This window comes from Variovorax sp. RCC_210 (assembly GCF_041355175.1).
Classification (GTDB): Bacteria; Pseudomonadota; Gammaproteobacteria; order Burkholderiales; family Burkholderiaceae_C; genus Variovorax.
On record NZ_JBFUPJ010000001.1, the window covers coordinates 1,529,945 to 1,585,385 of the forward strand.

Genomic DNA, 55,441 nt, shown 5'->3' on the forward strand with positions numbered 1-55,441 from the left:
GAGGAGCCAAAACAAACCACTCCGGTGGTTCCTGAATGCCTCGCTACTCTCAAGGTAGCGAGGCATTTCCTTTTGTGGCGCCGCACCGGCTACCGCGGCTGGAACGCGATGAGCCCCATGCCGACGAAGCACACCGCCACGCCCACCGCGTCCCACGCCGTCGGCCGCATGCCGTCCACCGCCCAGAGCCACGCAATGGCCACGCCGATGTACACGCCGCCATACGCCGCGTACACGCGCCCCGCCGCGGCGTCATGCAAGGTCAGCAGCCACGCGAACGCGGCAAGTGCGACAGCCGCAGGCACCAGCAACCAGGCTGAGCGATCCTGCTTCAGCCAGAGATAAGGCAAGTAGCAGCCGACGATCTCGGCAAGCGCCGTCGCAACATAGAGAAGAAAAGTCCGCATCGCTCGATTGTGCGGGGCCGCGCAACGCTTACCGGCAAGGCACGTGAGGCCATTGCTTGGCCGCTTCGCACCCACGCACCTACACTGGCTTCGATGTCCCCCTGGTCCACCTCACGCAAGCACCCTGCCCTGTGCGCAACCCTGCCCCTGGCAGCGGTTCGCGGTGCGGGTGCTGCGGGTGTGGCCATCGCGGCGACCACGGAAGTCTTGCGACGCACCCGCGCACTTTCCTGAGCCCGGCGGTCCGCTACCCTTCTTTCTGATGCGCGAACCATTGACCGCCGGGCACCCGCCGCGCGGTCGCGACGCCGTCTTGCTTCTTCATGCAACCGGCGACGCATTCATTTGGAGTGCTTCATGCTTGCAACCATTCACGGGGAGCGCACGCTCACCGAACTCGACGTCGTCCGTCTCGAAAAACTGACCGGCCACGCGCCGCCCGCGGCGCTGGCCGCGTTGCTCGATGCCGCCGACGTGCTGCCCTCGCGCGAGGTGCCCGCCGACATCGTCACCATGAACTCGCAGGTCGAGGTCGAAGACCCGGCCACCCGGCAGCGCCAGAAGATCACGCTGTGCTACCCCGGCGACGCACAACCCGGTGCGGGTTTCGTCTCGGTGCTGTCGCCCGTGGGCATCGGCCTGCTCGGCGTGAAAAGCGGCGCGCTCGCGCGCTGGGACATGCCCGGCGGCGCGCAAGGCGAAACACGCGTGGTCGCGGTGTTGTTCCAGCCCGAGGCCAGTGGCGACTACGCGACTTGACCGCCCACATGTAACGTCCGGCACGCCGCCAGACAGCTGTTTTCCCTCGACAGCCGGCACCAGCGCGCCCCACTGTTACCTAAATGTTTAAAAACGTTTCCTGAGTAATAATCGCCTCGCTCCGCGCACCGCCCCTCGGGCAACCTGCCTGTTCGACCTTGCGGCCGGAGCGATCGAGGACTCGGGTTGCCACCACCCACGCGTCCCCGATTCGGACCCTGGGCCGTGCCCGCAGGCACATGACTTTCGGCACTGGCATGCCGAACTCTCGGGTCGTATCGTCGCGCGGTCGCCGGCGGCGCGTCGAATCGGGAGGTCGTACAGGCCATGGCAATTCCGTCTTCGGTTTTGACAAGTGACGCCCGCCACGGGCGCCGCATTCTTTTCACTTGACAGACCAGGACATGGCTTTTTCCAAACTTTCTCTCGCAAGCGCACTCGCCGGCCTGCTGGCCCTTTCGGGCTGCCAGACCATGGACATGCAAATGGGCAACCCGTCGGCCAAGACCGTGGCCACGGGCAGTGCCGCCGGCGCCGCCACCGCCGGTGAAAGCAGCCAGCTCGAGCGCTGCGACTCGCCGCTCGGCACGGTGTCGCTCATCGAGAACCAGAGCGCGGGCTGGTACACCGTGCTCACCGGCGAATACAAGCTGCCGCCCACGGCCAACCTGCTTCGCCTGCTGGTGCAGCAGTCGAACTGCTTCGTGGTGGTCGAGCGCGGCGCGGCCGGCATGAACGCCATGACGCGCGAACGCGCGCTCCAGCAGTCGGGCGAAATGCGCGGCGGCAGCAACTTCGGCCGCGGCCAGATGGTGGCCTCCGACTACGGCCTGTCGCCCGAAATCGTCTTCAGCAACAGCGACGCGGGCGGCCTCGGCGGCGCGCTCGGCGGGCTGGTCGGTGGCGGCCGCGGCCGTGCCATCGCGCAGCTCGGCGCGAGCATGCAGACCAAGGAAGCCAGCGCGCTGCTGACCCTCATCGACAACCGCTCCGGCGTGCAGGTGGCGGCCGCCGAAGGCAGCGCATCGAAGACCGACTTCGCGGGCTTCGCCGGCCTGAGCGGCCTGTCGGCTGCCGGTGGCGTGGGCGGCTACACGCGCACGCCGCAGGGCAAGGTGATTGCCGCGGCCTTCATGGACGCGTTCAACCAGATGGTTCGCTCGCTGCGCAACTACAAGGCGCAAACCGTGCGCGGCCAAGGCCTCGGCGGCGGTGGCCGGCTGGGCGTGGACGGCGGTGCGGCGCCGTCGCAAACCTCGGCCCCGGCGGCCAGCACCAACCGCCGTCGCAAGTAAAAACACCAGGGTCTTCGGTCGCACGACTGGAGGCTTGCCCGTTGCGCACATCGCGCCCGTCCAGGCAACTGGACGGGCGCTTTTGCTTGGGTGCCGCACTGCGCGATTCGCCCGCGCAAAGCAAGCCCACCGAAAGCCGTAGACCGCCTCCCCCGTATATAGGATGGGCAGCGCACCGGGCGACACCTACCCTTTGCGCATACTTCTTGCCGCTCGCACTTTCGCTCTTCGCCCCCTGAGGAATCCCTCCGCCATGCGCCTCGTCTTCACTCCCTGCATGCCCGCATGCAGCCTTGCCGCAGCGGCGAACGCATGACCGCGGACACCCAAGTCGCCCTGGTCGAAGACGACACCGGCATGCGCGAGCGCATCGCGCGCGTGGTCGACGCGGACCCCTCGTTGAGCCTGGCCTACAGCGCCTCCAACGCGGGCGAAATCCTTCACTGGCTGGTCGACAACCCGGTCGACGTGCTGCTGGTGGACCTGGGCCTGCCCGACCGCCCCGGCCTGCAGGTGATCAGCCAGTGCCGCCACATGCAGCCGGCCTGCGCGGTGATGGTGCTGTCGATCTTCGGCGACGAGGCCAACATGGTCCAGGCCTTCGAGGCCGGCGCCAGCGGCTACCTTTTGAAGGACGGCACCGAGGCCGACCTGGCCACCCACATCCGCCACCTGCGCGCGGGCGGCTCGCCCATGTCGCCGGTGATCGCGCGCAAGCTGCTGCGCCGCTGGCAGGCGCACTCGGCGCTCCCCGCATCCGCTTCCCTGCCAGCGACCGCCACCGCATCGGCGTCTGCTGGGTCCCCGCAGCAGGCCGCGACAGGCGCGCGCCCCGCCTCGGCGCCCGAGCGCCTCTCGCCGCGCGAGTTCGAAGTGCTCGACCTGGTCTCTCGTGGTTTCACCTATGTCGAAGTGGGCGTGCAGATGGGAGTCTCCGCATCGACGGTTCAAACCCATATCCGCAATATCTACGGCAAGCTGGATGTGCACAACAAATCGGAAGCCGTTTTCGAGGCACGCAACCTCGGCTGGCTTCCCTAGCGTGAGCGCCACAGTCCTGCGCAGGCTGCTGTTCGCGGCGCTGTGCGGCCTGTTCACGCTCGGCACCAGTGCAGCGCAGGCAGGCGAAGCCGCCCCCGCAGGCGCCCTGGACGTGAACACGGCCGAAGCCGTGCTCGAGCCCGACGGCCTGCCCGCGCAAACGCGCCGCGTGACGCTGCCGTTTCGCTGGGACCACGAGTTTCCCGGCCTCGGCGGCAAGGCCACCTACCGCATCGACCTGCCCGCGGCCATGCCGGGGCACGCAGCCCTGCCGGGCCATGCAGCCATGCCAGCCCACGCACCCGCGGCGCTCCTGATGTCGGGCGTGGGCAACCAGGTGAGCATCGCCTTCAACGACGCGCTCGTGGCCAGCTACGGCACGCTGGGCGACCCGGGCCACGACGCATCGAAGAGCAACCTGCTGGTGCCACTGGCCGCCGCCCTGCAGCGCGAAGGACAGGCGCAGTCGCTGGTGGTGCGCACCACCGTGCAGCGCCAGCGCGGGGCGGGCCTCGCCAGCATCCAGTACGGCACCGAGGCCTCGCTGGCGGCGCTCTATCGCTCGCAGCAGAACTGGCGCAACACCTCGGCCATCGTCTATGCCGTGAGCCTGGTGCTGATGGGCGGCCTGGCCGGCGGGCTGTGGCTGCGCCAGCGCGATGCGCTGTACGGCTGCTTCGCGCTGGCAGCGCTCTCGGGCGTGGCGCGCAACCTCGACCGCGTGTGGCCCGACGTGCCCATTCCCTGGCCGTTGTGGGGGGCGGTGGTGGCGGTCTGCTACGCCTGCCACATCGGGCTGATCGCGCGCTTCGTGCTGCTGGTGCTCGACCGCAACCCGCCGTGGCTGGTGCGCGCCATCTACGCGGCGCTGGCGCTGTCGGTCGCGCTGGCCTGCACCTCCTTCGCGTTCGCGCTGCCGGCGCTGTGGACCGGCGGCCTGGTCATCCTGCAGGCGACCAGCATCGTGTGCCTGCCCTACGTGATCCATGGCGCGCTGGTGGAGCACCGGCGCATCGCCGCGGTGCTGATGGCGGCCGGCACGGGCGCCATCCTGGCCGGCGCGCACGACCTGCTGCTGGTGCGCATGGGCCTCTTCGGCGGCGCGTACTACACGCTCACGGCGCACGCGATGTTCTTCTTCGTGATGATCCTGGCCGGCCTGGTCGTGGAGCGCTACAGCCGCACCGTGGCCGACTACAGCGCGCTCAACGCCAACCTCGCGGCCCGCGTCGCCGAGCGCGAAGAGCAGCTGCGCGGCGCCTTCGAAACCGTGCGCCAGCAGCAGCAGGAGCAGGCCGTGCTGCTGGAGCGCCAGCGCATCATGCGGGAGATCCACGACGGCGTAGGCTCGCAGCTGGTGGGCCTGCTCAACGTGGTGACCCAGCCCGCACCTGACCGCGGCGTGGTCGAGGAACACGTGAAGCTCGCGCTCGACGAGATGCGCATGGCCGTCGATTCGCTGCAACCCACGCACGACGACCTGCCCACCGTGCTGGCCACGCTGCGCTACCGCTTGCAGCCGCGCCTGGACGCCGCGGGCATCGAACTGGTGTGGAACGTGGCGGTGATTCCGCAGCTGGCGCCTTTCGCCGCGCAGGCCGCGCTGCAGCTGCAGCGCATCCTGCTGGAGGCCTTTACCAACGTGCTGAAGCACGCAGGCGCCACGCGCATCGTGATGCAGGCGGGCTGGCATGGCGAGGCGTCGCCACCGCTGGTGCGCATCGTGCTCACCGACAACGGGCGCGGCCTGCCGGCGGCCCCTGCGGACGGCCGGCCCGCGGGGCATGGCATTGCCAACATGCGCGCGCGCGCCCAGTCCATCGGGGCGCGGCTGTACATCGAGAACACGCAGGAAGCACAGGAAGCAGAGGATGCGCAGAACACGGGGCGCGGCACGCGCGTGCGCCTCGACTGGCCCTGCGCCCTACCCTGAGCAGCGACACGAGCCGCCGTCGAATCGGAATCAGCGCAGCGCGAACGCCAGCGTGACCGCGCCCAGCGCCAGCAACCCGAGCCCGGCGATGAACACGCCCTCGCCCCAGGCCTCCAGCCGCGCGCCCGCGCGCTGCGTGCGCATCGAGATGAACGACAGCAACGCGCTGGCCAGGAAGACCAGCGCGTCGACGGCCAGCAGCCGGTCGATCAGCAAGCGCATGTCGTCGCGCGGCCCCAGGTGGCCGATGGACATCACCGTCATGCACACGCCGATCATGGTGGCCGACGTGGGCAGGATGTGCGCCGACAGGCTCCTGGCGGACTGAGTCATGGGGCGCGCGCCAGGAGCCGTGTGAGCGAACTCAGCCGATGCGCACCGGCACGAAGATCTTGTCTTCGCCGCGCTGGATCAGCAGCGCCACCGACTTGTTGGTGGCCTTGGCCACCACCTCGCGCACCTGCTCCACGCTCTGCGCCGGCGTGCCGTTGATGGCCAGCAGCACATCGCCCGCCTGCACGCCCGCCTGCGCCGAGGGGCCGGCGGCGTCTTCGATGAGCAGGCCGGTGTCTATCGAGGCCTCGCGCTTTTCCTGCGGCTGCAGCGGGCGCAATGCCAGGCCCAGCTTGCCCTGGCCGGCGGCCGCGTCGGCCTTGGCCACCTGCGCCGGCTTGTCGCTCGCATCGCCGAGCTTGGCCTGCAGCTCCTGCCGCTCGCCCTGGCGCCACACCTCGAGCGTGACCTTCTTGCCCGGCGCCTGCTGGCCGATCACCGCGGGCAGGTCGCCCGAGGACACGATGGGCTGGCCGTCCACGCTGCGGATCACGTCGCCCGCCTTCAGGCCGGCCTTGTCGCCAGGGCCGCCCTTCTCGATGTTCGAGACCAGCGCGCCTTCGGGCTTGTCGAGCTTGAACGATTCGGCAAAGGCCTGGTTCACCTCCTGCACCGCCACGCCGAGCCGCGCATGCGTGGCCTTGCCGGTGGCGACGATCTGGTCCTTCACCTGCACCGCCACGTCGATGGGAATGGCGAACGACAGGCCCTGGTAGCCGCCGCTGCGGCTGTAGATCTGCGAGTTGATGCCCACCACCTCGCCGCGCGTGTTCAGCAGCGGGCCGCCGGAGTTGCCGGGGTTGACGGCCACGTCCGTCTGGATGAAGGGCACATAGCTGTCGTCGGGCAGCGAACGGCCCTTGGCGCTCACCACGCCGGCCGTCACGGTGTTCTCGAAGCCGAAGGGCGAGCCGATGGCCAGCACCCATTCGCCGACCTTCAGGTCCTTGGTGTTGCCCAGGGCCAGCGTCGGAAGGTTCTTGGCGTCGATCTTCAGCACCGCGATGTCGGTCTTGGCGTCGGCGCCGAGCACCTTCGCACGGAACTCGCGGCGGTCGGTCAGCTTGACGGTGACTTCCTTTGCGTCCTTCACGACGTGGGCGTTGGTGATGATGATGCCGCTGGGGTCGACGATGAAGCCCGAGCCCTGCGCGCGCACCGGCACGTCGCGCTCCTGCTGCTTGCCGCGCGGGTTCATCTGGCCCTGGAAGCGGCGGAAGAACTGGAACATCGGGTCTTCGGGGTCGATGCCCTGCACCTCCGCCGCGGCCTCGTCGTCCGACGCCTTCATGGTGCCGGTGACGCTGATGTTGACCACGGCCGGGCCGTCGCGCGTGGTGATCGTGGAGAAGTCGGGCAGCGTGACCATGGCCGCGGGGGCGCTCACTGCGGCGTTGGTGGTCGGGGCCCCCACGGCGCGCGCGCTGGTGTAGGCACCGGCACCGACGGCACCGATCACGCCCGCGCTCGCCAAGGCAATCACCAGGGCGCGGGGCGAAGTCAGACGGGAGATCATTTGTCGGTCCTTTCAATGCGTATCAACGCAAACACGATGAAAGGAATGTCGTCTCCCTGGCTTAAACGCCGCTTAAACGCTGCCGTGAAACGCCGCTTGAACCGTGCGGGTGTTCAGTCCGCCGCTTTTGCGCCCCGCGATGAAGATGCCGAAGGCGCGAACACCACGCGCACGCGCAGCCCGCCCAGGCTCGGAGAGGCGTCGAGCGACACGCTCGCGCCGTGCAGGTCGGCAATCGACTTCACGATGGCCAGCCCCAGCCCGCTGCCGGGCGCCTGCGTTTCGCCGGAGCGGTAGAAGCGGTCGAGCACGCGCTCGCGCTCGGCCGGCGGCAGGCCCGGGCCGCTGTCGTCGACGGTGAGCTCCACGGCGCCGTTGCCTTGTGCCGCGGTCGCGGCAGTGTTGGCGGTGATGGCGATGTCCACACGGCCTTCCGGCGGCGTGTACTTCACCGCGTTCTCCAGCAGGTTTCGCAGCAGCATGCGCAGCGCCTCCGACTGGCCATCGACCACGGCCGCATCGGCATGCGTGATGCCGATGTCGATGCCGCGCGCCTGCGCCGCGGCCACGGCGTCGGACACTGCGAGACGTGCCACTTCGGAAAGGTCCACCGGCTCCGGCGTGGCACCGGCGGCCATGCTGGCCTCGTGGCGTGCCAGCGCAAGCATCTGTTCCACCAGCCGCGTGGCGCGGTCGATGCCAGCCACCAAGCGGCTCACGGCCAGGTCGCGCGAGGCACCGTCGGGCGCGCGCTGCAGTCCCTGCACCTGCAGCTTCAACGCGGCCAGCGGCGAGCGCAGCTCGTGCGCGGCGTCGGCCACGAAGTGCTTCTGTGCGTCGAAGGCGTGGCGCACGCGGTCGAACAGCAGGTTCAGCTCCTGCACCAGCGGGCGCACCTCCTCGGGCAGGCCCTCTTCGCTCACCGGCGACAGGTCGTCGGCCTGGCGCGACGCCACCTGCTTGCGCACGCGCGCCACCGGCGCGAGCGATCGGCTCACCACCCACCACACGACCAGCATCAGCAGCGGCGCCATCAGCGCCACCGGTGCGATGGTGCGCAAGGCCAGCGTGCCGGCCATGTGGCGGCGCGCCGCCATGTCCTGCGCCACCTGGATGACCAGCCCGCGCGTCTGCATCGAGAACACCCGGTAGGTGGTGCCGCGCGCGTGCACATCGGCAAAGCCCAGCACCGCGAGCTGCGGCAGCGCAGCCTCTTCCGCCGACTCGAAGATGCGCGTGCCGTCGGCCGTCCACACCTGCACCACGAACTCGAAGTTCTGCTCGCCGGTGCCGATGCCGCCGACCGCCGCGCTGGGCGGCAGCCCCGCACGCAGCGACAGCGCCATCTGCTGCATGTGGTAGTCGAAGATGTCGTCGGCCTCCGCGAGCACCGTGCGGTAGGCCACCAGCGCCTGCGCCCCCGCGGCCAGCACGATGGCCGCGAGCAGAAACCACAGCAGGCGTGCGCGCAACGAACCCGTCAACGAACCGATGACCCTGCTCATGCAAGCCCCCTTCGCGGGACGACACGGAACCGGGTTTGCCGGGCCGTAGGCGTCGCCCCCGGAAGGGGGTTGGCGAAGCGACACGACGTGCGCGAAGCCTGGGGGTGAGTCATAGTTTCGGCACCATGTAGCCGACGCCGCGCACGTTGCGAATGAGCTCGGCCCCGAGCTTCTTGCGCAGGCCGTGCACATACACCTCGACCGCGTTGCTGCTGATCTCGTCTTTCCAGCTGTAGAGCTTTTCTTCCAGCTGGGCGCGCGACAGCACCATGCCGGGCCGCGCCAGCAAGGGCTCCAGCACGGCCCATTCGCGCGCCGACAGCACCACGGGCTGGCCGGCCACGGACACCTCGCGCGTAGCGGGGTTGATGCTGACGCCCATGTGCTCGTACACCGGCTCCGCGCGCCCGGCCGCGCGGCGCAGCAGGGCGCGGATGCGCGCCAGCAGCTCGTCGAGGTCGTAGGGCTTGAGCACGTAGTCGTCGGCGCCGGCGTCCAGGCCTTCGATGCGCTGCTGCACCGAGTCGCGCGCGGTGGCGATCAGCACCGGCATGCGCTGCTTGCGCGCGCGCAGGTTGCGCAGCACTTCGAGGCCGTCGCGGCGCGGCACGCCCAGGTCGAGCATGACCAGGTCGTACTGCTGGGTGCGCAGGGCCGATTCGGCGGCCTCGCCGTCTTTCACCCAATCGACCGCGTACTGCTCGGCACGCAGCAGGTCGAGCACGGCTTCGCCGATCATCACGTCGTCTTCGAGGAGGAGGAGTCGCATGGTTGTGTCCCTTTGCGGAATTCGAGGCGCGGCCCGGGGCGAAAGTTCAGGGGCCGGTGGACTACAGGAGCGAACGCACTTCGCGTGCCGCTTCGAACAGCAGCGGCAGCATGTCGCGCTGCAGCGCCTCTTCCTGGTAGCGGGTGCCCGACAGCACCACGTTCAGCGCGGCCACCGTGTGGCCCTGCATGTCGCGCAGCGGCACCGCCAGCGCCTGCACGCCGAGCTCGTGCTCTTCGCTGGCAAAGCAGTGGTCGTCCTTGCGCGCGCGCGCCACCAGCTGGCGCAGGCCGCGCGCCTGCGTGACGGTCTGCGGCGTGAGCCGCGCCAGGTGCCGCCCCTTGAGCCACTGCGTGAACTGGGTGGGCGGCATGGCCGCCAGCAGCACGCGGCCGGTGGACGTGGCATGCGCCGGCAGGCGCGCGCCCAGGTGCAGGCCGTATGCCAGCACGCGCGTCGGCGTGCCGTAGCTGCCGCTGCGCGCCACGATGACCACCTCTTCACCGTCGAGCACCACGGCCGAGAACGACTCGCCCGTTTGCGCCGCCAGCCGGTTCAGCGTGGGCTGCAGCGCGCGCGGCAGCCGTGAAGAGGCCAGGTAGCTGCCCGAGAAGCGCAGCACCTTGGGCGCCATCCAGAAATAGCTACCGTCGGTTTCCAGGTAGCCCAGGTGCGCCAGCGTCAGCAGGTGGCGGCGGGCGGCGGCGCGCGTGAGGCCGGCGCGCTCTGCGGCCAGCGTGGCGTTCAGGCGCTGGCGCTCGGTGTCGAAGCTCTCGAGCACGGCCATGCCCTTGGCAATGCCCTCGATGAAGTCGGCTCTGGCAATGGTCATGCGGGCGGGTGCGGTGGCTTGAAACAGGGGGCGGATGGAACTGTTGCGCGATGATCGCGCACGCGTTCGCATGATCGCACACAGCCTCCGCAGCGGCCACCCCGGCGGCGCGCCCGCGCCCTACGCTCCGTGAAACCCTATCGGAGACACGAACATGCGCACCCAGGTCGCGATCATCGGCGCCGGCCCCGCCGGCCTTCTGCTCGGGCAGCTTCTGCACAAGGCTGGCATCGACAACGTCATCGTCGAACGCCAGAGCAGCGACTACGTGCTCGGGCGCATCCGCGCGGGCGTGCTCGAACAGGTCACCATGGACCTGCTGGCGCGCGCCGGAGTAGACGCCCGCGCCAAGGCCGAGGGCTTGCCGCACGAAGGCATCGAGCTGCTGTTCAAGGGCGCGCGCCACCGCATCGACATGCACGGCCTCACGGGCGGCAAGCAGGTGACGGTGTACGGCCAGACCGAGGTCACGCGCGACCTGATGGAAGCGCGCACCGCCGAAGGCCTCGCCACCATCTACAGCGCCGCGAACGTGAGCCTGCACGACTTCGACTCCGCCAGGCCGCGCGTGCGCTACGAAAAAGACGGGCAGACGCACGAGCTCGAATGCGACTTCATCGCCGGCTGCGACGGCTACCACGGCGTGAGCCGCGCCAGCGTGCCGGCCGACGCCATCCAGACCTACGAGAAGGTCTACCCCTTCGGCTGGCTGGGCGTGCTGGCCGACGTGCCGCCGGTGTCGCACGAACTCATCTACGCCAACACCGAACGCGGCTTTGCGCTGTGCAGCATGCGCAGCGCCACGCGCTCGCGCTACTACGTGCAGGTGCCCACCGAAGAGCGCGTGGAAAACTGGAGCGACGAGGCCTTCTGGAACGAGCTGCGCGCGCGGCTGGACCCCGAGGCGCGCGAGCGGCTGGTGACCGGCTCGTCGATCGAGAAGAGCATTGCGCCCTTGCGCAGCTTCGTGGCCGAGCCGATGCGCTTCGGCTCGCTGTTCCTGGCGGGCGACGCGGCGCACATCGTGCCGCCGACCGGTGCCAAGGGCCTGAACCTGGCGACGGCCGACGTGGGCTACCTGTCGCGCGCGTTCGAGATCTTCTACGGCGAGAAGTCGGCCTCGGCGCTGGACCGCTATTCGGACCTTTGCCTGCGCCGCGTGTGGAAGGCCGAGCGCTTCTCGTGGTGGTTCACCTCGCTGATGCACCGCTTTCCCGAGACCGGCGCCTTCGGCCAGAAGATCCAGGAGGCCGAGCTCGACTACCTGGTGCGTTCGCACGCGGCCTCCACCTCGCTGGCGGAAAACTACGTCGGGCTGCCGCTGGAAGACTTCTAGGCGCAGGACGCCAGACGCTAGACGGCCATGCTGGCGGGGGCGGCGTGCCCCTCCAGCGCGGCCTTCATGGCCGCCCCGCCCTGCGCCATCATCGGCTCGATGTAGGCGGCCATGGCGTCGGGCAGCACGTCGGTGATCCAGACGAAACGCGAGCGCCCTTCGCCCTCGTCGAACACCTGTGCCGAGGCGTGGTGGTGGGCGGCCTTGCCGCCGGCCACGGTGTAGGCCAGCCGGCGGTGCGCATCGTCGAGCCCGACCAGGGCCTCGCGCGCGACGAGGCCGTTGGCAAAGGTGAGCACGCGGGCGCCTTCGGCGTCGATGTGGCACGCAGTGAGAAAGCCCGGCGCGAGCCGCGTGTGCACCGCGCCGAAGTCGCGCAGCGCGTTCCACACGTGGGCGGCATCCGCCTCGACGACGAATTCCTTGTAGATGGTGGCCATGGTCAACCTCGCTTCAAAGTGACGGTGCCCTGCCCGATGGCATGAAACGGCATGAGCGGGCGGCCATCGTCGCGCAGCGCGGCAATGCGGTCTTGGAAAATCTTGCGCTCGCCCTGCGCGGCCTTGCGGAAGGCGCTGGGCGACACGCCCGCCGCGCGATGAAAGGTGCGCACGAAGTTGCTCAGGTCGGCAAAGCCAACGTCCAGCGCCACCTCGGTCACGGGGCGGTGGCGGTCGTCGGCCAGCAGGCGCGCGGCATGGCGCAGCCGCGAACGCACGAGGTACTGGTGCGGCGTGACGCCCAGCACCTGCGAGAACACGCGCAAGAAATGGAAAGCGCTCAGGCCCGTCTCGGCGGCCGCCCGGTCGAGGCCGATGTCGCTCGCCGAATGGGCGTCGATCCACATCGCGGCATCGACCGCGCGGCGCCGGTCGCGCGGCGTGGCGGTGGCAGCCACCGGGCGCTTCTTGCGGTCGCCCACCAGGTCGACGAAACGGCTGGCGAACCACATGCCCAGCTCATCGAGCCCGACGTCGCCATGCCCCTCGGCGGCAGCTTGCGCCAGCTCGCCGAGCACCACGAGTTCGGCCAGCGGCGGCACGCCGCCGGTGCGCCAGGTCTTGCGGTCGCCCCCAATCAGCTCGACGAAGCCCGGCGACAGGTGAAAGGCCAGGCACTCGTCGCCGCAGACGTGGTTGTCGTGCGTGCACATGTACTCGTCGCCCGCGCAGCCGACGAGCACCGACCCGGCCACCAGCTCATAGGCCCGCCCGCGCGTGCGGTAGCCGAAGCTGCCCTTGCGCACGTACGAGACCGAGTGGCCCTCGTGCAGCTCGGTGAAGGGCCTGGCGTCGGGGCCGGCGTCGCAGCGGTAGCTGGCGATGCGGATCGCGTCGGTCTTCAGTTCCGACAGCACGAGCATGGCCTGTGCCTTTCTGTGCCTTTGTTCAAGCGCCCAGGCGCGCGGACCTCAGTCGACGGTCTGCATCGCCTGCCACACGCGCGCCGGGCTCAGCGGCATGTGCAGGCGCGGTGCGCGCGTGGCCAGGCCGTTGCGCGCGAACGCATCGGCCACCGCGTTCACGATGGCCGGCGTGGCGCCGATGGTGCCGAGCTCGCCCACGCCCTTCACGCCCAGCGGGTTGTTCTTGCACGGGGTCGACTGGTCCATTTCCATGTTGAACATGGTGTCGACGATGTCGGCGCGCGGCGCGGCGTAGTCCATCAGGCTGCCGGTGACGGGCTGGCCCGTTTCGTTGTCGTACACCACCTGCTCGTACAGCGCCTGGCCGATGCCCTGCACCGCGCCGCCCTCGAGCTGGCCACGCACGATCATCGGGTTGATCACGCGGCCCACGTCGTTCACCGAGCTGTAGGCCACCACGCTGATCTCGCCGGTCGGCGGATCGACCTCGATCTCGCAGATGTGGCAACCGTTGGGCCAGGTGGGGCCGGCCACGGTGCTGGTGGAGTCGACGAAGATCTCGCGGTCGGGCTGCTTGCCGGCCAGCGTGAACAGGTCGAGCTCGAGGTCGGTGCCGGCCACGGTGAACACGCCGCGGCTGTAGGTGATGTCGTCGATGGCGGCCTCGAACTCCTGGGCCGCCAACTCGCGCGCCTTGTCGATGGTGCGTTCCGCGCCGATGCGCACGGCCGAGCCGCCGGTGAAGAGCGAGCGCGAGCCGGCGCTGCCGAAGCCGTCGCCGCGATCGGTGTCGCCCAGCACCACGCGCACCTTGTCGATGGGCACGCCGAAGGCATCGACGGCCAGCTGCGCCAGCGAGGTCGAAATGCCCTGCCCCATGGCATTGACGGCGGAAAACACCTCGATCACGCCGTCGGCCTGCACCGAGACGGTGACGCGCTCTTCGAACACGTTGCCGCCCGTCCATTCCAGGAAGGTGGCGATGCCCAGGCCGCGGTGCTTGCCGTTGCGCGACGATTCGGCCGCGCGCGCGTCGAAGCCCTGCCAGTCGGCCAGCGCCAGTGCCTGGTCCATCACCGACTCGAAGTTGCCGGTGTCGTAGGTCTGCGCCATCGGGTTCTTGTATGGCATCTGCTCGGGGCGGATGAAGTTGCGCCGGCGCAGCACGATGCGGTCGATGCCGGTCTGGCGCGCGGCCTCGTCCATCAGCCGCTCGATGGTGAAGATGGCCTCGGGCCGACCCGCGCCGCGGTAGGCGCCGGTGGGCGCGGTGTTGGTCAGCACGGCCTTGAAGTGGAAGTCGATGGTCTGGATGTCGTAGACGCTGGTCTGCACCCAGGGCCCGATGAGCAGCTGGATGGCCACGCCGGTGCCGGTGGCGTAGGCGCCGACGTTGGCCAGCGTCTTGATGCGCAGCGCCAGGATCTTGCCTTCGGCGTCGAGCGCCATTTCGGCGCGCGCCTCGATGTCGCGGCCGTGCGCGCTGGAAAGGAATTCTTCGCTGCGGTCGGCCACCCACTTCACTGGGCGGTCGACCTGCAGCGCGGCGAAGGCCACGGCGATGTCCTCGGGGTAGGCGCCGGTCTTCATGCCGAAGCCCCCGCCCACGTCGCCCACGACCACGCGCACCTTTTCCTTGGGCAGGCCGATGGCCGCGCACACGGAATCGCGAACGCCCGAGGGCATCTGCGTGCTCATGCGGATCGTGAGGCGGCCGGTTTCGGCGTCGCGCGCGGCGAGCACGGAGCGCGGCTCGATGGTCAGGGCGACCACGCGCTGGTTGTTCACGTCGAGGGCCACCACATGGGCGGCCTTGGCGAAGGCGGCGGTGGCGTCGTCGCTGTTGCCGTGGCGCATTTCGGCGGCGACGTTGCCGGTGGCCTCGTCGCACAGCAGGGGTGCGCCTTCGGCGGTGGCACCCGCCAGGTCGACCACCATGGGCAGGTCTTCGTAGTCGACCATGATGGCTTCCGCCGCATCGCGCGCCTGCTGCACGGTGTCGGCCACCACGGCGGCCACCGCCTCGCCGACGAAGCGGGCGCGCTCGTGCGCCATGGCGTAGCGCGGCGGGCTGGCGCTGTCGCTGCCGTCGGCGCGCTTGAAGCCCGCGGCGCCGGGCATGGCCTTGACGCCCGCCTCGGCCATTTCGGCGCCGGTGATCACGCGCAGCACGCCGGGCATGGCCGCGGCGGTGCTGGTGTCGATCGACAGGATGCGTGCGTGGGGGTAGGCGGAGCGAAGGAAGACGAGGTGCGCCTGCTCGGGCAGCGTGACGTCGTCGGTGTAGCGTCCGGCGCCGGACAGAAGGCTTGCGTCCTCGAGGCGGCGCACCGCCTGGCCGCTGCCGAAGCGGAAGGGATTGGGTTCAGTGGTCAACGTGGTCCTCTTGTGCTGATCCCCGCCCAAAGCAGCCTTGCCTGGCGGATCCGCTGCGGTACTGCGAACGCGAGCTGAGCACTATATGGTTTTAGAAGGGTCTTGTGGGGCTCTCTTGGGCCTCTATTGGGCCTCTCGTGCCGATGGTCGCACCGCGTCGGCACGGCGTCTGTCGGACAGACCCTGCGCGTACGCAATTTCCCCGACACCGGATTCAAGTCCCGAAGAAGCCGTGTATACCTACGCCATGCGACAACTGCCCTGGCTCGAACCCGGAGACGCCCTTCCCGACCCCGCATCGGCGTGGGGCGTCGCCGACCCCGTGCCCGGCCTGCTCGCCGCCGGCGGCTCGCTCGATGTCGATACTTTGATGCAGGCGTACAGCCACTGCGTGTTTCCGTGGTTCAGCGAGGACCAGCCGATCCTGTGGTGGAGCCCCGACCCGCGCATGGTGCTGCAGGTGGCCGATTTCAGGCTGCACCGCTCGCTTCGCAAGACCTTGCTCCACTTTGCGCAGACCCCGGGCTGCGAGGTGCGCATCGACCACGACTTCGCGGCCGTCATCGAGGCCTGTTCGCGCTCGCCGCGCGTGGGCCAGTCGGGCACCTGGATCGTGCCGGACATGGTTCAGGCCTATACGAATTTGCACCTGGCAGGCCACGCCCACAGCGTCGAGACCTGGATCGACGGCAAGCTGGCGGGCGGCCTCTACTGCGTGGCGCTGGGCCGCGCGGTGTTCGGCGAGTCGATGTTCACGCGCCGCCCGGACGCCTCGAAGATCGCGCTCGCGGCGCTGGTGTCGCTGTGCCGCAAATTCGGCGTGCAAATGATCGATTGCCAGCAGAACACAGCCCACCTCGCCAGCCTCGGCGCGCACGAAATGGCGCGCAAACGCTTCGTCGCCCACGTGGCTTCGGCGCGACAGCAGGAGGGTCCACGCTGGCGTTTCGAGCCCGTATACTGGTCCGAACTCCTGTCCGCGCGACCTCATTCCACTCCCGATGTGACGACGTGACGCACCTCAAGGACCTACCGCTTCACACCCTGCAGTTCTACGCAACGGCGCCCTACCCCTGCAGTTACCTGCCGGATCGCCAGGCCCGCTCGCAGGTGGCCACGCCCAGCCACCTGATTCACAACGACGCGTACTCCGATCTCGTGCTCAGCGGGTTCCGGCGCAGTGGCATGTTCACCTACCGGCCCTACTGCGACGGTTGCCGCGCCTGCATCCCGCTGCGGGTACTGGCGAACAGCTTCCAGCCCACGCGCAGCCAGCGGCGTGCGCTGAAGCAGCATTCCGAGCTGCAGGCGCGCGTGCTCAAGCTGTGCTTCATGCCCGAGCACTACCAGCTCTACCTGCGCTACCAGAACGGCCGCCACGCGGGCGGCGGCATGGACCACGACAGCATCGACCAGTACACCCAGTTCCTGCTGCAGAGCCGGGTCAACTCTCGGCTGGTCGAGTTTCGCGACACGCTGCCCGACGGCAGCGCCGGCGCGCTGAAGATGGTGTCTATCCTCGACGTGCTGAACGACGGCATCTCCGCGGTCTATACCTTCTACGAGCCCGATACCAGCGCAGGCTACGGCACCTACAGCGTGCTCTGGCAGATCGAGCAGGCGCGCAAGCTGGGGTTGCCGCACGTGTACCTCGGCTACTGGATCGAGCACAGCCCGAAGATGAACTACAAGGCCCGCTTCTCCCCGCACGAAGTGCTGGTCGATGGCCAGTGGCAGGCGCCATTTGATTTCACAAGGTAAAATGGCGCCCGGTCATCACCGCAGAGCGCCATGAGAAAAAACCAATCAGACATTCCCGCCGTTCCCGTGATCCAGGTGATCGAGCGCATGTTCGCGCTGATCGATGTGCTGGCATCCCGCGAAGAAGCCATTTCGCTGAAGGAGATCAGCGAGAAGACCGGGCTTCACCCTTCCACCACGCACCGCATCCTCAACGACCTGGCCGTCGGGCGCTTCGTCGACCGGCCCGAGGCCGGCAGCTACCGGCTGGGCATGCGCCTGCTGGAACTGGGCAACCTGGTGAAGGGCCGGCTCAACGTGCGCGACGCGGCCCTGGGCCCGATGCGAGAGCTGCACAAGCTCACGCAGCAGCCGGTCAACCTCAGCATGCGCCAGGGCGATGAAATCGTGTACATCGAGCGCTCCTACAGCGAACGTTCGGGCATGCAGGTGGTGCGCGCCATTGGCGGGCGCGCTGCCTTGCACCTCACGTCCACCGGCAAACTGTTCCTGGCGGCGGACGACCCGCAGCGCGTGCGCAGCTACGCCACCCGCACCGGCCTGGCCGGCCATACGCGCAACAGCATCACGCAACTGCCGGCGCTGGAGCGCGAACTGTCGAAGGCACGCCAGTACGGCATTGCCCGCGACAACGAAGAACTGGAACTGGGCGTGCGCTGCATGGCCGCGGGCATCTACGACGACCAGGGCAAGCTGGTGGCGGGCCTGTCCATTTCGGCGCCGGCCGACCGGCTGGACGAAGGCTGGCTGCCCAAGCTGCAGGCGACGGCCAACGAGATTTCCGGCGCGCTGGGCTTCAAGGACGGCATGGCGGCAACGCCGCTGCCGTCGAGCGGCACGCAGCCACCCGCCGCCTGAGCCGGGTCGCACCGCACGCGCGGGCGACCGAACCCCAGAAAGCAAACAGGCCCTGAAAAGGGCCTGTTTGCATTGGGGCGCAGCGAGCGCCGGGTTCAGCCGGCCTGATAAGCCGCGACGTTGCGCGAAGCGGCCGGCATGCCGGCGGCGTGCGTGGCTTCGACCCAGCGGCGGACGCGCTCGGCGTCTGCGATGCGGCTGAATTTGCCTGCCGAGTCCAGGAACACCATGATCAGCTTGCGGCCGGCCACGCGGGCCTGCAGCACGAGGCATTGGCCGGCTTCGGAGATGTAGCCGGTCTTTTGCACGCCGATTTCCCAATCGGGGCTCTTCACGAGGCGGTTGGTGGTGTTGAACTGCAGCGTGCGGTTGCCGACTTCGACCTGGTATTCAGGCGACGTGGACAGCGAGCGCACCGTGGCATCGGCATAGGCTGCGTTGACCAGCAGCGCCAGGTCTTGCGCGCTCGACTGGTTGCGGCTCGACAGGCCGGTGGGCTCCACGTAGCGGGTGTCCTTCATGCCCAGCATCTTGGCCTTGGCGTTCATGATGCTCACGAACGTGGCCAGGCCACCCGGATAGGTGCGGCCCAGCGCATGCGCGGCGCGGTTTTCGCTCGACATCAGCGCCAGGTGCAGCAGTTCGCCGCGCGACAGCGTGGTGCCGACCGTCAGGCGCGAGCTGCTGCGCTTTTCGGTGTCGACGTCGTCCTGGGTGATGGTGATCAGCTCTTCGTTCGGCAGATGGGCCTCGCTGATGAGCAGGCCGGTCATGAGCTTGGTGAGCGATGCAATCGGGAGCACGGCGTGGTCGTTCTTGCTGAACAGCACTTCGTGCGTGTCCTGGTCGATCACCAGCGCAACGCTCGACTTCAGGTCGAGCACGTCTTCGGTGCCATGCAGGCCGGCCATCTGGCCGAAAGACTGGCGGGGCGGGGCTTCGACGCGGACCACCGAGCGGCGCTGCACGGCCACCACGGTCTTGCCGTTCTTCTTGTGGAGCGTGGCAACGACGTTGCGGCCCCCACGAACGACCTTTTCTGCTTTTTCGGGTTTTTCGGCCCGGCCAGCGCGCGCCGTCTTCGAGGAGGCGGTGCGCTTCACTTCGACCGGCACCGGACCTTTCGCCTTCTTGGCGACGGCGGTCTTGGCGGCGGCGGGCTTCTCTTTCTTCGCGGCCTGGGCACCAGGCAGCAAAAACGCCGTGGCGCAGAACGCGACGGCGATGAATTTGAGTGCGGGTAGAAACCGCTGGCTGGAAACTCGGCGGAGACGGGCTTCAGGCATTAATAAATCTCCAGCGGCGACAAACGAGGACCGCAGTGTATCTAAATCAAAAAAGGCACGCAATATCAGTTACTTGCATCCTCTTCTTCAATCGAATAGCAAGGATCGCCTGAAAACCTAACCTTGTGCCGCAACTCTCTCAGCTTGGCTCTGTAACTTATTGAGGGCACTCAAATAAGCCTTTGCCGAAGCGACCACGATGTCGGGGTCGGCCCCGACACCATTCACCACCCGCCCTGCGTTTTGTAACCGGACTGTAACTTCTCCTTGGCTTTCCGTCGAGCCGCTGATGGCATTTACAGAGTAAAGAACCATCTCGGCGCCGCTCTTCACGAGCGACTCGATCGCCTTCAGTGAAGCATCGACCGGGCCATTTCCGTCGGATTCGCCGGTGACTTCCTTGCCCTGCACGGTGAACACGATTTTCGCCTGGGGGCGCTCGCCGGTTTCGCTGTGCTGGGAGAGAGAGACGAAAGCAAACTGCTCACCAACGTTCGACACCTCTTCCGCGCTGACGAGCGCGAGGATGTCTTCGTCAAAAATTTCGGACTTGCGATCGGCCAGCTCCTTGAAGCGCAGGAAGGCGGCATTGATGTCGCCTTCGCTCGCCATGGACACGCCCAGCTCCTGCAGGCGCTGCTTGAAGGCATTGCGGCCGCTGAGCTTGCCCAGCACGATCTTGTTGGCGGCCCAGCCCACGTCCTCGGCACGCATGATCTCGTAGGTGTCGCGCGCCTTGAGCACGCCGTCCTGGTGAATGCCGGAGGCGTGCGCGAACGCGTTGGCGCCCACCACGGCCTTGTTCGGCTGCACCACGAAGCCGGTCGTCTGGCTCACCATGCGGCTCGCGGCCACGATGTGCTGGGTGTCGATGTTCAGGTCGAGGCCGAAATAGTCACGGCGGGTCTTCACCGCCATCACCACCTCTTCGAGCGAGCAGTTGCCCGCGCGCTCGCCCAGGCCGTTGATGGTGCATTCGACCTGGCGCGCGCCGCCGATCTTCACGCCGGCCAACGAATTGGCCACGGCCATGCCGAGGTCGTTGTGGCAATGCACCGACCAGATCGCCTTGTCGCTGTTCGGAACGCGCTCGCGCAGCATCTTGATGAAGTTGCCGTAGAGCTCGGGAATCGCGTAGCCCACGGTGTCGGGCACGTTGATGGTGGTGGCGCCCTCGTTGATGACGGTCTCGAGCACGCGGCACAGGAAGTCGGGGTCGCTGCGGTAGCCGTCTTCGGGGCTGAACTCCACATCGCCGATCTGGTTGCGCGCGAAGCGCACCGCCAGCCGGGCCTGCTCGTGTACCTCGTCGGGCGACATGCGCAGCTTCTTTTCCATGTGCAGCGCGGAGGTCGCGATGAAGGTGTGGATGCGCCCGCGGGCCGCGCCCTTCAGCGCCTCGGCGGCACGCGCGATGTCGCGGTCGTTGGCGCGCGAAAGGCCGCACACCGTCGAATCCTTGATCACGTTCGCAATGGCCTTCACGGCCTCGAAGTCGCCGTTCGAGCTGGCAGGAAAGCCGGCCTCGATGACGTCGACCTTCAGCCGCTCAAGCAGCTTGGCGATGCGCATCTTCTCGTCGCGCGTCATGGAGGCGCCCGGCGATTGCTCGCCGTCGCGCAAGGTGGTGTCGAAAATAATGAGTTGGTCGGTCATCGTGGATCTCCGTTATTTATTACCACCTTGCGCGTCCGGCTCGGGCCGGCACGGCGTCAGGCGACTTCAACCGCCGATTGTGCGCTGCGAGCACCGCGGCCCCGCGCACGCTGCACGCCCGAGACGATCGCCTTCAGCGACGCCGTGATCACATTGGCGTCGATGCCCACGCCGAACAGCGTCTGGCTTTCGTCAACACGCAGCTCGAGGTAGGCCACCGACTTGGCATCCGCACCGGCGCCGATGGCGTGCTGGTGGTAGTCCATCACGCGCACCGTGTGGCCGGTGGCCTTGCTCAGCGCCTGCGTGAAGGCGTCGATGGGGCCGTTGCCGCGGCCTTCGATGGCGCGCACTTCACCGTCCCAAGGCAGGTCACCGCGCAGCACCACGGAGGCGTCGGCGCCCTCGCCTTGCTCCTCGATCACGCGGTGCTGCAGCGACTGCGCGGTCTCGATGCCGTATTCGCGCACGAACAGCTGCCAGAGGTCGGCGGCGGTGAGTTCCTTGCCCGCGACGTCCATCACGCCCTGCACGGTCTGCATGAACTCCATCTGCAGGCGGCGCGGCATCTCGAGGCCGTATTCGCTCTCGAGCAGGTAGGCCATGCCGCCCTTGCCCGACTGGCTGTTCACGCGGATCACGGCCTCGTAGCTGCGGCCCACGTCCTTCGGATCGATGGGGAGGTAGGGCATGTCCCAGATGTCGCCTTCCTTGCGCGCGGCGAAGGCCTTCTTGATCGCGTCCTGGTGCGAGCCCGAGAACGAGGTGTAGACGAGGTCGCCCACATACGGGTGGCGCGGGTGCACCGGAATCTGGTTGCAATGCTCGACCGTGGCGCGGATCTCGTCGATGTTCGAGAAGTCGAGCTCGGGCGAGACACCTTGGGTATACAGGTTGAGCGCCACGTTGACGAGGTCGAGATTGCCGGTGCGCTCGCCGTTGCCGAAGAGGCAACCTTCGATGCGCTCGGCGCCGGCCATCAGCGCGAGTTCGCCGGCGGCGGTGCCGGTGCCGCGGTCGTTGTGCGGGTGCACGCACAGCACGATCGAATCGCGGCGCGCGAGGTTGCGGTGCATCCACTCGATCATGTCGGCGAAGATGTTCGGCGTGGAGTGCTCGACCGTGGTGGGCAGGTTGACGATGCACTTGCGCTCGGGCGTCGGCGCCCACACGTCGGTGACCGCGTCGACCACGCGCTTGGAGAACGCCACGTCGGTGCCCGAGAACATTTCGGGCGAGTACTGGAAGGTCCACTTCGTGTTCGGCTGCTTCGCGGCGCAGTCGTTGAACATGCGTGCATGGCTGCTGGCGAGCTCGACGATCTGGTCTTCGTTCATGCCGAGCACCACGCGGCGCATCACGGGCGCGACGGCGTTGTAGAGGTGCACGATGGCGCGCGGAGCGCCTTGCAGCGATTCGAAGGTGCGGGTGATGAGGTGGTCGCGCGCCTGCGTCAGCACCTGGATCGTCACGTCGTCGGGAATGCGGTCTTCCTCGATGAGCTTGCGCACGAAGTCGAATTCGACCTGCGACGCCGAGGGAAAGCCGACTTCGATTTCCTTGAAGCCGATGGCCACCAGGGTTTCGAACATGCGCATCTTGCGTGCGATGTCCATGGGCTCGACAAGTGCCTGGTTGCCGTCACGCAGGTCCGTCGACAGCCAGATGGGCGCCTTGGTCAGCACGGCATCGGGCCAGGTGCGGTCCTTGAGGCCGATCGGGGCGAATGCGCGGTATTTGCTTTGAGGTTGCTTGAGCATGTCGAGTTCTCTGAGTGGTTGGAATTCAACCAGCAACCCCAAAAACAAACGGCCCGTTGCTGGTGCGAACGGGCCGTGGTGAGGGATTTGCGCGTGCGCTACCGTCTCCGCCCGTGAGGGAGGGCTAGTAGGGCCAGCAGCGAAATCTTGGTCATGAGGGTTGCTAATGTAGCACAGCCTTCGCGGGCCTGTGAAGGCCCCGCGTGTCAGTTGTGCAACCCCCGCTCGTCGGGTTCTTCGGTCGAGGTGCTGATCACGCTCACCGGCTGGCCCTTGGCCTTGCGCCAGCCGTACACCACGTAGCCGCTCAGGCCGTAGATGACGAACAGCCCGAACAACACGGTCGGCGGATGGATGTTGATGACCGCGATGCCCAGTGCGATCAGCACGATCGCGGCGAAAGGCACGCTCTTCTTCATCTGGATGTCCTTGAAGCTGTAGAACGGCGCGTTGGTGACCATCGTGAGGCCCGCGTACAGCGTGAAGGCGAAGGTGACCCAGGTGATCTGCGTCCACGAGAGATACAGCACCTCGCCGCCGCGCTTGCCCCATTCGTCCACGAGCCAGATGAAACCGGCCACCAGTGCGGCGGCGGCGGGCGACGGCAGGCCCTGGAACCAGCGCTTGTCGACCACGCCGGTGTTCACGTTGAAGCGCGCGAGCCGCAGTGCGGCGCACGCGCAGTACACGAAGGCTGCGATCCAACCCCAGCGCCCCAGGCCCTTGAGCGACCACTCGTACGCGATGAGCGCCGGCGCGGCGCCGAACGACACCATGTCGGACAGCGAATCCATCTGCTCGCCGAACGCGCTCTGCGTGTTGGTCATACGCGCGACGCGGCCGTCGAGGCTGTCCAGGATCATCGCGGCGAACACGCCGAGCGCCGCGAGGTCGAAGCGTGCGTTCATGGCCATCACGACCGAATAGAAACCGCCGAACAACGCAGCGAGCGTGAACAGGTTCGGCAGGATGTAGATGCCTTTGCGGCGTTTGCGCGGTTGCACCTCGTTGGGAACCGTATCGTCATGCATTGAAATTGCCTCCGTCCCTCATGGGCACTGCGCGGTCAGCTATCCAATCGATAGCATCTAGGTCTGTGGGTCGCATGGCTTGCAGTGTAGTTCAGGGGGCCTTGCGGGCACCCTTCAAACAAAAGGGCCACCGCGAGGGTGGCCCTTGGAAAAAGGCGCCCTGCGGGCGCCTTTTGCCTTCGACTCGAAGATCAGTTACGGGTCTGGTCGACCAGCTTGTTCTTCTTGATCCAGGGCATCATCGCGCGCAGCTTCTCGCCCACGACTTCGATCTGGTGCTCTGCATTCAGGCGACGGCGGCTGATGAGCGCCGGCTGGCCGGCAGCGGCTTCGAGCACGAAGCTCTTGGCGTATTCGCCGGTCTGGATGTCCTTGAGCACCTGCTTCATGACCTTCTTGGTCTCTTCGGTCACGATGCGCGGGCCCGTGACGTACTCGCCGTATTCGGCGTTGTTCGAGATCGAGTAGTTCATGTTGGCGATGCCGCCTTCATAGATCAGGTCGACGATCAGCTTGAGTTCGTGCAGGCATTCGAAGTACGCCATTTCGGGCGCATAGCCGGCTTCCACCAGCGTTTCGAAACCGGCCTTGATCAGCTCGACCGTACCGCCGCACAGAACCGCTTGTTCGCCGAACAGGTCGGTTTCGGTTTCTTCGCGGAAGTTGGTCTCGATGATGCCGGCCTTGCCGCCGCCGTTGGCGGTGGCGTAGCTCAGCGCGAGGTCACGCGCCTTGCCGGTCTTGTCCTGGTGCACGGCCACGAGGTGGGGCACGCCGCCGCCTTGGGTGTACGTGCTGCGCACGGTGTGGCCCGGGGCCTTGGGAGCGACCATCCACACGTCGAGGTCGGCGCGCGGCTGCACGAAGCCGTAGTGCACGTTGAAGCCGTGCGCGAAGACGAGCGAGGCGCCTTCCTTGATGTGCGGGGCCACGTCGTTCTTGTAGACGTTGGCGATCTGCTCGTCGGGCAGCAGGATCATGACCACGTCGGCCGACTTCACGGCGTCGGCCACTTCGGCGACCTGCAGGCCGGCCTTGCCGACCTTGTCCCACGAAGCACCGCCCTTGCGCAGGCCGACCACGACCTTGACGCCGCTGTCGTTCAGGTTCTGCGCGTGCGCATGGCCTTGCGACCCGTAACCGATGATTGCAACCGTCTTGCCCTTGATGAGGCTGAGGTCGGCGTCCTTGTCGTAGTAAACCTTCATGATGCGTCTTTCCTATTTAGTCTCGATGCACCCCCTGCTCGGGGGTGCGTTCACTCACAATTGGCCGGAAGAATTCCGGTCCTTCATTTGCTGATTGATGGACACGAGGTTGTCGTGAATGCGGAACAGCAGGATCAGCAATTCGCTATAGACGCGAACCATGATCGCGCCGAACACAAGAATGCCGATGGCAGCCAGGATGCGGCCCTGGAACAATGACACGACGGTCATCACGAGCACACCCAGCAGTCCGAGGAAATACAGTATCCGGATGATGATGGGGGTCACCATCTTGTCGAAGCCCAGCAAGTCTTGCATTCACCTTCTCCTCATGTGTTGATAAACGATGAAACTGAGGGGATCTGCACCCCCTACACGCGCAGGATGCGCTCGCCGCGCCCGATGCCGCTGGCACCGGTGCGGACAGTCTCGAGGATAGCGCTACGCTCGATCGCTTCCAGGAAAGCGTCGTTCTTGCCGTGGTCGCCGGTGAGTTCGATGGTGTAGCTCTTGTCGGTCACGTCGATGATGCGGCCGCGGAAAATCTCCGCCATGCGCATCATTTCCTCGCGCTCCTTGCCGACCGCGCGCACCTTCACCATCATGAGCTCGCGCTCGGTGTAGGCACCCTCGGTCAGGTCGACGACCTTCACCACTTCGATGAGCCGGTTCAGGTGCTTGGTGATCTGCTCGATCACGTCGTCCGAACCGTTCGTGACGATGGTCATGCGCGAGAGGCTCGGGTCCTCCGTGGGCGCCACCGTCAGCGACTCGATGTTGTAGCCGCGGGCCGAGAACAGGCCCACCACGCGGGAAAGAGCACCCGGCTCGTTTTCCAGCAGCACTGCAATGATGTGTTTCATGTTTGCGTGACTCCTCTTTTCGCCGCCCTCCCCCGCGCACGGTAATGCGCGGGCTCGGCGGGCAATAGATTCGTCAGTGAAAAGTTAAGCGAATGCGCCGCAGATCAGAGATCTTCGGAGCCCAACAGCATCTCGGTGATGCCCATGCCGGCCTTCACCATCGGGAACACGTTCTCGGTCGGGTCGGTGCGGAAGTCCATGAACACCGTGCGGTCCTTGAGCTTGCGTGCTTCGCGCAGCGCGGGCTCCACGTCTTGTGGACGCTCGATCAGCATGCCGACATGGCCGTAGGCCTCGGCGAGCTTCACGAAGTTGGGCAGCGCGTCCATGTAGCTGTGGCTGTAGCGGCCGGAGTATTCGATCTCCTGCCACTGGCGCACCATGCCCAGGTAGCGGTTGTTGAGGGAGCAGATCTTGATCGGCGTGTTGTATTGCAGGCAGGTGGAGAGTTCCTGGATGCACATCTGCACCGAGCCTTCGCCGGTGATGGTGAACACTTCCGAATCGGGCTTCGCGAGCTTGATGCCCATGGCGTAGGGAATGCCCACGCCCATGGTGCCCAGGCCGCCCGAGTTGATCCAGCGGCGCGGCTCGTCGAAGCGGTAGTACTGGGCCGCCCACATCTGGTGCTGGCCCACGTCCGACGTGATGTACGCGTCGGCGTCCTTGGTCATGTTCCAGAGCGTTTCGACCACGTACTGCGGCTTGATCACGTCCGTATTGCCGCGGTCGTACTTGAGGCAGTCGCGCGAGCGCCAGGCCTCGATGGTCTTCCACCAGTCGGCCAGCGCGCCGGCGTCTGGCTTGGCGGAGCTTTCGCGGATCATCGAGATGAGCTCGGTGAGCACGTCCTTCACGTCGCCGACGATCGGGATGTCGACCTTCACGCGCTTGGAGATGCTCGACGGGTCGATGTCGACGTGGATGATCTTGCGTTCGTTCTGCGCGAAATGCTTGGGGTTGCCGATGACGCGGTCGTCGAAGCGCGCGCCCACCGCCAGCAGCACGTCGCAGTTCTGCATCGCGTTGTTGGCTTCGATGGTGCCGTGCATGCCCAGCATGCCCAGGAACTTGCGGTCGCTCGCCGGATAGGCGCCCAGGCCCATCAGCGTGTTGGTGACCGGGTAGCCCAGCATGTCGACCAGCGTGCGCAGTTCGTTGCAGGCATTGCCCAGCAACACGCCACCGCCGGTGTAGATGTAGGGGCGCTTGGCCGCCAGCAGCAGTTGCAGCGCCTTGCGGATCTGGCCGCCGTGGCCCTTGCGCACCGGGTTGTACGAGCGCATCTCGACCTTGTCGGGATAGCCGGCGTAGGGCGTCTTCTTGAAGGAGACGTCCTTGGGCACGTCCACCACCACGGGGCCGGGACGGCCGCTGCGTGCGATGTGGAAGGCCTTTTTCATCGTCATGGCCAGATCCTTGGGATCCTTGACGAGGAAGTTGTGCTTGACGATGGGGCGGGTGATGCCGACCGTGTCGCATTCCTGGAAGGCGTCGAGGCCGATGGCCGCCGTGGGGACCTGGCCCGAGATGATCACCATCGGGATCGAGTCCATGTACGCCGTCGCGATGCCGGTGACCGCGTTGGTCAGGCCGGGACCGGAAGTGACCAGCGCCACGCCGACTTCGCCGGTGGCACGCGCATAGCCGTCGGCCGCATGAACCGCTGCCTGCTCGTGGCGAACCAGCACGTGCTGGATGGTGTCTTGCTTGTAGAACGCGTCGTAGATGTACAGAACCGCGCCGCCTGGGTAGCCCCAGATGTACTGGACGCCTTCGGCCTGCAGTGCCTTGACCAGCACTTCGGCACCCATGAGTTCTTGCGTTGCGTTGCCTGCGCCTGAAGACGCGGCCGCCGCGGAAGCGATTTCCGCCTTGGAGATTTCCATGATCAACCTTTGTTTATTTCGGGAACGAAATACCTTGGGTGCCCCTTGCCAACCCTTGTGAGGTCGCGCCAGGACTTGAGGCCATGGCCATGGGCAGACTGATGTTCCGCCGGACCTAGACCCGTTTGCCTTTTGACTTGCAGCGCGGATTATGGCATTTCCGGGCGTTCAGATTCGCTTCAGCTGGCTTGTAAAGCGACAAAGGCATAATTCGCGGCGATAAACCTACGCGATCGCTAGACCTCCTTCCCACGCGGCGCCCCCTGCGCCCCTTCTCGCTTGGCCACTGAACAAGAACTCTCCGACTTCCTGAAAAGCGTCGAACGACGCGCTTTCAAGCGCTCGGTCTATCACGTGCGGGATGAAGAAGCGGCACTCGACATCGTGCAGGACAGCATGATGAAGCTGGCGCAGCACTACGGCGACAAGCCCGCGGAAGAGCTGCCGATGCTGTTCCAGCGCATCCTGTCGAACTGCACGCTCGACTGGTTCCGCCGCCAGAAGACCCGCCGCGCGCTTTTCTCCAACCTCAGCGATTTCGATTCGGTCGACGACGACGGAGATTTCGACCTGCTGGAGAACTTCGTTTCGCCGACCGACTCTAGGGAATCGGAGAGCGCCGAAGACACGACCCGCCGCGCCCAAGTCTTCCACGAGATCGAAGAGCAGATCGCAGCTTTGCCGGGCCGTCAACGCGAGGCTTTCCTGATGCGTTACTGGGAGGAAATGGACGTCGCAGAGACGGCCGCCGCAATGGGCTGCTCCGAAGGCAGCGTCAAAACCCATTGCTCGCGAGCCGTTCACGCTCTGAGCAAGGCGCTCAAGGCCAAGGGAATATCGCTATGAACACGAAGGTTTCGATCACATCATCCACCGCCGCCGAAGACGACTTCGGCCAGCGCGTGACCGCCCGCCTGTCGGCCGGCAACCGCGAGTTGCCGCACGACATCGGTGAGCGACTGCGCGTGGCGCGCGCCCAGGCCGTGGCCGCGCGCAAGCTGGCCCCGCAGCTGCGAACCGCGCCCGTGGTGGTGCAGGCGGGCCACACGGCCACGCTCGGCGGCAGCTGGTGGACGCGCATCGGTTCGGTGGTGCCCCTGATTGCACTCGTGGCCGGTCTCATCACCATCAGCGTGATGCAGGACGACGACCGTGCCAGCGAACTGGCCGAGGTCGACTCCGCCCTGCTGACCGGCGACCTGCCCCCTGCCGCCTACACGGACCCCGGTTTCGCCCAATTCCTGAAGGCCGACAGCGCCTCCGACTGAATCTTTACCGCCTGAAATCCTTCACCGACCGAATGCGACGCCGTTCCACCTCCAGCGCGAACACACCCCGCCCGACGCGCCCGCTCCAGGCGGGCGCCGTCGTTTGGGCGAGCGCGCTAGCAGTCGCCGCCTTCGGCCTGACGCTCGCCAGCGCCCAACCGCAAACGCAATCTCACGCCGAATCGGGCAAGTCCACTGGCGGCTCTGCAACAAGCGCGTCCGCCCCGGGCAGCAGTCCGAAAGCCGTTTCGACGACCAAGCCGCTCTGGAGCGAGCTCACCGCCGAGCAACAACAGGCGCTGAAGCCCCTGAGCGTCCACTGGAACACCCTGAACGTCGGCCAGAAGAAGAAGTGGCTGGCCCTGTCGCGCAACTTTTCCAGCATGTCGGCCGACGACCAGGGCACGCTGCACAGCCGAATGATCGAATGGGCCGCGCTGAGCAACCAGCAACGCACGCAGGCCCGCCTGAACTTCGCCGAGGTCAAGCGCATTCCCGCCGACGAGCGCAAGGCCAAGTGGGAGCAATACCAGGCCTTGAGCGAGGAAGAAAAGCGCAAGCTCGCCGAGCGCGCCCCGGCCAAGCCACGCGGCGCCGCCGTGCCCGTGCGGCCCGTTTCGGCGCAGAAGCTCGTGCCCGTGCCGGCCGTCACGCCCGGTGGGCAGCACACACCCCGCATCCTGCTGGCACCGCCAGCGCCGCTGGCCGCACCGGCCGCGGTCATGGTGGCTTCGCCGCCCGAGCGCACCACGGCCCCCGGCGCCACGCCAGCCGTCTCCATCGTGCCTGCCGCGCCTGCGCCGTCCAACGTGACGTCGCCGCCGGTTCCGGCCGAAGCGCAGGTGCCCGCGCCGGCCGACGCGCCCTCCTCGTCTCCCTGACCCCAAGGTTCCGATGGTTTCCAGCTCTCCCGAGGCCTCGGGGCCCGATCAGCCTGCCTCGCCCGTCGCAACTGCAACCACCGCTCCTGTTTCGATAGCCCCTGTCGCCCCCGGCATCTGGCGTCGCATGGCTTGCTGGCTCTACGAGGGCATGCTGCTGTTCGCCGTGGTGTTCGTCTCGGGCTGGCTGTTCAGCACGCTGGGCCAGATGCGCGACGCCATGGACGAGCGGCGCCACCTTTTCCAGGCTTTTCTTTTCGTGGTTTTCGGCGTGTACTTCGTCTGGTTCTGGACCAAGGGCCAGACCCTTGCCATGAAAACCTGGAACATCCGCATCGTCGACCTGCACGGCCGCCCCGTGACCCAGCGCCGCGCGCTGGCGCGCTACCTGCTGAGCTGGATCTGGTTCCTGCCGCCGCTGGCCGCCATGGCCCCCTTCAAGCTGTCGGGCGGCGAATCGACCGTGCTGATCTTCGGCTGGGTCGCGGTCTGGGCCTTGCTTGCACGTTTTCACCCCGAGCGCCAGTTCTGGCACGACGCCTGGGCCGGTACGCGGCTCATCACCTCCCAACCGATGAGTCGCCGATGAGTGCCTTGCCCAAGAAACTGCCCGATCCCGCCGTCAACCCGCAGAAAGCGCGCAAGGGCTTCGAACGCGTCTTCCATGCCACGCTGATCTCGCTGCAGGGCCTGCGCGCGGGCTGGAGCGAGCCTGCGTTCAGGCAGGAAGCGATCCTGTCGATCGTCATGATCCCGGTGTCGTTCTGGCTGGGCCGCAGCTGGGTCGAGGTGGCGCTGCTCGCGGGCAGCGCCATCCTGGTGATGATCGTGGAGCTCCTCAACACCGCCGTCGAGGCCGCCATCGACCGCATCGGCCCCGAGTGGCACGACCTCTCCAAGCGCGCCAAGGACATGGGCAGCGCCGCGGTGCTGCTGTCGCTCACGCTGTGCGGGGGCATCTGGCTGACCGCGCTGTGGCAACGCTTCCTGTCATGAGAAGGCATGCCGCCTGCGGCATGATGGCGGCATGAATCCTGAATTTTCGATCTGTGTGTATTGCGGCTCGCGCCCCGGCGAGCGCCCCGAGTTTTCCCAGGCCGCGCAAGCGGTCGGCCAATGGATCGGCCAGCACCGCGGCCAGCTGGTCTACGGCGGCGGGCGCACCGGCCTGATGGGCACGGTGGCCGAGGCCACCCGCACCGCCGGCGGCCGCGTCGTCGGCATCATTCCCAAGGCCCTGGTCGACAAGGAACTGGCCAACCCGCTGTGCGACGAGCTGCACGTGGTCGACACCATGCACGAGCGCAAGGCCATGATGGGCGAACGCGCCGACGCCTTCGTGGCCCTGCCGGGCGGCATCGGCACCTTCGAGGAACTGTTCGAGATCTGGACCTGGCGCCAGCTCGGCTACCACGACAAGCCGACCGGCATCCTGAACACCGCCGGCTACTACGACGGCTTGCTGGGCTTCCTGGCGCACAGCGTGCGCGAGGGCTTCATGGGCGATTGGCAGATGAAGCTGATTCGCACCGGCACGGAGCCAACCGAACTGCTCAGCGCGTTGCGCGCCGAAGTGCCCCTGCATCCACGGGAAGACAGGCTGTCGGAAAACCTCTGACGCTGCCCCCGAAAAAAAGCCCCCGTCGCCGGGGGCTTTTTTGTTTCAGACCGCGTTTTCGTTCTCTTCGCCGGTGCGGATGCGCACGATGCGGTCCACGCTGGTGACGAAGATCTTGCCGTCGCCGATCTTTCCGGTGCGTGCGGAACTGACGATGGCTTCGATGCAGCGCTCCACATCGGCCTCGTTCACGACCACCTCGACCTTCATCTTGGGCAGGAAGTCGACCACGTATTCGGCGCCGCGGTACAGCTCGGTGTGTCCCTTCTGTCGGCCGAAGCCCTTGACCTCGGTGACGGTCAGGCCGGTGACGCCCACTTCGGCCAAGGCCTCGCGCACGTCCTCGAGCTTGAAGGGTTTGACGATGGCGGTGATCTGCTTCATGGTTTTTGTGCTCCGGCGGTTTCGTTGAATTTGCTGGTGATAGGGTAACGCCAATCCTTGCCGAAGCTTCGATGGGTGACCCGGATGCCTACCGGCGCCTGGCGCCGCTTGTATTCGTTGATCCTGATGAGCCGCGCAACCCGCTCGACCACCGCGCGGTCATAACCCGCCGCGATGATCTCGTCGATGCCCTCGTCGTCCTGCATGTAGCGTGCCAGGATTCCGTCGAGGATGTCGTAGGGCGGCAGGCTGTCCTGGTCGGTCTGGTCGGGCCGAAGCTCGGCGCTGGGCGGCCGGGTGATGATGCGCTCGGGAATGGGTTGCGAGCCCGTGCCGTACGGGTCGTGGGCGTTGCGCCAGCGGGCCAGCGCGAAGACCGTGGTCTTCAGCAGGTCCTTGATGACCGCGAAGCCGCCCGCCATGTCGCCGTACAGCGTGCAGTAGCCGGTGGCCATTTCGCTCTTGTTGCCCGTGGTGAGCACGATGGCGCCGAACTTGTTCGACAGCGCCATCAGCAGCGTGCCGCGAATGCGGGCCTGGATGTTTTCCTCCGCCGTGTCCTCGGGCCGGCCCTTGAATTCCCCGGCCAGCGCGCCCTTGAACGACTCGAAGGTGTCCTTGATGGAAATCTCGTCGTAGCGCACGCCCAGCCGGGCGGCCATGTCGCGCGCGTCGATCCAGCTGATGTCCGCGGTGTAGGGCGACGGCATCATCACCGCGCGCACCTTGTCCTTGCCCAGTGCATCGACCGCGATGGCAAGCACCAATGCGGAGTCGATGCCGCCTGAAAGCCCCAGGATGGCGCCCGGAAATCCGTTCTTGCCGATGTAGTCGCGCACGCCCAGCACCAGCGCGTCCCACAGCTGGGCCTCGGCGTCGCGCGGGGCGGCGATGCCGGTGGGCGCCGCCACGAACCCGACCGTGCCCTGCCCCGTGCGCTCCAGCTGCGCGAACAGCAGCCGCTCCTGGAAGCTCTCGGCCTGCATGGCGACGGCGCCATCGGCCTGCAGCGCGAAGGAAGCGCCGTCGAACACCACCTCGTCCTGCCCACCGACCAGGTGCGCATAGACCAGCGGCAGGCCCGCGGCCCGCGCCCGCTCGGCCATGCGCGCGACGCGCTCGCCCTCCTTGCCGACGTGGTACGGCGAGGCATTGATCACCGCCAGCACCTCGGCGCCGCCTTCGCGGGCCAGCTCGGCCGGCTGGTCGAACCAGGCGTCCTCGCAGATCAGCAGGCCGACCGAGACACCGCCCGCTTCGAACACGCAGGTGCCCTGCCCCGGCGTGAAGTAGCGGCGCTCGTCGAACACCTGGTAGTTGGGCAGCTCGCGCTTGGCGTAGGTCTCGAGGATGCGGCCCTCCTTGATGACACTGGCCGCGTTGTGGCGCAGCTGCACCGCCACGGAGCGGCTGCGCAGGCTGCCGCCGGTCGGATGCCCCACCACCACGACCATGTCTTTGAGGTCGGCCAAAGCGGCGGCAATGCCTTTCACGGCATCATCACAGGCCTCGGTGAAGGCGGGACGGAGGAACAGGTCCTCCGCCGCGTAGCCGGCAATCGAGAGTTCGGGCGTCAACAGCAGGCGCGCGCCCTGGGCATGGGCCTGGCGCGCGGCGTCGACGATCTTCTTCGCGTTGCCGACGAGGTCGCCCACCACAAAATTGAGTTGCGCGATGGCGAGCTTGAGCGTCATACAGAAGGAAGAAAAAGGCTTGAACGATTATGTCATTCGGGTTCTGTCGTCGCCGTCGGACGTGAGCGCGCAAGCCTGGAACGCGCTGCTCGCGGCGCAGGCCGAGCCCTCGCCTTTCATGCGCCACGAATACCTCGTGGCACTGAACGACAGCCGCAGCGCCACGCCCGAAAGCGGATGGATGCCGCAGTTCGTCACGCTGTGGCAAGGCGACGAGTTGCACGCGGCGTGCCCGTTCTACATCAAGGACCATTCGTACGGCGAGTACGTGTTCGACTGGGCCTGGGCCAACGCCTACGAGCAGCACGGCCTGGCTTACTACCCCAAGGCCGTGGTCGCGGTGCCGTTCACGCCCGTGCCCGGCACGCGGCTGCTGGCGCGCGACGCGGCCAGCCGCACGCTGCTGGTGCAGGGCCTGGTGGCGCTGTGCAAGCAGGAAGAGCTGTCGTCGCTGCACCTGCTGTTCGGCGCCGAGGCCGACATTGCCGCCTGCACCGAGGCCGGGCTCATGCTGCGCAACACGGTGCAGTTCCACTGGACGAACGCGGGCTACGCCCACTTCGACGCCTTTCTCGCCAGCCTGTCGCACGACAAGCGCAAGAAGATCCGGCAGGAGCGCCGCAAGGTGGCCGACGCGGGCGTGAGCTTTCGGTGGTCGCGCGGCGCCGACATTTCAAAGGCCGATTGGGACTTCTTCTACCGCTGCTACGAGCGCACCTACCGCGAGCACGGCAACCCGCCCTACCTCACGCGCGACTTCTTCCGGCGCATGGCCGCCACGATGCCCGAGGCCTGGCTGCTGTTCGTGGCCGAGCGCGACGGCAAGCCGATGGCCGCCAGCCTGATCGCCCTGTCGACCGAGCCCGACGCGCCGCTGGTGGCCTATGGCCGCTACTGGGGCGCGCTGGAGCGGGTCGACTGCCTGCACTTCGAGGCCTGCTACTACCAGCCGCTGGCCTGGTGCATCGAGCACGGTGCCGCCCGCTTCGAAGGCGGTGCCCAGGGCGAGCACAAGATGGCGCGGGCGTTGATGCCGGTGAAGACCACCAGCGCCCACTGGCTGGCCCACCCGTCGTTCGCCGACGCGGTCGAGCGCTTCCTGGAGCGCGAGGGCGAGGGCATCGAGAACTACATGGACCACCTGGGCGAGCGCAGCCCGTTCAAGTCCGCCGGACCGTCCTGACGGTTTCGACCGCCCTTTTCCCGTCTGTACCGTGCCATTCGGGGCTGCTATAAACGCGCCCGAATCCACAACAACACAGAGGGAAAACGAATGCCGTTCATCGGACTGGGGCTGCACGTCCTCATCGCGCTGTTCTTCGCCGTGCATGCCATGCGGCATGGCAAGCAGATGTACTGGCTGATCATTCTTTTCAGCTTTCCGCTGCTCGGCAGCGTCGTGTACTTCGTGGTCGAGTACCTGCCCGCCTCGCGCATGCAGCGCACCGCCGGCAAGGTGGCCAGCGCGGCCATCGGCTTCATCGACCCCGAGCGCGAATACCGCGCCGCCGCCGACGCCTACGACCTCGCGCCCACCGCCCAGAACAAGCTGCGCCTGGCCAAGGCCGCGCTCGACCGGGGCCAGGCCGCCGATGCCGTGGGCCACTATCGTGATGCGCTGAAGGGCCCGCTCGCGTCCGACCCCGAACTGCAGTTCGGCCTCGCCAGCGCCCTGCTCGCCGCGGGCGGCCCCGCCGCGGGCCGCGAAGCCCTGCAGGCGCTGCAGGCCCTGCGTGCATCGCGCGACGACTACCGCCGCGACGAGGTCGCCGTGCTCACGGCCCGCGCGCTCGCCGCCGACGGCCGGCAACAGGAGGCACGCGAAGCCTTCGACAACGCGCTGAGCCAATACAACACGGTCGAGGCCCGCGCCCGCTACATCGCGTGGCTGGCAGAACAAGGGGATGCCACGGGCGCGAAACGCCAGTGGGACGAGCTCCAGCAGGCGGCGCGCCACTGGAACTCGCACGCGCGATCGGTCAATCGCGAGTGGATGCGGCTGGCCTCGGACGCGGTCCGGGCCTGAGCCGCAGGTCCGGGGGGCATTGGCATCGGCATTGCGCGCAGTGCCCCCGGACGCTGCCTCACGGCAGCAACAAATGACTTCTTACTTCTGGTACGCGGCGATGCCGTCCAGGATTTCCTTCTTGGCCGACTCGATGCCTTCCCAGCCCAGCACCTTGACCCACTTGCCGGCTTCCAGGTCCTTGTAGTGCTCGAAGAAGTGGCTGATGGCCTTCAGGCGCATCGGGTTCACGTCGTCCACCGACTTCCAGTGGCTGTAGATCGGCAGCACCTTGTCGGTGGGCACGGCCAGCACCTTGCCGTCCACGCCGGCTTCGTCTTCCATCATCAGGATGCCCAGGGGGCGGCACGGCACCACCACGCCCGGCAGCAGCGGGTACGGCGCGATCACCAGTACGTCGACCGGGTCGCCGTCGCCCGACAGGGTCTGCGGCACGTAGCCGTAGTTGGCCGGGTAGTACATGGCCGTCGTCATGAAGCGGTCGACGAAGATCGCGCCCGATTCCTTGTCGACTTCGTACTTGATCGGGTCGGCGTTCATCGGGATTTCGATCACGACGTTGAAGGCATCGGGGACGTTCTTGCCGGGGGAAACTTTGTCGAAGGACATGACGTTTTTCGAGTAGTTGAAAAGTATGAGAAGGATGGGGACAAACCCGGAGTTTACTTTCCGTGTCACCGGACGGTCGCACGCGAGCGCGTTTTTGCCTGTAAATTGCAACCGTTGGCCAATCGGCTCCGCACCCCCGGTGCAGTGAGCTTCGAGGAAGCAACGCGGCGGAAAACATGTCCCGTACGCGTTGCACGCAGGGTCCATGGTGTCCGTCTCCACAAGTCTTAAACGAACGAATGGAGAAGCAAAGCATGATCGGCAACACCCCCTTGATACTGGCCATCGTCTGCGGCCTCGTAGCCGTGGCCTACGGTTTCTGGGCCCGAAGTTGGATCCTGGCGAAAGACCCCGGCAACGCCCGCATGCAGGAGATTGCGGCGGCCATCCAGGCCGGTGCCTCCGCCTACCTCGCCAAGCAGTACAGCACCATCGCCATCGTGGGCGTGGTGCTGGCCATCCTCATCGCGATCTTTCTCGACCTGACCACCGCCGTTGGCTTCGTGGTGGGCGCGGTGCTCTCGGGCGCCTGCGGCTTCATCGGCATGAACGTGTCGGTGCGCGCCAACGTGCGCACCGCGCAGGCAGCCACGCACGGCATCGGCCCGGCGCTGGACGTCGCCTTTCGCGGCGGCGCCATCACCGGCATGCTGGTGGTGGGCCTGGGCCTCCTGGGCGTGTCGATCTTCTACTGGTTCCTGGCCAGCGCCGGCGTGCCGGCCGGCCAGAGCCTGGCGGGGCTGCTCAACCCGCTGATCGGCTTTGCCTTCGGCTCCTCGCTCATCTCGATCTTCGCGCGGCTGGGCGGCGGCATCTTCACCAAGGGCGCCGACGTCGGTGCCGACCTGGTGGGCAAGGTCGAGGCCGGCATTCCTGAAGACGACCCGCGCAACCCCGCCGTCATCGCCGACAACGTGGGCGACAACGTGGGCGACTGCGCCGGCATGGCCGCCGACCTTTTCGAAACCTACGCCGTGACGCTCATCGCCACCATGGTGCTGGGCGCGCTCATGGTCACCGCAGCGCCCACCAACGCGGTGCTGTACCCGTTGGCGCTGGGCGGCGTGTCGATCATCGCGTCGATCATCGGCTGCTTCTTCGTGAAGGCGTCGCCGGGCATGGTCAACGTGATGCCGGCGCTCTACAAGGGGCTGGCGGTAGCAGGCGTTCTGTCGCTCATCGCGTTCTGGTTCGTCACGAGCTGGTTGATTCCCGACAACGCCATCGCGCCCAGCGGGAGCCAGCTGAAGCTGTTCGGCGCCTGCTTCGTGGGCCTGGCGCTGACGGCCGCGCTGGTGTGGATCACCGAGTACTACACCGGCACCCAGTACAAGCCCGTGCAGCACATCGCGCAGGCCTCCACCACGGGCCACGGCACCAACATCATCGCGGGCCTGGGCGTGTCGATGCGCTCCACCGCGTGGCCGGTGATCTTCGTGTGCATCGCCATCCTGGCGTCGTATTCGCTGGCCGGGCTGTTCGGCATCGCGGTGGCCGCCACGTCGATGCTGAGCATGGCCGGCATCGTGGTCGCGCTGGACGCCTACGGCCCCATCACCGACAACGCCGGCGGCATCGCCGAAATGAGCGACCTGCCCGCCAGCGTGCGCGCCGTGACCGACCCGCTGGACGCGGTCGGCAACACCACCAAGGCCGTGACCAAGGGCTACGCCATCGGCTCCGCCGGCCTGGCCTCGCTGGTGCTCTTTGCCGACTACACCCACAAGCTGGAGAGCTTCGGGCTGGCCATCAGCTTCAACCTGAGCGACCCGATGGTGATCGTGGGGCTGTTCATCGGCGGGCTCATTCCCTACCTGTTCGGCGCCATGGCCATGGAGGCCGTGGGCCGCGCGGCCGGCGCGGTGGTGGAAGAAGTGCGCCGCCAGTTCCGCGAGATTCCCGGGATCATGGAAGGCACCGGCAAGCCCGAGTACGGCAAGGCCGTGGGCATGCTGACCGGCGCGGCCATCAAGGAAATGATGATCCCGTCGCTGCTGCCCGTGCTGGTGCCCATCGTGGTGGGGCTGGTGCTGGGGCCGAAGGCGCTGGGCGGGCTGCTGATGGGCACCATCGTCACCGGCCTGTTCGTGGCCATCTCGATGTGCACCGGCGGCGGCGCGTGGGACAACGCCAAGAAGTACATCGAGGACGGCCACTTCGGCGGCAAGGGCAGCGAGACGCACAAGGCCGCCGTCACCGGCGACACGGTGGGCGACCCCTACAAGGACACCGCCGGCCCGGCCGTGAACCCGCTGATCAAGATCATCAACATCGTGGCGCTGCTCATCGTGCCGCTGGTGGTGAAGTTCCACGCCGGCGATGCTGCGGCGGCCGCGCCGACGAAGATCGAGACACCGCCGGCAGCCATGGCGCCCGCGGCCATGGCACCTGCTGCACCTGCTGCACCTGCTACACCTGCTGCGCCTGCCACGCCATCCACGCCTGCGGCCGTTGTCGCCGCGGGGGCCGTGTCCGCGGTGGAAGCGGCTGCAGTGAAGGTCGAGAACGGCGTCGTCAAGTTCTACTTCGCCAGCGCCAGCTCCGAAGTGGCGCCCAACGCCAAGGAGGCGCTGGCCGACGTCATCAAGGCCGTGCAAAGCGGCAGCACCGTGCTGGTGAGCGGCTACCACGACGCCAGCGGCGACCCGGCCAAGAACGCCGAGCTGGCCAAGCAGCGTGCCATGGCCGTGAGCGACGCCTTGAAGGCGGCCGGCGCGCCCGAAGACAAGATCGAGCTGGCCAAGCCCGAGCAGTCGCAGGCCGACGGCCCGCCGTCGGAGGCGCGCCGGGTCGAGGTCAAGGTCAAGCCCTGACCCGCGAGGGCGGGCCTGTCGCCAGGGCGCTTCGAACACATCCGCCCCGAACACGCCCGCCCCATGCGATACCTCCACGCCCTCTTCGCCGGCACCTGGGCCATCGCACGGGCCGAACTGGCGATCGTGCGGCGCTTTCCGCGCATCCTGCTGGCCGTGGTGGCGGTGGGCGTGGTGCCGGCCATCTATGCGCTGATCTACCTCACCAGCGTGTGGGACCCGGCGGGCCACACCGCCGACCTGCCGGCGGCCATCGTGAACCAGGACCGGGGCGTGACCTACATGGCGCACTCGGTGAACGTGGGCGAAGAGCTCACGCGCACCCTGCTCGAAAAGCGCGCCTTCGGCTTTCGCACCATGACCGACCCCGAGGCCGCGCGCGCCGAGGTGCGGCGCGGCACGCTCGCCTTCGCCCTGCTGATTCCGGCCGACTTCAGCGCCAATGCCGTGCCCGGCACGCAGCGCGGCGCGGGCCAGCTGGTGGTCTACACATCGGAGGGCAACAACTACAGCTCGGCCGGCCTGGCCCGGCGCTTCGCGGGCGAGCTGGGCCACCAGGTGAACGAGATGCTCAACGAGCAGCGCTGGGGCCTGGTGCTGAACGCCGCCGCCGGCTCGCAGCAGCGGCTGGAGCAGCTCAAGCAGGCGCTGCTGCAGCTGCGCGACGGCAGCCAGGCGCTGGCCAACGGCGCCATCCAGTACAGCGCCGCGGCTCAGCAGGTGGGGCGCGGCTTCAAGCAGGTGAACGGCGGCATCCGCACCATCCAGTCGAAGCTGCCGGCCGATGCCGACCTTCATGCGCTGAAGTCGGGCGCGCAGCAGTTGAGCGCGGGTCAGCGCGAGCTGGGCAGCGGGCTCGCGCAGATCGGCGACGGGCTCGACCAGCTGGGCACCGGTGCCGGCCAGCTGGGCGACGGCGCGCGAAAGATGCAGAAGGAGTCCGCCGACATTCCCTTCGTGGGCGACCGGCTCGCCCGGGGCGCCGGTGAACTGGCCGCGGGCGCCGACAAGCTGCGCGGCGGCCTCGGGCAGGCCCAGTCCGCGATGACGCAGGCCGAGGACGGCAACAGGAAGCTGGTGACCGGCGCCACGGGCCTCGAGGGTGGCGTCGGCAAGCTCACCGACGGCATGGGCGCGCTGTCGGCCGGCATCCGCACCATGGCCGGCAAGCTGCCCGAAGACCGCAAGCTCGACGAGTTCGTGCAGGGCGGCACGCAGCTGTCGCAAGGGGCGCAGCGCCTGCTGACCGGCGTGCGCACCATCGAAGCCGCCCTGCCCGCCTCCATCACCCGCATCGAGGGCAGCGCCTCGGGCCTGGCGGATTCGGTGGAGCCCAAGGTCGAGGTGGTGGCGCCGGTGGCCAACAACGGCAGCGCCTTCGTGCCCAACATGGTGTCGGTGGCGCTGTGGATCGGCGCGGTGATGGCCGGCTACCTGTTCAACATGCGCATCGTGCTGACCGACCACACGCACTACCCCAAGCTGGCGAAGACGCTGGGCAAGATCACCATGCCCGCGCTCATCGTGCTGCTGCAGGTGGCGCTGGTGCTGGCCACGCTGCTGGGCGTGCTGCAGGTGCAGGCGCCGCGCGTGGGGGCGCTGGCGCTCACCATGGTGCTGGCGTCGCTGGTGTTCCTGGTGGTGCTGTTCGCCATCCTGCATGTGTTCGGCGACTTCGGCCGCATCCTGACGGTGCTGCTGCTCACGCTGCAGCTGTCGGCCGGCGGCGGCGTGCTGCCGGTGGAGCTGTCGGCGGGCTTCTTTCGCGACGTGCACAGCTGGCTGCCCTTCAGCTGGGTGGTGCAGGCCTTTCGCGCGGTGATGTTCGGCGCCTTCGACAACGGATGGGCGCATGCCTGTGGCGTGGTGCTGCTGTCGGGCGCGGTGGCCGTGGGGCTGATGGCGCTGTTCGGCAAGTGGAAGGAAGTGCTGCCGGCCGACTACAAGCCGACCATCCAGGTCTGAGGGCCGGGGTTTGATCGATGTGACATTCACGATGTAACATTCGGCCCGTCACATGAACACCGTCACCGTCACACCTGCAACCAAGGCCGCTACGACCGCCACGGCCGCGACGCAAGACCTCTCCATCGAGCGGCTGGCGGCCAGCACGGGCGTCACGGTGCGCAACATTCGCGCGTACACCACGGCCGGCCTGCTGCCGCCGCCGGTGCTGCGCGGCCGCCTGGGCCTGTACGGCGACGAGCACGCGCAGCGCCTGGCGCTGATCCGCGAACTGCGCGACCAGGGCTTCGGCATCGAGGCCATCCGCCGCATCTTCACGCGCGCGCCGGCTTCTTCGTGGCCCGACCTGGTGGCGGTGGCGCGCTCGGTGTCGGGCAGCCTGTTCGCCGAGGAGACCCCGGTGGTCGTCTCGGCCAAGGTGCTCGCCGCCAAGTGGAAGGGCCAGATGACACCCGCCCTGCTCGCGCGCGCCACCAAGGCCGGCCTGATGCGCGAGCTGCCCGACGGCAAGGTGCAGATGCTGAGCCCCGCGCTCGGCCAGGTGGCCGAGCAGCTCGCCGCGCTCGGCCTGCCGCTGGACCAGGTCATCGGCATGCAGGAGACCATGGCGCGCACGCTGCGCACGGTGGCGCGCCACTGGCTGCGCACGCTGGCCGACAGCCTGCTGAGCGGCGACGCCCTCGATGCCGAGCGCCTGGCGCAGCTGCTCGAAAAGGCGCGCCCGCTCGCCACCGGCGCGGTGCAGGCCGCGTTCCCCGTGATCCTGCAGCAGGAGCTCGACGCCCTGCTGCGCAAGGCAGCCTGAAACGATGCAACGACCTCGCCACGCCCTCCTTCCTTCGCTGCTCCTGCTGCCGACCCTGCTCGGCATCGGCGCGCCGGGCTTTGCACAGACCCAAGCGCAAACGCAAGTGCAGATGCAGCCCCGCGCCGATTCCCTCTCCCTGAGCTTCGACGCGGCCCGCGCCCGCATGGTCGACCGCTCCGACAAGCTCGCCGCCGCGCGCGCGGCGGTCGAGGCCAAAGAGCTGCAGGGCGAAGGCGTGAAGGGCCTGGGCGGGCCGGTGGTCAGCATCTCGGGCCTGGCCTATGCGTACAACGCCAACCTGAACCTCGACCTCGATCCGCTCAACCAGAAGCTGGGGCAGATCGGCTCGGCGCTGCCTACGTCGATCCAGAACGTCATCTCTCGCGTGCCGATTCCGCAGCTGCCCAACAGCTACACGCTGAACCGGCACGACACCGGCGCCAACACCTCGATCTCGGCCGTGTGGCCGCTCTACGTGGGCGGCGCGACCGACGCGGTGCGCGGCTTCGTGTCGGCGCAAACGCGCGAGGCCCAGGCCGACGCCGAGCAGGCCGGCCACGAGGTCGACACGCTGCTGGTACAGCGCTACTTCGGCGCGCAGCTCGCGCAGCGCGCGGCCACGCTGCGCGCGCAGGCCGAGCGCACCATCGCCCAGCACGACGCGGCGGCGCAGAAGATGCTCGCGGCCGGCGTCATCTCGCGCGTCGAGCGGCTGCAGGCCAGCGCGGCCTACGAAGAGGCGCGCCGCAATGCACGCAAGGCCGAAGACGACGCGGCCCTCGCCGCCGTGGCGCTCGCGCGCACGGTGCGCGCCGACGGCAGCGTGGCGCCGCAGACGCCGCTCTTCGTCATCAGCACGCCGGTGGAGCCGCTGGGCTACTTCATCGATTCGGCGCTCACGCGCCATCCCGGCCTGGGCAAGGTCGCGGCCAAGAAGTCGCAGGCCGAGCAGTTGCACGAAGGCGAAGAGGCGCTGCGCCGGCCGCAGGTCATCGCCTTCGGCACGCGCGAGCTCAAGAGCGGCAACGCCGACTGGGTGGCCGGCATCGGCGTGCGCTGGACGCTGTACGACTCGGTCGACCGCAGCGCGCTGTCGGCCTCCTCGCTCAAGCAGATCGAGCAGGCCGAGCGCACCGATGCGCAGGCGCGCAGCGACATCTCGCTGCTGGTCGAGCGCAACTGGCGCGCGCTGGAAAACGCGCGGCGCCAGTACATGGAGATGAAGGCCTCGGTCGAGCTGGCGCAGGAGGTGGTCAGGCTGCGCATGTCGGGGCTGCGCGAAGGCACGAGCACCACGCTCGACCTGATCGACGCCGAGACCAACCAGGCCAAGGTGCTGACCGAACGCGCCCAGGCCGCCAACGACTACGTGCAGGCGCTGGCCCAGTTGCTCGAGAGCGCGGGCATTTCCGACAGGTTTTCCGACTACATCGCACGTGCCGACGTGAAGGTGAATTGATGATGAGTGCCAAGAGCCGACAACTGATCGCGATTTTTGCCGGCCTGCTCGTGCTGGCGGTGCTGGTGTGGGGCTTCTGGCGCGCGTCGCAGCCCGCGCCCGAGGTGTTCCAGGGCCAGATGGAAGCACGCGAGACCGACGTGGCCGGCAAGGTGACCGCGCGCGTGGCCGAGGTGCTGGTGAAGGAAGGCGACCGCATCCAGGCCGGTGCGGTGCTGGTGCGCATGGACAGCCCCGAGGTGCGCGCCAAGCTCGCGCAGGCGACCGCCGCCGAACAGGCCGCGCAGGCCGTGGCCGACAAGGCGCAGAACGGCGCACGGCCGCAAGAGGTCGAGATGGCGCGCATGCAGTGGCAGCGCGCGGAAACCGCCGCGCAGCTCGCGCAGACCTCGTTCCGCCGCGTCGACGGGCTGGCGCGCGAAGGCCTGGTGGCCGACCAGAAGCGCGACGAGGCCGAAGCCAACTGGAAGGCCTCGCGCGACGCCGCCATCGCGGCCAAGGCGCAGTACGACATGGCGCGCAGCGGCGCCCGCCCCGAAGACAGGGCCGCCGCCAGCGCGCAGGCCCGCCAGGTGGCCGGCGTGGTGGCCGAGGCCGAGGCCGCCAAGGCCGAGACCGAGCTGCGCAGCCCCGTCGGCGGCGAGGTGGCCAAGGTGCTGGCCAAGGTGGGCGAGCTGTCGCCCCAGGGCGTGGCGGTGGTCACCGTGGTCGACCTGAACGACCAGTGGGTGGTGCTGAACGTGCGCGAAGACCGGCTCTCGCGCTTCGCGGTCGGCAGCGAGTTCGACGCGCGGCTGCCGGCGCTGGCCAACCGCGACGAGAAGCTCGACGGCCGGCCGCGCGCGCGCTTCAAGGTCTACTACAGCGCCGCCCTGCCCGACTTCGCCACCTGGCGCGCCACGCGCGGCGGTGCCGGTTTCGACGTGCGCACCTTCGAGGTCCGCGCGCGGCCGCTGCAGCCCATCGAGGGCGCGCGCCCCGGCATGAGCGTGCTGGTGAACTGAGCCCGCAAGGCCCGCTCGCACCATGAGCCTCCGCGGCTTTTCCGTAGCCAGCGCACGGCGCGAATTCGCGCTGCTGCGCACGCGCCCCTGGGACCTGGCCATGGTCTCGTGGGTGCCGCTGCTCGCGGTGCTGCTGATCTGGTGGATCTTCTCGGCCGGCCTGCCCGAGCGCCTGCCGATCGGGGTGCTCGACCAGGACCATTCCTCGCTGTCGCGCCAGCTGGTGCGCTTTCTGGACGCCACGCCCGGCCTGCGTGTGGTGCAGGAGTTCAGCGACGAAGGCGAGATGGCGCGCGCGCTCACCAGCGGCGCGGTCGACGCCGCGGTGCAACTGCCGCGCGAGCTGAGCCGGGACGTGAAGCAGGGCCGCGTCGGCCAGGTCGTGCTGCTGCACAACGCGCAACTGGGCACGCATTCGAGCCTCATACAGCGCGACGTGCGCACGGCCGTGGCCACGGTGTCGGGCGGCGTCGAGCTCGCGGTGCGCAACAAGCGCGGCGAGTCGATGCGCGCGGCGCGCGTCAGCATGGAACCCATCAAGGCGAGCATGGTCGCGCTGTTCAACACCTCGACCGACTACGAGCAGTTCCTGGGCGCCGCGCTGATTCCGGCGGTGCTGCACATCCTGGCGATGACCGCCGGCGCCTGGGCGGTGGGCCGCGAGCTGCGCGACCGCAGCATCGGCGCGTGGCTGGGCGCCGCACCGCGCTGGCACGAGGCACTGGCCGCGCTGGCGGGCAAGCTGGCGCTGCCGTTCGCGAGCCTGTCGGCGGTGGCGGTCGCGGCCATGCTGTGGATCACGGCCGGGCGTGGCTGGCACCCGGTCGGCTCGCTCGGCTGGACGCTGATTGCGCTGGTGGTGTTCATCGCGCTGTCGATCGCGCTCGGCGCGTTCGTGTCGGGCCTCACGCGCTCGCTGCGCACCGCGCTCTCGGCCACGGGCTTCATCACGGCGCCGGCGTTCGCGTTCGGCGGGGTGGGCTTTCCGCTGGTGGCCATGCCGTTCTTCGCGCAGCTGTGGGCCACCCTGCTGCCCTACACCCACTACATCCGCGTGCAGATGGAGCAGTTGCAGATGGGCGCGCCGGTGGCGTATTCGGTGGCGACGCCGCTGTGGATGGTGCTGGGCACCGCCGTGCTGCTGGCCGCGACGGCGGCGGCATTGGTGCGCGCCGCCAAGTCACCCGACAGCTGGGGCGCGCGCTGATGACCGACGACCGCCTCCACCTCGGCGCCGCATGGCGCGACACCGCGCTGGCGGTGCTGCGCGACAAGGGCGTGCTGCTGATCATGCTGCTCGCGCCCATCATCTACGGCTTCTTCTATCCGTGGCCCTACGGCACGCAGGCGGTCACACGCGTGCCGGTGGCAGTGGTCGACCAGGACCGCAGTTCGCTGTCGCGGCAGGTCGCGCGCTTTGCCATGGCCAACCCGCGGCTGGACGTGCGCATGGTCACCGCCGACGTGCACGAGGCACAGCAGGCGCTGTGGCGCGGCGAGATCGAAGGCTATGCGCTGCTGCCGGCCGACCTGAAGCGCGACGTGCTGCGCGGCACCTCGGCGGTGGTCACCATCGAGGGCAATGGGGCGTACGCGCTGCTGAACAAGGCGGTGCTCTACGGCTTTTCGGAGGCCGTGGGCACGGTGTCGGCGGGTGTGGAAATTCGCAAGCTGCAGGCCGGCGGCCAGGGCGCGGTGCAGGCGGCGCGCAGCCGCAGCCCGCTGAACACGCAACTGGTCGCGCTGTTCAACCCGACCGAGGGCTACGGCAGCTACGTGGTGCCGGCGGTGGCGCTGCTCATCCTGCAGCAGACGTTGCTGATGGGCGCCGCCATGCTCGCGGGCACCTGGGCCGAGGCCGGGCGGCTGCGCGCGGCAATGGGGGCGTGGCTGGGGCGGCTGGGCGCGCTCTCGGGGTTCGGCTTCTTGAGCGGGCTTTTCTATTTCGGCTGGGTGTTCTTCCTGCAGGACTATCCGCGCGGCGGCAACCCGTGGGGGGCACTGGTGCTGCTGGCGTTCTACGTGCCGGCGATCTGCACGGTCGGGCTACTGCTGGGCTGCTGGTTCCGCGACCGCGAGCGGGCGCTGCAGGTGCTGCTGTTCACCGCCTTGCCGATGGCGTTTCTCTCGGGGTTCTCCTGGCCCGTGGAGGCACTGCCGGGGCCGCTGCAGGCCCTGCGATGGCTCTTTCCGAGCACGGCGGGCATCCAGGCCTCGCTGCGGCTCAACCAGATGGGCGCACCGCTGCACGACGTGCTGCCCTATCTCGGCGTGCTGCTGGCGTTGACGCTCGCCGGGCTGCTGACGCTCTGGGCGGCGGCCAGGCCGCGCCGCATCGCCAGCACAACGCGCGCCTAGCGCCGGCTTTCCGCCGCCACCGCGCGCACCAGCCGCGTGGCGGGCGCGACCAGCTCGCGCAGGTCGCCGGCACGGTCCTGCTCAATGGCCTGCAGCACCAGCTCATTGATGCCGCCCACCACGGTCATCGCCATTTCGCTGGTCAGGTGCACCGCGGGGCCCTGCCCTTCGCCGCCGCTGCTGTTGATGGCGACCTGGATGAAATTGGCGATTTCGTCGTTCACCCGGCGCCGCACCACGAGGCCCGGCATGCCCAGGCCCAATATCTCGACGAATAGCGTGCGCAGCAGCACCGGGTCTTGCGCGAGGTAGTCGAAGTAGGCGGTCATGGCCTGCTCGACCTGCGCGTGCCAGGGCTGCACCGGGTCGAAGGCCTCGCTCACTGCCTGCAGGGCGAGGCGGCTGGCGGTCTCGTAGAGCGCGATCAGGCACTCGGTCTTGGTGCTGAAGTGTTCGTAGAAGGTGCGGCGCGACACGGCGGCCTCGCGCACGATGTCGGCAATGGTGGTCTCGGCGTAGCCCTTGGCGGCCACGGCGTGCGCCATGCCCTGCAGCAGGCGCGAGTAGTGCTCGCTGCCGGGGCCGTCGGCGGATTTCGAGGGCGCTGGTTTGTCGATGGTTTCGCTCATGAACCGCACATTTTCCTACGTCTCGGTACTTGACAGTACCAATTCACAATTGCAATATGGAGGCAGCCGGTACGAGGCTGTACCAACCCGAGTCGTACCGATCTTTCTCTGCCGCATCCGCGCACTTTTCGAGGCCTGATTTCATGACCGAACTCGTTGTCCGCCGCCTGCTCATCGACCTGCAATCGCCCTTTGCCCGCAACTGGTGTGGCGGCGACGCATTTTCGAGCGCTTTCTTCAATGCCCTGTCGATGAGCTTCCCCTTCGGCGAGCAGTTCTTCATCGACGCCGTCCGCGACGCGGTCGCCACGCTGCCGCCCGAGGCGCAAGACAGGCATCGTGCCGAGGTGCGCGGCTTCATCGGGCAGGAGGCGACGCACCGGCGCATTCATTCGCTCTTCAACAACCACCTGGCCAGCCAGGGCCTGGTGGACGGCTGGACCGAGCGCGCCAGCAAGCGCATGACGCTGATGGAAAACGCCGATCCGCGCCATGCGCTGGCGGTGACTGCGGCCACCGAGCACTTCACGGCGATGTTCGCCGAGTGGCTGCTGGCGCATCCGCAAATTCTCGACGGCGCCGAGCCCCGGCTGCGCACCATGTGGCTGTGGCACAGCGCGGAAGAGCTGGAGCACAAGAGCGTGGCCTTCGACATCTACAAGGCCGCGGGCGGCTCCGACGAATGGCGCAAGCGCTGGTTCCGCCGCGTGACCCTGATGTTTCTCGGCGACCTGATGCGCCAGACCGTCGACAACCTGCGCCACGAGAAGCAACTGTGGAAATGGTCGACCTGGAAGAGCGCCGCGCGCATCCTGCTGAGCCGCGATGGCCTGCTGCGCGGCAACGTCGCCGGCTGGCGCAGCTACCTGCGCGCCGACTTTCATCCGGCGCAGCAGGACAGCACGCTGTCGGAACGCTGGCTTGTGGACAACCGGGCGCAGTACACGCCGGTGGGCGCGGCGGCGGAACCCAGCGCCGCGGCTTCGGCGGCGTAGTGCCCGCAGCTCAGTAGAAGCTGGCGCGGTGCGGCGCACCCTTGGCCGCTGGCTGAGGTTCGGGGCGCAGCGACAGGTCGTGCAGCGTGTCGAAGTCGGACGGGGCGTCCGGCACCCGCATGACCACTTCCAGCTCGTGCATCGACGCGACCCAGCGGCCGGCCGGCGATTCGGCCGGCTCGTCGTTGGCGAACACGCCGTCGCGGATGTAGAAGACCTCGCCTTCCGGGCGCTCGGCGTGCAGCTCGAGCAGGCGGGCAATCGAGAAGTTGTACGTCACCAACTTCTCGCGCGTCTTGCGGTCCTTGCCACCGCAGTTGAACGAGCCTTCGGCGGCGATCACGATGCAGGAGCCGTCCACGCCCCCGTCCGCCTCGATCTCGTTGCCCGAGCGCCAGATGGCGTTCGGCACGCGCACGCGGACCTTGTCGATGACCAGGTCGCGTTGTTTATTGAGGCTGCCCAGTGGCGGCACCAGCGAGCGCAGCTGGCGCAAGCGCTCGGCAAAGTTGTCGTCCATCAGGAATTCGACATGGTGCGTGGCGCTGCCGGACGAGCGCTTGACCACCTGCATGATGACCGGACGCGGTTTAGCCATGGCTGAACCCCTTTGCAAGCGTTGAAATCCATGTCCCGCACGGGGCGTCGATGACGTGGCTGCAATTCATTGGGAATCGACTACAAATTAGAACTTTGGAGTAAATGCAATTTCGTGCATCATTTGTTTCTAACTGTATAGCTATTGCAGCCGCTGTGGAAGCCAATCCGTGACTTTATGCACACGGATATGTCGCCAAAACGTCTCCCGAACGTGCTAGCAGGTTACCCCGTCAGTGGCGGGGTTCCAACACCTGCCGCTGACCTGTGCCTACTCGAGCGATTCGTCGAGTGCCTTGCACGAAGGCGCGCACACGGTCTGGGACTTCCCCAGCACCTGGCGGGTGCGCAGCTGCGAGCGCACGCGGTGCTTGCCGCACATGAAGCACGACATGGTCGCGCCGCTGAACGACGCGGAGGCACGGAACGGGGAGCCCGGTGCCTTGGTCTTGTAGCGCAGCCCGTCCGCCACCACTGCCGTCTTCACTTCACCCTTCGCCATGCGTCTTGTCCTTGCTGGTCGGTTCGGCACGGCGCATGGCGCGTGCAATGGCTTCGCGGGCGCTGAATTCAGCGGCCAGCGAAGCGTCGAGCGCCGAGCGGCAAAGCCCGGCGTGCTGGTAATTGAGGTTTTCGTACACCTCGGCCGCGGCCGGATAGGCATCGAGCAGGCGGCCGAGTTCGGCCCCCTGTTCGACATCTTCGAACTCGTGCACCAGATGCTCGACGACAGAGCGGTACTGCTCGGCGCCGACGGGCACTGGGCTGTGCTCGAGTTTTTCCAGCAGTTGAGCCAGTACATGGGTCACTGCCAGATCGGTCTTGGGAGACGGATTATCGGTGGTGTTCATGAGTTCCATCTGGGGGCAGCATACGCCTATGCAAGTGGCTGCTCGTAGAGGGTCGTTTCCGGCGCGCCCGCCTGCTGCGCGTTCTGGGCCGCCTGCATGCGCTGGAGCAGGCTGTGCAGCATTTCGGTCGACAGCCCGTGAATCACCAGCCGGTGCCCCGCCCGCAGGGTCGACAGCGGCACCAGCGGGTGCTTGTTGTTGACCAGAATCAGGTGCTCCGGCGCGTTCAGGATCGTCGCCGTGTAGATGCCGATGGTTTCGTCCAGTTGCAAGGAGTTGGCGGCCCGCCAGAAATCGTTGTCCGTGAGCATCAGCTGGTACAGCGGCGTGAACAGCTCGATGGCGCTTTGCAGGTCGAGGAAGTTGAGCCTGCCCTGCGCCATGTCTTCCAGCCGCAGCCCCGGCTCCTTGATCATCGAGAAGTCGACGTTCTCGGCCTTGCACAGCGCCAGCCCCTTGTCGCGCAGCGCCGTGTTCAGCCGGATCACGAAATTGAACAGGTTCAGGTCGTGCTTCAAGAACATCTCGTCCTTCAGCGCGTCGATGTCGGCCGGCTCCAGCGGGTGGGTGCCCACCGGCGCCGGCGAGTTGCGCCCGATGAAGGCCAGCACCTGCGAGCCCAGGTGAAAGTGCCGCAGGATGAGCCAGTTGGCCTCGGGCGACACGAAACGCTTGAGCCCCCACGCCAGGAAGCGGTGCAGCAGCATCGAGTGCGACCAGTTGCGCGGCACGAACACCTTCACGACCTGGATCAGGATGATCGTCAGCCGCGCCAGCGGCCGCAGGAAAGGAAGCAGGTACTGCCGCGAACCCGAGCTCGAATCGGCCAGCCACGCCGCCTTCACGTTGTCGGGCAGCGGCGTGCTCTGGTCGAGGTACAGCGCGAGCCAGGGGCTGGGGTCGCGCTCGTCGTGCGCCTGGGTCAGGAAATCAGGTGTTCGGTCCATGGGGCGTTCATTAGGGCTTGAACTGGGTCATGCGTTCCGTGATGTGCTGGAACTGCATCAGGTACAGCGCCGCGGTGTGTCGCGCGGTGTCGGCAATCTGGCGTGCGGCGCGCGCCTGCCCTTCCACGGCCATCACCATTTCCACCGCCGTGAGCCAGCGGCCCAGGTGGTGCTCGTCGTTGTGGCCGTGGTACTCCAGGAAGCGGAAGGCGTCCGGCGGCAGCTTCAGGCTCGCCTTCAGCAGCGGCAGCAGCGCCGGCACGATGCGCTGGCCCGTGCCTTCGATGATGTAGATCGCGCCCAGCAGGCCGATGGGGTCGCGCGTGGCCGCCAGGCCGTGCAGGTAGGCGTTGAGCGCCTCGCCGCCCGGGTTGCGGCGCAGGTCCTCGATGCGCTCGACCGTGCCGCCGGCCTGGCGGTAGTCGCTGAACAGGATGTTGAAGTCGTTCTGCTCCTCGCCCGCGTGCACGCCGATCAGCGAGGCCAGCACCTGGTATGGCTCGCTCAGCGACGCCGCGCCTTCGCGCATCCACAGGCTGCCTTCGCGCACCTGCGGCACCCACTGTTCCATCCAGTTCAGGTAGTCGGGCACGGCGAAGCGGCGCTCGCGAATCTGCCGGACCAGCGGCGTGCGCCACACGCGCGAGCGGTAGTCGTGCCAGATGGCGGCCAGCTCGGTCAGCAAGGCGCCCAGGCCCTCGGGCGCGGCGGCCGGGTCGTGCGGGGGCGCGATGACGACATCGTCGTCGGCCACCGATGCCGCGCGCGGCACCACCGCCACGGGTGCGGCCTTTACTGAGTCCACGGCCTCCACTTCAAGAAGCATGTACGCCGCCATGAAGCGCCCCGACTCCGGCACGTAGCAGAAGATCTGCTCGCCCGGCTTCAGCGTCCTGGTGTGCAGGAACTCCGCCAGCATCACCAGGATCGACGCCGCCCCGGTGTTGCCGCGCCACGCCAGGTTGCTCCACCAGCGCTCGCGCGGAATCGACAGGTCGGCCTTGGCCATCAGGTCTTCGACCACCGGAATGAATTTTTCCGACGAGTAGTGGCACAGGAAGTGATCGACCCGCTTCGGATCGACCCAGCCGTCGCGCACCAGCCCCGCGTACTCGTGGATGCCGATGTCGAACAGGTGCGGCAGCAGCCGGATGTCCTGCCGCAGCGACAACGCGCCCGCCGCCTCGGCCTCGGCCCAGGAGCCGAAGTCGAGATGACCGCGCGCACGGTCCTCGGTCAGCCCCAATTGCATGCACACCGGGTAGTCGCCCGAGAACGCGCGCTGGTGCACCCACTTCAGCTTCAGCCGCAGCCCCGGCGCGCCGGCCATCGCGGGCGAACCCTCAGAGCCGTCGGACAGCAGCAAGGCGCCCGCGCCGTCCGACAGCATCCAGCGCAGGAAGTGCGAGTCGAAGTCGGTCTCGTAGCCGCGGGCCGCGAAGCGCGATCGCTTGAACAGCCGCGACGGCATCTCGCTGGCCACCGCCATCGCGCTGCGGTGCGCGCCCAGCTCGATGCCCTGCGCCGCCGTCTGTATCGCCGACACGCCCGCCGCGCAGATGCCGTGCACCGAGTGCGTTTCCATCGGCTGCGCAGCGAGCTCGCCCTGGATCATGTTGGCGAAGCCGGGCATCAGCGTGTCGCCGCCCGAGGAGCCGCTGGCCAGCAGCGACACGCGCGACAGCGGCGCCCCGCCCCGGCGCAGGCAATCGCGGATGGCGCCCGCGGCCAGTTGCGCGTTGGTGTGCTGCGTGACACCTTCCGTGTCGATGGCGTAGTGCCGCGTGAGGATGCCGTTCTCGGCCAGGATGCGCCGCTTGATGCGCGCCGACATGCGGTTCAGCGGCGCGATGTACGCGTCCATGCGGTCGTTGGGAACGGGCTCGCCGGGCATGAAGTAGCCGGCGCTTTCGAGGTAGACGCGATTGAATGAAACGGGCATGGGTTCAGCAGGAAGGTGAATCGGGAGGCATCAGCGGGCGGCTGCGAAAACGCGGCCACACGGTCCCCAGCACGAACACGCGCACCATGTACGGAACCAGCCCGCCCTCGTTGAGCACGGGCGCCACCTGCACGCGGTAGCGCGTGCGGTGCAGGTGCGTGAGCTCGGACCAATGGGCATGCGGGTTCTCGTGGTGTGCGGTGTGCAGGCCGATGTTGAACAGCAAGGGGTTCACCAGCCCCTCGAAATTGCGTGCGTAGTTCAGCTGGCTACCGCGGGTATCGCCGGGCGCCTCTTCGTGCGAGCTGCCGGGGCCCTTGCGGCCGTCCGCATGCGCGTGCTGCAGGTAGTTGGTCGCCAGCAGCCAGTGCAGCCCATGCAGCTGGGGAACGATCACGAAGAGCAATGCCTTGCGCCAGTCGAGCGCCAGCAACACCGCCCAGCTGGCCAGCCACAGCGCGTACTGCGCCATGCAGTAGCGCCAGGCGCCGCGCCGGTGCAGCCTGAGCCGCGCGAGCCATGCGACGAACACCGGCACCAGCACCCACACCGCCTGGAACGGGTGCAGCAGGTAGCCCCACGCGTGGTTGGTGTCGCCGCCGAAGCGGTAGGTGCGCGCCACGTCCTTCGGCCCATGGCGATGGCGATGGTGGTTGGCCACGTGCGCGGGCCAGAAGACGAAGGTCGGGTGGCCCTGCAGCAGCGTGATCCAGAAGTCGGTGAAGCGGTTCATGCGCCGGCCGCGCCACATGCGCAGGTGCACGTGGTTGTGATGGATCACGCCGATGCCGAGCGTGAGGAACAGCATCAGCGCGTACAGCACTGCGTCGAAGCCGCGCACCCATTGCCACGCCGCTAGCGCCGGCAGGGCCACGAGGTAGGCCAGGCTCTGCCAGTCCCGCCTGTTGCGCAGCCTCGGCAAGCGATGGCGCGCGTCAGGGGGTGGTCGCTGCGCCATGCTTCTCGGGAGCGGTCTTGTGAGCGTTCTTTTGAGCGTTGTCGCGCGCGTTCTTGTGGAAGGCCTGGAACAGCGGCTCGGCCGCATCGGCTGCGATGCGCGTGCGAAACAGCCGGTCCATGAACGTGAACTGAAAACCGTAGTTGCCGTTGTGCACGGCATGGTGCAGGTGGTGCCGCCGGCTGGCCGCGAACCAGTGGCTGTACGACACGCCCGTGAAGAAGTCGTAGTTGGAGTGCCCCACGCAGTTGAAGAACAGGCTGAACACCGGCACCGCCGCCAGCGACCAGAAGCTGAAGTCGTGCAGCACCATCGGCAGCAGGATCACGTTGCCCAGCATCAGCGCCTCCAGGGGATGAAAGCTGTACGTGGCCCAAGGCGTGGTCACGAAGGAGCGATGGTGCGGCCCGTGAAAACGCCGCAGCCAGCGCGTGTGCAGCAGCCGGTGGTTGAGCCAGAAATGCACGTCGTTCCACAGCGCCAGCACGGCGATTTCGAGCACGACCTGCCGCCACCCCGCGTCGCCGTCCAGCCGCGCCCAGCCCAGCTGCAGCAAGCCCCACGGCACCACCATGCCCAGCCCGAAGATCAGCACCGACACGCCCGACTGGCCCAGCTCGCGCCGCAGCTGCCCCGGCTGCAACGCGCGCGGATCGAGCACGCGCCCGATGCCCAGCGCCGGCAGCACGCGCTTCGTCAGCAGCCACGTGAGGCCGCCGAACGCCGCGTAGATGCCGCCGAAAAAAAGTACGCCCCACAGCATGACCTGCAGGGCGGACAACGAGGTAAAGGTCTGCGCCATCCCCCGAGGCTACAACAGCATCTCGGGAACGATGGGTGCGATGAGCATGTTGTAGAAGCGCTGGAAGAAACCCGCCTCGGGCTCCGCGGTGAGGATCACCTCTTTCTCGCCGTCGTTGGTCAGCCACTGCAGCGTGCCGGTGCCCTTGGCGAGCCGCAGGCGGTAGGAGTTCTGCAGCTTGCTGATGTTGATGATGCGCAGCATCTCGCGCGCCAGCTGCGGGCTGTCGACCACCAGCCCCATTTCCGTGTTCTGGCTGGCCGAGCGCGGGTCGAGGTTCATCGAGCCGATGAAGATGCGCGTCTTGTCGATGGCCGCCGTCTTGGCGTGCAGCCGCCCCAGCGACTTGCCGAACATGCCGAAGCGCTCGCCCTTGCTGGTGCGCTGCGGGCTCAACTCGTACAGGTCGGCGCCGCTGGCCAGCAGCCGCTCGCGGTAGCGCGCATAGCCGGTGTGCACCAGCGGCTCGTCGTTGGCGGCCAGCGAGTTGGTCAGCAGCGTGAGCTTGACGTTGCGCTTTCTCAGCTCCTCGAAGGCGGCCATGCCGCGCTCGCCGGGCACCAGGTAGGGCGAGGTCATGTCGACCTCGGTCTTGGCGTCGAGCATCAGGGCCCACACCTTCATCGTCACGCTGGTGGAAATGGCCTCGTCGGCCGTCATGGTCGCCGGCTTGGTGGGCGGGTCGGCAATGGCGCGGGCCTCGCCCCACAGCAGGCCCATTCGGCCGGCGTCGAGTTCTTCGGCGATGGGGCCGTAGCCCAGGATGTCCGAAGGCGGCAGCACGATCTTCGGCGGCGGCGCGGCCATGCCGACCCAGCTGTCGAAGTCGGCGGTGCCGGGCTTGTGGCCGCCCTCGCCCGTCACGATGTCGGCAATGGGCCAGACCTGCACGCTGTTCCAGTAGGCGTCGAAGATCTGCTCCAGCTGCGGCACCACCTTGCCGACCACCAGCGCGTCCATGTCGATGAAGTTCTGCGCCTCGCTCAGCACGAAGTACTCGTCGGCGATGTTGCGCCCGCCCACCACCGCCATCACGCCGTCGGCGATGAACAG

Annotated in this window: 53 protein-coding genes (1 of these 53 only partly in view); 24 read left to right on the forward strand and 29 right to left on the reverse strand. The window is 67.7% G+C overall.

Annotated elements, in window-relative coordinates:
• Window positions 1-89 precede the first annotated feature (89 nt).
• Complete coding sequence (locus AB6807_RS07215; protein WP_116907459.1) at window positions 90-407, reverse strand: YnfA family protein; 318 nt, start codon at window positions 405-407, stop codon at window positions 90-92.
• Between the two features lie 357 nt (window positions 408-764).
• Between AB6807_RS07215 and AB6807_RS07220 the strand changes: the two genes are divergently transcribed.
• The 4 genes from AB6807_RS07220 (at window position 765) to AB6807_RS07235 (ending at window position 5,435) form a co-directional block, all read left to right on the forward strand.
• Window positions 765-1,166: a GreA/GreB family elongation factor gene (locus AB6807_RS07220; RefSeq protein ID WP_116907851.1), complete on the forward strand. Its 402-nt coding sequence runs from the start codon at window positions 765-767 to the stop codon at window positions 1,164-1,166.
• A 404-nt stretch (window positions 1,167-1,570) separates the two neighbouring features.
• Complete coding sequence (locus AB6807_RS07225) at window positions 1,571-2,461, forward strand: CsgG/HfaB family protein (protein WP_371084033.1); 891 nt, start codon at window positions 1,571-1,573, stop codon at window positions 2,459-2,461.
• 312 nt (window positions 2,462-2,773) lie between these two features.
• Window positions 2,774-3,502 carry a response regulator transcription factor gene (locus AB6807_RS07230; RefSeq protein ID WP_116907850.1) on the forward strand — a complete coding sequence of 243 codons (729 nt, stop codon included), beginning with the start codon at window positions 2,774-2,776 and terminating at the stop codon, window positions 3,500-3,502.
• A 1-nt stretch (window position 3,503) separates the two neighbouring features.
• Window positions 3,504-5,435 (forward strand): sensor histidine kinase, encoded by a 1,932-nt coding sequence (locus tag AB6807_RS07235; RefSeq protein WP_371084034.1) that lies wholly within the window; start codon window positions 3,504-3,506, stop codon window positions 5,433-5,435.
• Between the two features lie 30 nt (window positions 5,436-5,465).
• Here the strand turns inward: AB6807_RS07235 and AB6807_RS07240 are convergent, their stop codons facing one another.
• From AB6807_RS07240 to AB6807_RS07260, 5 genes are all read right to left on the reverse strand, one after another.
• Entirely contained in the window at window positions 5,466-5,768 is a 303-nt protein-coding gene (locus AB6807_RS07240; protein ID WP_116907456.1) for a hypothetical protein, read from the reverse strand.
• Window positions 5,769-5,799: 31 nt separating this feature from the next.
• Complete coding sequence (locus AB6807_RS07245; protein WP_116907455.1) at window positions 5,800-7,284, reverse strand: DegQ family serine endoprotease; 1,485 nt, start codon at window positions 7,282-7,284, stop codon at window positions 5,800-5,802.
• Window positions 7,285-7,397: 113 nt separating this feature from the next.
• The gene (locus tag AB6807_RS07250; protein ID WP_371084035.1) at window positions 7,398-8,789 is read right to left on the reverse strand and encodes an ATP-binding protein; all 1,392 of its coding nucleotides are present in this window, start codon (window positions 8,787-8,789) and stop codon (window positions 7,398-7,400) included.
• A gap of 109 nt (window positions 8,790-8,898) precedes the next feature.
• Complete coding sequence (locus AB6807_RS07255; protein ID WP_108134257.1) at window positions 8,899-9,558, reverse strand: response regulator; 660 nt, start codon at window positions 9,556-9,558, stop codon at window positions 8,899-8,901.
• Between the two features lie 61 nt (window positions 9,559-9,619).
• Complete coding sequence (locus AB6807_RS07260) at window positions 9,620-10,390, reverse strand: IclR family transcriptional regulator C-terminal domain-containing protein (protein ID WP_116907453.1); 771 nt, start codon at window positions 10,388-10,390, stop codon at window positions 9,620-9,622.
• 154 nt (window positions 10,391-10,544) lie between these two features.
• On the opposite strand from AB6807_RS07260, the gene pobA reads away from it, so the two are divergent.
• Window positions 10,545-11,726, forward strand: coding sequence for a 4-hydroxybenzoate 3-monooxygenase (gene pobA / locus AB6807_RS07265; protein WP_371084036.1), 1,182 nt, complete (start codon window positions 10,545-10,547; stop codon window positions 11,724-11,726).
• Between the two features lie 17 nt (window positions 11,727-11,743).
• On the opposite strand, the gene AB6807_RS07270 is transcribed toward pobA, so the two are convergent.
• From AB6807_RS07270 to AB6807_RS07280, 3 genes are read right to left on the reverse strand one after another with little or no spacing between them, the layout of a single operon-like run.
• Window positions 11,744-12,166, reverse strand: a complete 423-nt coding sequence (locus tag AB6807_RS07270) for an SRPBCC family protein (RefSeq protein ID WP_371084037.1) — start codon at window positions 12,164-12,166, stop codon at window positions 11,744-11,746.
• A 2-nt stretch (window positions 12,167-12,168) separates the two neighbouring features.
• On the reverse strand, window positions 12,169-13,089 hold the full coding sequence (locus tag AB6807_RS07275; protein ID WP_371084038.1) for a helix-turn-helix domain-containing protein: 921 nt from the start codon (window positions 13,087-13,089) through the stop codon (window positions 12,169-12,171).
• Between the two features lie 48 nt (window positions 13,090-13,137).
• On the reverse strand, window positions 13,138-15,468 hold the full coding sequence (locus AB6807_RS07280) for a xanthine dehydrogenase family protein molybdopterin-binding subunit (protein WP_116907449.1): 2,331 nt from the start codon (window positions 15,466-15,468) through the stop codon (window positions 13,138-13,140).
• Window positions 15,469-15,715: 247 nt separating this feature from the next.
• On the opposite strand from AB6807_RS07280, the gene aat reads away from it, so the two are divergent.
• Genes aat through AB6807_RS07295 form a run of 3 tightly spaced genes read left to right on the forward strand, consistent with a single transcriptional unit; the run spans window position 15,716 to window position 18,087 of the window.
• Window positions 15,716-16,483 carry a leucyl/phenylalanyl-tRNA--protein transferase gene (gene aat / locus AB6807_RS07285; protein ID WP_371084163.1) on the forward strand — a complete coding sequence of 256 codons (768 nt, stop codon included), beginning with the start codon at window positions 15,716-15,718 and terminating at the stop codon, window positions 16,481-16,483.
• The gene (locus AB6807_RS07290; RefSeq protein WP_371084039.1) at window positions 16,480-17,229 is read left to right on the forward strand and encodes an arginyltransferase; all 750 of its coding nucleotides are present in this window, start codon (window positions 16,480-16,482) and stop codon (window positions 17,227-17,229) included. The genes aat and AB6807_RS07290 overlap by 4 nt, the downstream gene beginning before the upstream one ends.
• Window positions 17,230-17,259: 30 nt before the next feature.
• Complete coding sequence (locus AB6807_RS07295) at window positions 17,260-18,087, forward strand: IclR family transcriptional regulator (RefSeq protein WP_116907446.1); 828 nt, start codon at window positions 17,260-17,262, stop codon at window positions 18,085-18,087.
• 95 nt (window positions 18,088-18,182) lie between these two features.
• On the opposite strand, the gene AB6807_RS07300 is transcribed toward AB6807_RS07295, so the two are convergent.
• From AB6807_RS07300 to AB6807_RS07335, 8 genes are all read right to left on the reverse strand, one after another.
• Window positions 18,183-19,373 carry a serine hydrolase gene (locus AB6807_RS07300; RefSeq protein WP_116907445.1) on the reverse strand — a complete coding sequence of 397 codons (1,191 nt, stop codon included), beginning with the start codon at window positions 19,371-19,373 and terminating at the stop codon, window positions 18,183-18,185.
• 117 nt (window positions 19,374-19,490) lie between these two features.
• On the reverse strand, window positions 19,491-21,029 hold the full coding sequence (locus AB6807_RS07305) for a 2-isopropylmalate synthase (RefSeq protein ID WP_116907444.1): 1,539 nt from the start codon (window positions 21,027-21,029) through the stop codon (window positions 19,491-19,493).
• A gap of 56 nt (window positions 21,030-21,085) precedes the next feature.
• Window positions 21,086-22,789, reverse strand: coding sequence for a 2-isopropylmalate synthase (gene leuA / locus AB6807_RS07310; protein ID WP_371084040.1), 1,704 nt, complete (start codon window positions 22,787-22,789; stop codon window positions 21,086-21,088).
• Window positions 22,790-22,995: 206 nt separating this feature from the next.
• The gene (gene pssA / locus AB6807_RS07315) at window positions 22,996-23,820 is read right to left on the reverse strand and encodes a CDP-diacylglycerol--serine O-phosphatidyltransferase (protein ID WP_116907442.1); all 825 of its coding nucleotides are present in this window, start codon (window positions 23,818-23,820) and stop codon (window positions 22,996-22,998) included.
• Window positions 23,821-24,011: 191 nt separating this feature from the next.
• Window positions 24,012-25,028 carry a ketol-acid reductoisomerase gene (gene ilvC, locus AB6807_RS07320; protein ID WP_116907441.1) on the reverse strand — a complete coding sequence of 339 codons (1,017 nt, stop codon included), beginning with the start codon at window positions 25,026-25,028 and terminating at the stop codon, window positions 24,012-24,014.
• Between the two features lie 54 nt (window positions 25,029-25,082).
• A complete protein-coding gene (locus AB6807_RS07325) occupies window positions 25,083-25,346 on the reverse strand; it encodes a DUF4282 domain-containing protein (protein ID WP_116907440.1) in 264 nt (87 codons plus the stop codon).
• Between the two features lie 53 nt (window positions 25,347-25,399).
• Window positions 25,400-25,891, reverse strand: a complete 492-nt coding sequence (gene ilvN / locus AB6807_RS07330) for an acetolactate synthase small subunit (RefSeq protein ID WP_116907439.1) — start codon at window positions 25,889-25,891, stop codon at window positions 25,400-25,402.
• A gap of 104 nt (window positions 25,892-25,995) precedes the next feature.
• Entirely contained in the window at window positions 25,996-27,780 is a 1,785-nt protein-coding gene (locus AB6807_RS07335) for an acetolactate synthase 3 catalytic subunit (RefSeq protein WP_116907438.1), read from the reverse strand.
• Window positions 27,781-28,059: 279 nt separating this feature from the next.
• On the opposite strand from AB6807_RS07335, the gene AB6807_RS07340 reads away from it, so the two are divergent.
• The 6 genes from AB6807_RS07340 to AB6807_RS07365 are packed head-to-tail and all read left to right on the forward strand — an operon-like array spanning window position 28,060 to window position 31,547.
• On the forward strand, window positions 28,060-28,626 hold the full coding sequence (locus AB6807_RS07340; protein WP_116907437.1) for an RNA polymerase sigma factor: 567 nt from the start codon (window positions 28,060-28,062) through the stop codon (window positions 28,624-28,626).
• A complete protein-coding gene (locus AB6807_RS07345) occupies window positions 28,623-29,048 on the forward strand; it encodes a DUF3619 family protein (RefSeq protein ID WP_116907436.1) in 426 nt (141 codons plus the stop codon). Before AB6807_RS07340 ends, AB6807_RS07345 begins: the two co-directional genes overlap by 4 nt.
• Window positions 29,049-29,080: 32 nt before the next feature.
• Entirely contained in the window at window positions 29,081-29,929 is an 849-nt protein-coding gene (locus AB6807_RS07350; RefSeq protein WP_371084041.1) for a DUF3106 domain-containing protein, read from the forward strand.
• 13 nt (window positions 29,930-29,942) lie between these two features.
• Window positions 29,943-30,518 carry an RDD family protein gene (locus tag AB6807_RS07355; RefSeq protein ID WP_116907434.1) on the forward strand — a complete coding sequence of 192 codons (576 nt, stop codon included), beginning with the start codon at window positions 29,943-29,945 and terminating at the stop codon, window positions 30,516-30,518.
• Window positions 30,515-30,925 (forward strand): diacylglycerol kinase, encoded by a 411-nt coding sequence (locus tag AB6807_RS07360; protein ID WP_116907433.1) that lies wholly within the window; start codon window positions 30,515-30,517, stop codon window positions 30,923-30,925. The genes AB6807_RS07355 and AB6807_RS07360 overlap by 4 nt, the downstream gene beginning before the upstream one ends.
• 31 nt (window positions 30,926-30,956) lie before the next feature.
• A complete protein-coding gene (locus tag AB6807_RS07365) occupies window positions 30,957-31,547 on the forward strand; it encodes a TIGR00730 family Rossman fold protein (protein ID WP_371084042.1) in 591 nt (196 codons plus the stop codon).
• A 45-nt stretch (window positions 31,548-31,592) separates the two neighbouring features.
• Here the strand turns inward: AB6807_RS07365 and AB6807_RS07370 are convergent, their stop codons facing one another.
• Together AB6807_RS07370 and AB6807_RS07375 are read right to left on the reverse strand one after the other, a co-directional pair.
• Window positions 31,593-31,931: a P-II family nitrogen regulator gene (locus AB6807_RS07370; protein ID WP_116907431.1), complete on the reverse strand. Its 339-nt coding sequence runs from the start codon at window positions 31,929-31,931 to the stop codon at window positions 31,593-31,595.
• Window positions 31,928-33,625 (reverse strand): NAD+ synthase, encoded by a 1,698-nt coding sequence (locus AB6807_RS07375; RefSeq protein ID WP_371084043.1) that lies wholly within the window; start codon window positions 33,623-33,625, stop codon window positions 31,928-31,930. The genes AB6807_RS07370 and AB6807_RS07375 overlap by 4 nt, the downstream gene beginning before the upstream one ends.
• A gap of 19 nt (window positions 33,626-33,644) precedes the next feature.
• Here AB6807_RS07375 and AB6807_RS07380 point away from each other — a divergent pair, with 19 nt between their 5' ends.
• On the forward strand, window positions 33,645-34,808 hold the full coding sequence (locus AB6807_RS07380) for a GNAT family N-acetyltransferase (RefSeq protein ID WP_371084044.1): 1,164 nt from the start codon (window positions 33,645-33,647) through the stop codon (window positions 34,806-34,808).
• 90 nt (window positions 34,809-34,898) lie between these two features.
• Complete coding sequence (locus tag AB6807_RS07385; RefSeq protein ID WP_371084045.1) at window positions 34,899-35,651, forward strand: hypothetical protein; 753 nt, start codon at window positions 34,899-34,901, stop codon at window positions 35,649-35,651.
• Window positions 35,652-35,732: 81 nt separating this feature from the next.
• Here the strand turns inward: AB6807_RS07385 and ppa are convergent, their stop codons facing one another.
• Window positions 35,733-36,260 (reverse strand): inorganic diphosphatase, encoded by a 528-nt coding sequence (ppa, locus tag AB6807_RS07390; protein WP_116907427.1) that lies wholly within the window; start codon window positions 36,258-36,260, stop codon window positions 35,733-35,735.
• A gap of 254 nt (window positions 36,261-36,514) precedes the next feature.
• Between ppa and AB6807_RS07395 the strand changes: the two genes are divergently transcribed.
• From AB6807_RS07395 to AB6807_RS07425, 7 genes are all read left to right on the forward strand, one after another.
• Entirely contained in the window at window positions 36,515-39,073 is a 2,559-nt protein-coding gene (locus AB6807_RS07395) for a sodium-translocating pyrophosphatase (RefSeq protein WP_371084046.1), read from the forward strand.
• 63 nt (window positions 39,074-39,136) lie between these two features.
• Window positions 39,137-41,038 (forward strand): YhgE/Pip family protein, encoded by a 1,902-nt coding sequence (locus AB6807_RS07400; protein WP_371084047.1) that lies wholly within the window; start codon window positions 39,137-39,139, stop codon window positions 41,036-41,038.
• 52 nt (window positions 41,039-41,090) lie between these two features.
• Window positions 41,091-41,843 carry a MerR family transcriptional regulator gene (locus AB6807_RS07405; RefSeq protein ID WP_371084048.1) on the forward strand — a complete coding sequence of 251 codons (753 nt, stop codon included), beginning with the start codon at window positions 41,091-41,093 and terminating at the stop codon, window positions 41,841-41,843.
• A gap of 4 nt (window positions 41,844-41,847) precedes the next feature.
• Window positions 41,848-43,305 (forward strand): TolC family protein, encoded by a 1,458-nt coding sequence (locus AB6807_RS07410; protein WP_371084049.1) that lies wholly within the window; start codon window positions 41,848-41,850, stop codon window positions 43,303-43,305.
• Window positions 43,305-44,309 (forward strand): HlyD family secretion protein, encoded by a 1,005-nt coding sequence (locus AB6807_RS07415; protein ID WP_371084050.1) that lies wholly within the window; start codon window positions 43,305-43,307, stop codon window positions 44,307-44,309. The genes AB6807_RS07410 and AB6807_RS07415 overlap by 1 nt, the downstream gene beginning before the upstream one ends.
• A 22-nt stretch (window positions 44,310-44,331) precedes the next feature.
• Entirely contained in the window at window positions 44,332-45,516 is a 1,185-nt protein-coding gene (locus AB6807_RS07420; protein WP_371084051.1) for an ABC transporter permease, read from the forward strand.
• Entirely contained in the window at window positions 45,516-46,667 is a 1,152-nt protein-coding gene (locus tag AB6807_RS07425; protein ID WP_371084052.1) for an ABC transporter permease, read from the forward strand. The genes AB6807_RS07420 and AB6807_RS07425 overlap by 1 nt, the downstream gene beginning before the upstream one ends.
• Here AB6807_RS07425 and AB6807_RS07430 read toward each other — a convergent pair.
• On the reverse strand, window positions 46,664-47,296 hold the full coding sequence (locus AB6807_RS07430; RefSeq protein WP_116907422.1) for a TetR/AcrR family transcriptional regulator: 633 nt from the start codon (window positions 47,294-47,296) through the stop codon (window positions 46,664-46,666). The genes AB6807_RS07425 and AB6807_RS07430 overlap by 4 nt on opposite strands.
• Before the next feature lie 143 nt (window positions 47,297-47,439).
• Between AB6807_RS07430 and AB6807_RS07435 the strand changes: the two genes are divergently transcribed.
• On the forward strand, window positions 47,440-48,291 hold the full coding sequence (locus tag AB6807_RS07435; protein WP_371084053.1) for a metal-dependent hydrolase: 852 nt from the start codon (window positions 47,440-47,442) through the stop codon (window positions 48,289-48,291).
• Window positions 48,292-48,301: 10 nt separating this feature from the next.
• Here AB6807_RS07435 and AB6807_RS07440 read toward each other — a convergent pair whose 3' ends face one another.
• The 8 genes from AB6807_RS07440 to AB6807_RS07475 all read right to left on the reverse strand — a co-directional run.
• Entirely contained in the window at window positions 48,302-48,889 is a 588-nt protein-coding gene (locus tag AB6807_RS07440; protein WP_116907420.1) for a hypothetical protein, read from the reverse strand.
• Between the two features lie 270 nt (window positions 48,890-49,159).
• Window positions 49,160-49,390: a hypothetical protein gene (locus AB6807_RS07445; RefSeq protein ID WP_116907419.1), complete on the reverse strand. Its 231-nt coding sequence runs from the start codon at window positions 49,388-49,390 to the stop codon at window positions 49,160-49,162.
• Window positions 49,377-49,748, reverse strand: a complete 372-nt coding sequence (locus AB6807_RS07450; protein ID WP_116907418.1) for a hypothetical protein — start codon at window positions 49,746-49,748, stop codon at window positions 49,377-49,379. Before AB6807_RS07450 ends, AB6807_RS07445 begins: the two co-directional genes overlap by 14 nt.
• Before the next feature lie 17 nt (window positions 49,749-49,765).
• Window positions 49,766-50,686 (reverse strand): hypothetical protein, encoded by a 921-nt coding sequence (locus tag AB6807_RS07455; RefSeq protein ID WP_371084054.1) that lies wholly within the window; start codon window positions 50,684-50,686, stop codon window positions 49,766-49,768.
• A 10-nt stretch (window positions 50,687-50,696) separates the two neighbouring features.
• Window positions 50,697-52,628: an iron-containing redox enzyme family protein gene (locus AB6807_RS07460; protein ID WP_371084055.1), complete on the reverse strand. Its 1,932-nt coding sequence runs from the start codon at window positions 52,626-52,628 to the stop codon at window positions 50,697-50,699.
• 4 nt (window positions 52,629-52,632) lie between these two features.
• A complete protein-coding gene (locus AB6807_RS07465; protein WP_371084056.1) occupies window positions 52,633-53,586 on the reverse strand; it encodes a fatty acid desaturase in 954 nt (317 codons plus the stop codon).
• On the reverse strand, window positions 53,564-54,388 hold the full coding sequence (locus AB6807_RS07470; RefSeq protein ID WP_371084057.1) for a sterol desaturase family protein: 825 nt from the start codon (window positions 54,386-54,388) through the stop codon (window positions 53,564-53,566). Before AB6807_RS07470 ends, AB6807_RS07465 begins: the two co-directional genes overlap by 23 nt.
• A 9-nt stretch (window positions 54,389-54,397) precedes the next feature.
• Window positions 54,398-55,441 carry the 3' portion of a phospholipase D family protein gene (locus AB6807_RS07475; protein ID WP_371084058.1) on the reverse strand. It continues 531 nt past the right edge of the window, so only the last 1,044 of its 1,575 coding nucleotides appear in the window; its start codon lies off the right edge, out of view; it ends in the stop codon at window positions 54,398-54,400.

What these genes read in the sequence shown, in the direction of transcription:
- pssA (WP_116907442.1), bottom strand. Translation starts at nt 23,820, where the DNA reads ATGCATGACGATACGGTTCCCAACGAGGTGCAACCGCGCAAACGCCGC.
- AB6807_RS07345 (WP_116907436.1), top strand. Translation starts at nt 28,623, where the DNA reads ATGAACACGAAGGTTTCGATCACATCATCCACCGCCGCCGAAGACGAC.
- AB6807_RS07270 (WP_371084037.1), bottom strand. Translation starts at nt 12,166, where the DNA reads ATGGCCACCATCTACAAGGAATTCGTCGTCGAGGCGGATGCCGCCCAC.
- AB6807_RS07375 (WP_371084043.1), bottom strand. Translation starts at nt 33,625, where the DNA reads ATGACGCTCAAGCTCGCCATCGCGCAACTCAATTTTGTGGTGGGCGAC.
- ilvN (WP_116907439.1), bottom strand. Translation starts at nt 25,891, where the DNA reads ATGAAACACATCATTGCAGTGCTGCTGGAAAACGAGCCGGGTGCTCTT.
- ilvC (WP_116907441.1), bottom strand. Translation starts at nt 25,028, where the DNA reads ATGAAGGTTTACTACGACAAGGACGCCGACCTCAGCCTCATCAAGGGC.
- AB6807_RS07355 (WP_116907434.1), top strand. Translation starts at nt 29,943, where the DNA reads ATGGTTTCCAGCTCTCCCGAGGCCTCGGGGCCCGATCAGCCTGCCTCG.
- AB6807_RS07365 (WP_371084042.1), top strand. Translation starts at nt 30,957, where the DNA reads ATGAATCCTGAATTTTCGATCTGTGTGTATTGCGGCTCGCGCCCCGGC.
- AB6807_RS07370 (WP_116907431.1), bottom strand. Translation starts at nt 31,931, where the DNA reads ATGAAGCAGATCACCGCCATCGTCAAACCCTTCAAGCTCGAGGACGTG.
- AB6807_RS07455 (WP_371084054.1), bottom strand. Translation starts at nt 50,686, where the DNA reads ATGGACCGAACACCTGATTTCCTGACCCAGGCGCACGACGAGCGCGAC.
- AB6807_RS07240 (WP_116907456.1), bottom strand. Translation starts at nt 5,768, where the DNA reads ATGACTCAGTCCGCCAGGAGCCTGTCGGCGCACATCCTGCCCACGTCG.
- ppa (WP_116907427.1), bottom strand. Translation starts at nt 36,260, where the DNA reads ATGTCCTTCGACAAAGTTTCCCCCGGCAAGAACGTCCCCGATGCCTTC.
- AB6807_RS07435 (WP_371084053.1), top strand. Translation starts at nt 47,440, where the DNA reads ATGACCGAACTCGTTGTCCGCCGCCTGCTCATCGACCTGCAATCGCCC.
- AB6807_RS07430 (WP_116907422.1), bottom strand. Translation starts at nt 47,296, where the DNA reads ATGAGCGAAACCATCGACAAACCAGCGCCCTCGAAATCCGCCGACGGC.
- AB6807_RS07230 (WP_116907850.1), top strand. Translation starts at nt 2,774, where the DNA reads ATGACCGCGGACACCCAAGTCGCCCTGGTCGAAGACGACACCGGCATG.
- AB6807_RS07385 (WP_371084045.1), top strand. Translation starts at nt 34,899, where the DNA reads ATGCCGTTCATCGGACTGGGGCTGCACGTCCTCATCGCGCTGTTCTTC.
- AB6807_RS07470 (WP_371084057.1), bottom strand. Translation starts at nt 54,388, where the DNA reads ATGGCGCAGACCTTTACCTCGTTGTCCGCCCTGCAGGTCATGCTGTGG.
- AB6807_RS07350 (WP_371084041.1), top strand. Translation starts at nt 29,081, where the DNA reads ATGCGACGCCGTTCCACCTCCAGCGCGAACACACCCCGCCCGACGCGC.
- AB6807_RS07395 (WP_371084046.1), top strand. Translation starts at nt 36,515, where the DNA reads ATGATCGGCAACACCCCCTTGATACTGGCCATCGTCTGCGGCCTCGTA.
- AB6807_RS07400 (WP_371084047.1), top strand. Translation starts at nt 39,137, where the DNA reads ATGCGATACCTCCACGCCCTCTTCGCCGGCACCTGGGCCATCGCACGG.
- AB6807_RS07215 (WP_116907459.1), bottom strand. Translation starts at nt 407, where the DNA reads ATGCGGACTTTTCTTCTCTATGTTGCGACGGCGCTTGCCGAGATCGTC.
- AB6807_RS07275 (WP_371084038.1), bottom strand. Translation starts at nt 13,089, where the DNA reads ATGCTCGTGCTGTCGGAACTGAAGACCGACGCGATCCGCATCGCCAGC.
- AB6807_RS07360 (WP_116907433.1), top strand. Translation starts at nt 30,515, where the DNA reads ATGAGTGCCTTGCCCAAGAAACTGCCCGATCCCGCCGTCAACCCGCAG.
- AB6807_RS07465 (WP_371084056.1), bottom strand. Translation starts at nt 53,586, where the DNA reads ATGGCGCAGCGACCACCCCCTGACGCGCGCCATCGCTTGCCGAGGCTG.
- AB6807_RS07250 (WP_371084035.1), bottom strand. Translation starts at nt 8,789, where the DNA reads ATGAGCAGGGTCATCGGTTCGTTGACGGGTTCGTTGCGCGCACGCCTG.
- AB6807_RS07415 (WP_371084050.1), top strand. Translation starts at nt 43,305, where the DNA reads ATGATGAGTGCCAAGAGCCGACAACTGATCGCGATTTTTGCCGGCCTG.
- aat (WP_371084163.1), top strand. Translation starts at nt 15,716, where the DNA reads ATGCGACAACTGCCCTGGCTCGAACCCGGAGACGCCCTTCCCGACCCC.
- AB6807_RS07220 (WP_116907851.1), top strand. Translation starts at nt 765, where the DNA reads ATGCTTGCAACCATTCACGGGGAGCGCACGCTCACCGAACTCGACGTC.
- AB6807_RS07410 (WP_371084049.1), top strand. Translation starts at nt 41,848, where the DNA reads ATGCAACGACCTCGCCACGCCCTCCTTCCTTCGCTGCTCCTGCTGCCG.
- AB6807_RS07325 (WP_116907440.1), bottom strand. Translation starts at nt 25,346, where the DNA reads ATGCAAGACTTGCTGGGCTTCGACAAGATGGTGACCCCCATCATCATC.
- AB6807_RS07450 (WP_116907418.1), bottom strand. Translation starts at nt 49,748, where the DNA reads ATGGAACTCATGAACACCACCGATAATCCGTCTCCCAAGACCGATCTG.
- AB6807_RS07225 (WP_371084033.1), top strand. Translation starts at nt 1,571, where the DNA reads ATGGCTTTTTCCAAACTTTCTCTCGCAAGCGCACTCGCCGGCCTGCTG.
- AB6807_RS07445 (WP_116907419.1), bottom strand. Translation starts at nt 49,390, where the DNA reads ATGGCGAAGGGTGAAGTGAAGACGGCAGTGGTGGCGGACGGGCTGCGC.
- AB6807_RS07305 (WP_116907444.1), bottom strand. Translation starts at nt 21,029, where the DNA reads ATGACCGACCAACTCATTATTTTCGACACCACCTTGCGCGACGGCGAG.
- AB6807_RS07295 (WP_116907446.1), top strand. Translation starts at nt 17,260, where the DNA reads ATGAGAAAAAACCAATCAGACATTCCCGCCGTTCCCGTGATCCAGGTG.
- AB6807_RS07425 (WP_371084052.1), top strand. Translation starts at nt 45,516, where the DNA reads ATGACCGACGACCGCCTCCACCTCGGCGCCGCATGGCGCGACACCGCG.
- pobA (WP_371084036.1), top strand. Translation starts at nt 10,545, where the DNA reads ATGCGCACCCAGGTCGCGATCATCGGCGCCGGCCCCGCCGGCCTTCTG.
- AB6807_RS07255 (WP_108134257.1), bottom strand. Translation starts at nt 9,558, where the DNA reads ATGCGACTCCTCCTCCTCGAAGACGACGTGATGATCGGCGAAGCCGTG.
- AB6807_RS07405 (WP_371084048.1), top strand. Translation starts at nt 41,091, where the DNA reads ATGAACACCGTCACCGTCACACCTGCAACCAAGGCCGCTACGACCGCC.
- AB6807_RS07460 (WP_371084055.1), bottom strand. Translation starts at nt 52,628, where the DNA reads ATGCCCGTTTCATTCAATCGCGTCTACCTCGAAAGCGCCGGCTACTTC.
- AB6807_RS07440 (WP_116907420.1), bottom strand. Translation starts at nt 48,889, where the DNA reads ATGGCTAAACCGCGTCCGGTCATCATGCAGGTGGTCAAGCGCTCGTCC.
- AB6807_RS07420 (WP_371084051.1), top strand. Translation starts at nt 44,332, where the DNA reads ATGAGCCTCCGCGGCTTTTCCGTAGCCAGCGCACGGCGCGAATTCGCG.
- AB6807_RS07245 (WP_116907455.1), bottom strand. Translation starts at nt 7,284, where the DNA reads ATGATCTCCCGTCTGACTTCGCCCCGCGCCCTGGTGATTGCCTTGGCG.
- AB6807_RS07260 (WP_116907453.1), bottom strand. Translation starts at nt 10,390, where the DNA reads ATGACCATTGCCAGAGCCGACTTCATCGAGGGCATTGCCAAGGGCATG.
- AB6807_RS07335 (WP_116907438.1), bottom strand. Translation starts at nt 27,780, where the DNA reads ATGGAAATCTCCAAGGCGGAAATCGCTTCCGCGGCGGCCGCGTCTTCA.
- AB6807_RS07300 (WP_116907445.1), bottom strand. Translation starts at nt 19,373, where the DNA reads ATGCCTGAAGCCCGTCTCCGCCGAGTTTCCAGCCAGCGGTTTCTACCC.
- leuA (WP_371084040.1), bottom strand. Translation starts at nt 22,789, where the DNA reads ATGCTCAAGCAACCTCAAAGCAAATACCGCGCATTCGCCCCGATCGGC.